The following is a 52,409-nucleotide window of genomic DNA, read 5'->3' on the forward strand; positions in this document are numbered from 1 at the left end:
CTGATGATCTGTTCGTCGGAAAAACGCTTCTTCATGGGGATGTCCTCATGTGGCTTATGAAGACATTACTAACATCGGGGTGTACTAATCAACGGGGAGCAGGTCAGGCATCATACACAGGTGGTAACCCCCAGGGAAACTCTATGAGTGATAATTTATTCCTGCCCCAGTCAAAATATAAAACCTTATCTAACTAGCTTTCTTAGTATTTTATAAATGAAGTGAAATTAACGAAGAAGTTTTACATTGTAAAGTGAGCAAAAATATTTACCATTCAACTGGCAAAATTTACAATCTGCAGCCCTTAGCCTGAGAAAATGCACATTAACAGAATAATCATCAAGTCCGATAGAGGCATAACTTACGTCCTCAAACATATCAGAAATAAATGAGTTGAAATTACAAAAATTAACTTCACTTAACATCTTGAACACCGCAGAAATATATCTATCATGCATTATCTTGACTTCGATAACCTTAGATAAACTTGAATGCGACTTACATTTGAAGAGATCAAAGAGAAAGTAAATCAGCATATTTTTATTGTCCGAAATCCATTTTAAAATTTTATTACGTGCACATGGTAATATATACACTGGATTTTTGAAAGGGTTTGAAACGTCAACCACAAGGGAACAATAACCATGAGGATTTATTCCACTTATAATTAAGTCACTAAGTCCTTTCACTGCATTCAAATAGTTATCAAAACAAACCTCATATAAACTGGTACTATGAACTGCACATTTAGATTCAAACAACCATCTATGACGCAGATAACCAATGCCTTTAGAGTGTATATCTTCAACAATACATTTGTGACAGTAACGAATGTTTGAGATGTTTACCAATGGATATGAATTAGTTATGTGAAAATTTTTCCGACAGGCATCTTCAACAGCGTTAAAATACCCGTAAACACCAGAAGATAACGACACTATATTGGAAGTTAGTATATAACCATTTCTAGTGGCAAGAATGTCATATATATCCTGCAAGCTATGCAATTTGTACATATCAATCAGTTCGAAACGAGGAAAGGCATCGTACCTTAGTGCGCCATGCTTTGATATTATGTTCCTGCAATTGGATAAGTTATACATTATCTGTGAACGCAGAAGAAAACTGTGCCACAATTCATTTTCGTAAACCATATAACTCCCTCTTATTTAATTAGTTCCATTTTTCTGAGAAGTATCATTGTCATTGGTAGTTTATCTCTGTATTTCAAAAGCCAGCCATGCCCTCCCAGTAAAGCATCTAGACTTGTAAGTGACATCGAGTACTGCCCCTGAGATAAAACATCATTTATTAATGATGATGAGATAATATCTCTCTCGCTCCAGTCTACTCTTTTATTTTTATAGCATCGTATTGTTTTAGGAAGACAGGAATTAAGCCAGTCACATTCATGTTTATTTAGCCAATAGAAACTTGCATAACAACTTTCTTTGACTAACTTTCGTGTTATAGAAACGGATTGATTATGTATAAATCTTAATATTGTCTGCTTATGACGCCGTCTTAAAGAATCTTTTTTACATTTTTTACGCCATGAGCATAAACCGTAACAAGATGAAATTACAGAGGATACAGCTCCTTCCGATAATGAGTTTTTCTCAGCTATGGATGCCAGACTAAACCCCCTTACAGCCATAGACTTGATAAGCAATTCAGTGAATATATTAATTTTTGTGTTTCGCTTAAACGCCCTCAGGTATTTTTTATAAATAAGTGTTTTAATGTAACATCTGCTGCGACTAAATTCCTTCCCAAGGTTGCTAACACTAGTATTATTTTCAACTATATGAAAACTGTATTTCTTATGACTTTTAAAGATTTCTTTCTTTTTATTAGTACGACTTCCTGCATACGTTGGCCAGCAAGTATTTAACAAACAATAACAAAGCAAAAGATGCTTTGTGGGATGCTGACAACATTTGTCTTTGAGTATAGGCTCCCAGTAATGATAATCAGTTAGGGATGTTGGTATAAGTCCCGATGAACCCTCCCCAAATAACTGGCACTTAGCATAAACATGTGCGTAGAATACATTTTTCTTTAAATTTCCATCCAATGATAATAAATTCAACTTTTTAAGTACATCCATGTAATTGGGGTGTGTAATATCTTTTCTTCTGATTATATTTAGGGACTCATAACAAAACTTAGCAAAATCGAAGTCTATCTCATTGCTAAGTTGTTCTGTATACGAAACAGGAGGCATCAGTCCAATACGTATGTGCGGTGAAGAAGGGACATGGATGCTTTCAAGCGCTACCGGATGCCGATGGCAGGTTGTAACCCCATGAAGCTGATGCGCCAGATGCCAATAAGTAACACCATAATGAAAAGTATCTTCACGAGCGCAAACCGGGCAAAACTTCAATAGTGTGCGCTGCCCTAGTGAAAAATTACTAAGGCGGCACAATCGATTAAGCCTGGCAGGGGTCGTGTTGAAATCCATAATTTCATTACGACTGATTGGTAGTGCCCAGGCAAAAAGAGGGAGTAAAGTCTGTTCATGCCAGAGCTGATCTGCACTTTCGGATGTATGAAGAGAAATAGCCTTTAATCCTGAATTGAGAATTGGATGGACGTTCATATCAGGTTTGTTGAAAATGATCGTTAACAGAGAAGATGGGGACATACCGTACACGGTAGTTGTCCGACAAAACCGGCTGAACAAGGATTCATCAGGCAAAACAGGCAACATTCTCATTTCCCACACCTCTCTTTGACCGTTACGAACTGTTACCTCATTACAATTTATTAAGTGGATCTATATTTATAAGCCCGCAACGCTGAAGAGCATCGTAGGTATTTTTCTTTTCAGCTGTTCTGTTGATAACAAGATCGTGGTCAAGAGACAGTATTTTCTCGTCGAAATTGCGCAAAACCTCGTCTATTTTTCCTACGAATTCCTTGTGCTGTGGCCTGTCTATATCCCCAGGGATCAAAGACTTTAGGGACTTCTCTGCCATGATTTTAGCCGAAGCATCACCCTCATTAGATGCAGAGAGCCATTTAGCTTCCTCATCTTCAGTCGCGGCCCCCGGGAGTGGAGTATCCTTATATTCCTCCGTATGACTCACGAGTACCGGTACAGAGGCCGACAAGACTGCGCCAGTGATGATTTCATTGCCGCTACCGATAACCTTTAATTGTGCCCCCCGATAAATCATCTGAGCCAATCCAATATTGCCTTTAGATAAAATGAATAATTTTTCGTTTAACTCATCATTTAATGGAGTTTCAACATTTGTCCATTGTAATGGCCATAAATAATGAATAAACGATTGCCAGTCTTGTGAATCGTATCTAACATTCTTAATTTTCATGTAACCACCAGACTCTGCCCGCCTGGCAATTCTCATTTTCTTTGTCAGCGTCTCGTCAAAAGGATGATTTCCACAAAAAACCATAGATACCCCCATGGAATCTACAATTTCATGTAAAAAATCAATCAACTTACTCTCACCCCCGGTTCTTGAAAATTTAAGCCTCTGCATTTCATCAATAACAAGGATACCCAAAAATGATGATTTAATTCTTTGTGCAATCTGGCGAGCCAGAGCACCATTTCTAATCTCAGGTGTAGTTCGTTCAATACCAATTGCATCATCTAATTTTTGTAAAATCTCTTCACAAAGGTCTCTCACACTTGAATTGTATGGACAATTAATCTTTACCCATACAATTTGCTTACTGAAGCCGGGAAAAACTCCTTTATAGCTGCTGTGTTCTATAATCTGAGGGAAATGATCCATGACTTGCTCAATCATGGTAGTTTTTCCAGAACCACTCATTCCAACTATCGTAATAGTTTCAGCCTGGGATTTAAAATATCCACTTTCTGGCTCAATATCAGGACGCTCATTTCCATAGTAATGAAGATATTGAATTGTTCCGCTTTTTAAAGGATTACGAGCTGCATAGCTTTCCCTAAGTGCCCGTAAGATCATCTTATAAGCCTGGATAAGATTGGTTTGAGGGCAACGGAATTTCTTTATACGTTCGACATACTGCTCTCTAACATTCGCCGGGGCAGTCCAGCGGATTTTTTCGTCAATTTCGGGGAAATAACTCATTTCCAGAAGTACTTCATCTTCCGTAAGCGCTTCAGGAAGTGCTTCAATTAAGGGATTGCCACGATACTCAGGTAACTCCTGTTCTTTATATATCGCTGAAACGCGCCGTATAAGATTCATTATTCTGCGTCCTCAGTCTTCTTCTTACCTTTTAACCATCTTTGTTTCTCCTCCCGGCCAGGCAAAAGCAGAACATTACTGGATGAAGGAAGTAGGGGTTCAGATCTTCCATTAGCAACATGAGTTCGCCCTAATGAATCAAGTTCATTTTTCCTGTTCTTTTTAATATCTTTACCATGTACCCGGCGAGATTCGTATATTTCATTTAATCTTTCGTTACCTTTCCTGTTAAATTCATCTTTATTATTGATATTGCTGAGCGAATCCAGAGTAAATAAATTAATTTCTTTTTGAGTATCTACCCAATCAGCCATTACATCTGTATCAAGATGAGCTTTCCCTTTAAATACATCTCTTTTCTTAAGTAGGTAATGTTTTTTGAAAATGCTATTTTTGTCAAATCTTACATATATATAATCTACGCAATTGTCATCTATTCTTGCTTCACAAGTGGTTCTTCCAAATACTCTGACACCTGATGCAATTTCAGGATCACATTCATAAAAAAGATTATTGTACTGAATCCCACCGGCGGTAATGTTAGCGTTCACAGGGATTAACAATCGTGCGATCACTTCGTCGGCCCCAACGGCTCTTGCGCTGAATCTCCCGTGCTTTAAGCTTATCATCCAACTATTTTTTGGTGATATTACGAGATCATTTTCAATCAGTAAGGGATTGATATAAGCCAGTTCCTCATACGTTCTCTGATTATGTGCAAGTATCTCCCGAATCAGTAAAGACGTGACCTCCTGAATCGTTAAACAAGCCCTGGATTGCGGTGTTGGCTCTCCTTTAACAATCTTTCCCCTTCGTGTTGTTCCAATAAGCCTATGAATAACCTCATCATTCAGAATGCCGAAACAGCGTTCAACAATGCTTTTTCTGTCGCCTCTACCGACTGGCGCAAACTCAAGTTTTGTCAGGGGGGTCATCTCTTCCTGAGGTTTAAGACCAATCATCTCCCCGTTGTCACACATCAATGTTAATGGAATGTGAGAACAAGGCCAATCATCATCAGTAATAGAGATTCCAAATAATCTACAATATTCTTTTTTTGGCATAAAGCAATTTGCTAACGCTTGTCGGGCGGCTCGCCATGAAGCATGGTATAAAGAAACATGAAGGCCAACAATCATTCTTGTTGCACGATCCACCACTGTATAAATAGTAGGACGCCCAATGACTTTTCGTCTGTTTAAACTCGAAATAAGATGTACATCAGCGACAGTTGAGTCTATTTCGAAAACATCACCCGGCAAAACAGTTGTATTAGCCACACTACCTAAAAGCGCCCGCATTTTGAGGTCTATTTCTTTTTTCGTGTTCTTCTTATTTATCGAGAAATCTTTAGTGAAGAGTTTTTTATTCCAGTATGAAAATTGTTTTAAAGAAGGAACATATGGAGCTCTATTTTCTAGGTTTGCTGTTTTAATTTCATCCCTAAAATACAAATCAATATGTCTCTCTAATGTTTTCTTTATCGTATCTCCGTTAACTTTATAATGATACGTAATGAGAGATTTTCTAATATTATTTATATCTCTTTCATTAAGAATGAAAACACGTGATCGTTCATTAGGTAATGCTCTGTTTTTTTTGGAATTCCCAAGTTTAATTTCATGTTTGATTCTACTTTTCCCAGCGGCGCCACAGTTCGAGAATGCGGGTAGCAATGCATAAATATCCTGCCCATGTCGCCAATACAACGCCAGAAGCGTTCTGATAGTATATTGTGATATTTTTTTATTTCTTGAGTAATCCATTAAAAGGTGCGACTTTTTATGTAATGCATAGTCGAACAGAAACATTCTGTCATCTACAAGATCTTTAATGATATTGTAATTTTCATCTCGCCTTCCTCTGTCTTTATCTGTTAATTCTTTCTCATCTACTAACATATATGAAGGATATATATAATCTTTACAAGTTATGCTATTTGATTCAATATAATATTTAAACATTGAAAATGAGAAAGGGATTGGCTTACCCGTTTTTTCTGATTTTATTTTAAACAAAATTAACAAATCGACCTTTCTGTCAAAATCCAAAACACGGTAAAGTCCCTCTGCAAGCAAATCAGTGCCTTGAGAGAGCCAGACTGAATTCCTAATAATATCCATTTGCGTTCAGTCCTATATAGTGGTCATTGGAAATTATCTTTATCAGACCGGTTTCGAGTATTGGATATGATAAATCAACATTTATCATTTTTAATCCAATCATTGCCTGCAATAACATCATCGCTTCTTGTGCATCTACCCCAAAGATTGATGAAATCATTGCACGTAGTCCTACTATGGGATAAACATCTGGTTTAAGCTTCCATAGGATTTTATCAAGAGGATATTTATCATAAAATTCAGAACCATCTCTTAATACAGAAGTAGCCCAGCAAATGTTTTTACCGACGACGTTATTGAGTTCCGAGCCAACATAAATTTGAAACTCAACATCAATCAACTGCCAAAACATCCTCTCTATTTCAAGTTTTTGGGCTTCGCGTTCAGGTATGCTCTCGTTATGTTTTACTGCTATAGCTTTGTATCGAAGTCCGCCTTCAGGAGTTCTCAAGGTCAGTAAAAAATCGGTTGTCATAACATTCAGAACTTCGACAGGTACTCCTCTTACTCCCCTCACCATAGGATGTTGAAAATGTAGATGATTTGCTATTTGTTGGGTAAGCCGGAGAGGAAAGAGTGGGAATTGTTCCCGGATATCAATCACCGAGTCATTAAACTCAGCCAGATAGAAAAAGTTACTTTCGACAGAAGAAAGGAGATGATGGTTTCGAAACGTCTTAAGGCCAAAGACTATCGAACGGTTTCCACGGGATTTAACGTCCTGAGCTCTAAGCCAGGGCTGATAACTTTGGCCATAGCCCACTCCTATGCCGTCACCTAGCGCATTTTCATAATCCAAATAGGATTTGAGACGCCTACCCCTAGCCATGATCGTACCCTAAAAACGACATTGATACGTACCTATATGTGCATTTTATAGTCTCCAACCCTATAACCACACATTCAGTAAGTATACAACATTAGCGTCGTTTTTTGAGAATGGTTACAACTTTAGTGCTTTGTGTACAACTTTATTGTCCTCGGACATCGGCCAGCGCCTGCGCACACGCCCAGGCACTGGCCCACGCCCACTGGAAGTTATACCCGCCGAGCCAGCCGGTCACATCCATCACTTCACCGATGAAGTAGAGGCCCGGCACGTTGCGCGCTTCCATCGTGCGCGAGGAGAGCTCATTCGTGTCGACACCGCCCAGCGTGACCTCCGCCGTGCGGTAGCCTTCGGTGCCGTTGGGCTGCACGCGCCAGTTTGTCAGGGTCTCTACCAGCGTCTCCTGCTCGCGGCTGTTAAGCTGCTTAAGGGAAACATCCGGGATCTGCCCTAACCCCTGCAAACACTCCACCAGACGCTTCGGCAACTGCATCGCGAGGGTATTTTTCAGGCTCTGATTCGGGTGCGCCGCACGCTGTTCATTGAGGAACGCATCCAGATCGCACTCCGGCAGCAGGTTAACCGTGACGAACTCGCCCGGCTGCCAGTAGCTGGAGATTTGCAGCACCGCCGGGCCGGAGAGGCCGCGGTGGGTAAAGAGGAGGTTTTCGCGGAACACCGTTCCGTCTTCGGCGGTAATAACGGAAGGAACAGAAACGCCAGACAACGTCTGAAGCTGTTCCAGAAGCGGTTTGTGCAGAGTAAAAGGAACCAGTCCCGCACGCGTTGGCAGCACCTTCAGGCCAAACTGCTCGGCAATTTTGTAGCCGAACGGCGAGGCGCCCAGTCCCGGCATCGACAGACCGCCGCTGGCAATGACCAGGTTATCGGCGCTGACGCTTTCGCCGTTGAGCTGCAGCGTATAGCCCTGCTCGTCGCGGGATACGTCCAGCACCTCCGTACGCAGGCGCATTACCACGCCGCCCTTCTCGCACTCGGCCACCAGCATATCGACAATCTGCTGCGCGGAGTCGTCACAGAACAGCTGCCCCAACGTCTTCTCATGCCACGCGATACCGTGCTTACCCACAAGATCGATAAAATCCCACTGGGTATAACGCGCCAGCGCAGATTTACAAAAATGGCGGTTCTGGCTCAGATAGGCCGCAGGTTCGACATACAGGTTCGTAAAGTTGCAGCGCCCGCCGCCAGACATCAGGATCTTGCGCCCAGGCTTTTTACCGTTATCCAGCAGCAGCACGCGACGACCTGCCTGTCCGGCCATCGCCGCACAAAACATACCCGCCGCACCGGCGCCAATTACCACGGCATCAAACCTTTCCACGTCAAAACCCTCTTTGTTCACTGCCGCGGATTGTAAAGTTTCCTCTGTGGTCACACCAGCGTAAAAAGATATTACAAAGCCATTTCATTGAAATTTAAAGAATATCCTTTCAGACACTTTTCCCAAATCAGGTGGTATGTCAAAAAAAGTCTATATTTCACTTTGCCCGCCGCGCATTTGTCCTGGATAATGCGCCGCGTTCATGTCCTCAAAATGGCGTAACGTCCTATGCTACATTTGTTTGCCGGCCTGGATTTACATACCGGGCTTTTATTATTGCTTGCTCTGGTTTTTGTACTGTTTTACGAAGCGATCAACGGCTTCCACGACACTGCAAACGCAGTAGCAACGGTTATCTACACTCGCGCAATGCGATCGCAACTGGCGGTCGTTATGGCGGCGGTATTTAACTTTTTTGGTGTCCTTCTGGGCGGACTGAGCGTTGCGTATGCCATTGTGCATATGCTGCCAACGGATCTGCTGCTTAACGTAAGTTCTGGCCATGGCCTCGCTATGGTGTTCTCAATGCTGCTTGCTGCAATTATCTGGAACCTCGGTACCTGGTATTTCGGCCTGCCTGCATCCAGTTCTCACACCCTCATCGGTGCCATTATCGGTATCGGGTTAACCAACGCCCTGATGACCGGCACCTCGGTTGTTGATGCGCTTAACCTGCCTAAAGTACTGGGTATTTTCGGTTCTCTGATCATCTCCCCTATCGTCGGTCTGGTGGTTGCGGGTGGATTGATTTTCATCCTGCGTCGCTACTGGAGCAACACGAAAAAACGTGCGCGTATCCACCTGACGCCAGCAGAGCGTGAGAAGAAAGACGGCAAGAAAAAGCCACCATTCTGGACGCGTATCGCCCTGATCATTTCCGCCATCGGCGTGGCCTTCTCTCACGGCGCGAACGACGGGCAGAAAGGCATCGGTCTGGTGATGCTGGTTCTGATTGGCGTTGCACCGGCGGGCTTCGTGGTTAACATGAATGCCTCCGGTTATGAAATCACCCGTACCCGTGATGCGGTCAATAACGTTGAAACCTATTTCCAGCAGCACCCTGAACTGCTGAAAAAAGCGACCGGCGTTGACCAGCTGATCCCGTCTCCTGAAGCGGGTGCGACCACCGCCCCGGGCGAGTTCCACTGCCACCCGGCAAACGCGATTAACGCGCTGGAACGTGCAAAAGGCATGCTGGGCGATATCGAAAGCTACGACAAACTGGCCGTTGAGCAACGTGGTCAGCTGCGTCGCATTATGCTCTGCATCTCTGACGTGACCGACAAAGTCGCGAAGCTGCCAGACGTGAATGCTGACGACAAGCGCCTGCTGAAGAAACTGAAAAGCGATATGCTCAACACCATTGAGTACGCGCCAATCTGGATCATCATGGCTGTCGCGCTGGCACTGGGTATCGGTACGATGATTGGCTGGCGTCGTGTGGCAACCACCATCGGCGAGAAGATCGGTAAGAAAGGCATGACCTATGCGCAGGGCATGTCCGCGCAGATGACGGCGGCGGTCTCTATCGGTCTGGCAAGCTACACCGGTATGCCGGTCTCCACCACCCACGTACTCTCTTCGTCCGTGGCAGGTACCATGATTGTTGATGGCGGCGGTCTGCAACGCAAAACCGTGACCAACATTCTGATGGCCTGGGTGTTTACGCTTCCGGCGTCTATCCTGCTCTCGGGTGGGTTGTACTGGATTGCGCTGAAGCTGATTTAATTGGCTGAAGGCGACAAAAAAGCGGGTCAGAAAACTGACCCGCTTTTTTTATGCTCAGTGCCAAATCATTAAGGCAATCATACTGACGACGACCAGGCCACACAGGGCGCTGGTCAAAATGAACTGGCGACGCAGGCGCTCGCAGCGGCGGATAAACTCTTCATCGTGATGATCCCGGTAGCGCTGGTAGTAGATATACCCGACCAGGCGCATCTGTTTGCTGGGCTGTCCATGCGAGGTGAAGAACCCTCCACCGTCCACATACTGATAAAGCAACGGATCGCAACCACGAAGTACCACTAACAGCGCACGTAACGATGAGAAGTAGCGCGCCATATTCACTATGCAAACTACGCATAACGCCCAAAACAATGCGACGGTGCTAATCATACATCCTCCCCGGCGTCCGCCCACGAAGCAAGGCTTCTGAGCTACCGCACCCCAATGCCCTGACAGACAGTTCAGTGAAAGAATGACCAAAAGTCGATCCGGTTCGCGTTTTAATATCCGAACGGTTCATTAAATAGTGTAGGAGATCCGTTAATTTTTTTGCCACAAGGTTAATCGTTATCAACACCAAAGCTTGAAAAATATGTTTAACTGGGCCGTAATGAAAGCATCAGACGACGGCTTTCTGTTTAGTCATCGATAACTTAAGGAAGGAGTAACACTATGGCTTACAAACACATTCTCATCGCGGTAGACCTCTCCCCGGAGAGCAAAGTGCTGGTTGATAAAGCAGTATCCATGGCACGCCCTTACAACGCGAAAGTTTCGCTGATTCACGTTGATGTGAATTACTCCGACCTTTATACCGGTCTGATCGACGTGAATCTCGGCGATATGCAAAAACGCATCTCCGAAGAGACACACCACGCCCTGAGCGAGCTGTCCACCAACGCAGGTTATCCGATCACTGAAACCTTAAGCGGTAGCGGCGATCTGGGCCAGGTGCTGGTCGATGCGATTAAGAAATACGATATGGACCTGGTGGTTTGCGGTCATCACCAGGACTTCTGGAGCAAGCTGATGTCCTCAGCGCGTCAGCTGATCAACACCGTTCACGTGGATATGCTGATTGTTCCGCTGCGTGACGAAGAAGACGAGTAAGTGCAAAAAAGCCCGGTGGCGCTAACGCTTACCGGGCCTACAAATGGCACTGAACGTAGGCCGGGTAAGGCGAAGCCGCCACCCGGCTTTTTTATTCCGGCGTACCCGAATAAATATCAAACCGGTGCCCTTTGGTGGTCACCGCGTTGGTCGTCGCAACGTCCGCCAGCGGCGGCGCGTAGTCCGGGCGTTTCACCACCACCCGCTTCGTTGCAAGCTGACGGGCAGGCTCAAGCAGGCCGTCCGCATCCAGATCTGGCCCCACCAGCGACTGAAACACCCGCATCTCTTTTTTCACCAGCGCGCTTTTCTGCTTATGCGGGAACATCGGATCGAGATAGACCACCTGCGGGCGCGGGGTGATATCGGTCAACGCCGTCAGGCTGGAGGCGTGGATCAGCTGTAAACGTTCCTGCAACCACGGGCCGATTTCCGGGTCCGCGTAACCACGGGTCAGGCCGTCATCCAGCAACGCGGCCACCACCGGGTTGCGCTCCAGCATCCGCACGCGGCAGCCGACAGACGCCAGCACAAACGCATCGCGCCCCAGCCCCGCCGTGGCATCCACCACATCCGGAAGATAGCTCCCTTTGATGCCGACGGCTTTTGCAACAGCCTCACCGCGGCCGCCGCCAAACTTGCGCCGGTGCGCCATCGCGCCCCCGACAAAATCGACAAAAATCCCGCCGAGTTTCGGTTCGTCGCGCTTACGTAATTCGAGATGCTCTGGCGTCATCACCAGCGCCATCAGGTTTTCTTCATCGTGCTCCAGCCCCCAGCGGGCGGCCAGAACAGATAAGGCGCCGTCTCCGGTGCCTGTTTCATCCACTAAGCAGATCTTCACGTAGCAATCAGCCTTTGATCCCGTAATGCTCAAGCATCGCATCCAGCTGCGGCTCGCGGCCACGGAAGCGTTTGAACAGCTCCATCGGCTCTTCTGAGCCGCCGCGGGTCAGGATGTTATCGAGGAACGACTGACCGGTTTCACGGTTGAAAATCCCCTCTTCTTCAAAGCGAGAGAAAGCATCCGCCGCCAGGACATCGGCCCACAGGTAGCTGTAATAACCTGCCGCATAGCCGCCCGCGAAGATGTGGCTGAACGCGTGCGGGAAGCGGCCCCAGGTTGGCCCTGGAATAACCGCGACCTGCTTTTTAATCTCGGCCAGGGTTTCGAGGATTTTTGCCCCCTGCTCCGGGCTAAACTCGGCGTGCAGGCGGAAGTCGAACAGGCCGAACTCCAGCTGGCGCAGAATAAACATTGCCGCCTGGTAGTTCTTGGCTGCCAGCATTTTATCCAGCAGTTCTTTCGGCAGTGGTTCACCGGTCTCGTAGTGGCCGGAGATAAACGCCAGCGCGTCCGGCTCCCAGCACCAGTTTTCCATAAACTGACTCGGCAGCTCGACCGCATCCCACGGCACACCGCTAATACCGGCCACGCCTGCGGTTTCAATGCGGGTCAGCATATGGTGCAGACCGTGACCGAACTCATGGAACAGGGTGATCACTTCGTCGTGGGTGAACAGAGCAGGCTTGCCGTTGACCGGGCGGTTGAAATTACAGGTCAGGTAAGCGACAGGCTTTTGCAGGGAACCGTCGGCTTTACGCATCTGGCCGACGCAGTCATCCATCCACGCCCCGCCACGCTTGTTCTCACGCGCGTAGAGATCGAGGTAGAAGCTGCCGCGCAGTTCGTTTTTCTCGTCATACAGCTCGAAGAAGCGCACGTCCGGGTGCCAGACGTCGATATCAGTACGCTCTTTGGCGGTGATGCCGTAGATGCGTTTCACCACTTCGAACAGGCCGTTAACGGCTTTGTTTTCCGGGAAGTACGGGCGCAGCTGCTCGTCGCTGATGCTGTAGAGGTGCTGCTTCTGTTTTTCGCTGTAATACGCGATGTCCCACGGCTGCAGCTCATCCACGCCGAACTCCGCTTTGGCGAAGGCGCGCAGCTGGGCCAGCTCTTTTTCACCCTGAGGACGGGCGCGTTTCGCCAGATCGGTCAGGAAATCGAGCACCTGCTGCGGGTTCTCGGCCATTTTGGTGGCGAGGGATTTGTCCGCGTAGCTGTCAAAGCCCAGCAGCTGTGCCAGCTCGTGACGCAGGGCGAGGATTTCCGCCATCACCGGGCTGTTATCCCACTTACCGGCATTCGGCCCCTGATCGGAGGCGCGGGTGCTGTAGGCGCGGTACATCTCTTCACGCAATGCCTGGTTGTCGCAGTAGGTCATCACCGGCAGATAGCTTGGGATATCCAGCGTTAACAGGAAGCCTTCCTGCTCTTTCGCTTCGGCCTGGGCTTTTGCCGCCGCCAGTGCGCTTTCCGGCATACCCGCCAGCTCTGCTTCGTCGGTAATCAGCTTCGTCCAGCCCATGGTGGCGTCGAGCACGTTGTTGCTGTACTGGTTACCCAGCTCAGACAGGCGCGCCGCGATTTCGCCGTAGCGAACCTGCTTCTCTTTTGGCAGGCCAATCCCGGAAAGCTCGAAATCACGCAGGGCGTTATCGACGGATTTTTTCTGCGCGGTGTTCAGTTCAGCATAGTGGTCGCCGTCGCGCAGATCGCGATAGGCCTTGTAGAGCCCTTCGTGCTGGCCGACCCAGGTGCTGTACTCGGAGAGCAGCGGCAGGGTTTGTTCGTAGGCTTCACGCAGCTCCGGGCTGTTTTTTACCGAGTTAAGGTGGCTTACCGGGGAGAAGATACGCCCCAGCACGTCATCCACTTCGGCCAGCGGCTGACACAGATTTTCCCAGGTGTACGGCCCGCCCTGCGCGACCACGCTTTCTACCGCCGCGCGGCAGTTGTCCAGCGCTTGCGTAACGGCTGGAACCACATGCTCAGGGAGGATTTTAGAAAACGGTGGCAACGAAAAAGGCGTCAGTAATGGATTGGTCATAAACGCTGTCCTGTTGAATTTGATGAATGAAGCGCGCATCCGGCGCTGTGCATATGGTTCAGTAATGGGGTTAAGTGTAGAGGATTTCAATGCCGGGCGTTGCGCTTTCGCGGCCGTGGAAACTTTTCTGTATACTGTGGCGATACGCTCTATTTTTGCCCGATGGCGCTACGCTTATCGGGCCTACGTTGACTACCCGGAACACATTCATCCATGCTCAGTTATCGCCACAGCTTTCACGCAGGCAACCACGCCGACGTCCTCAAACACACCGTTCAGAGCCTGATCATCGAATCACTCAAAGAGAAAGAGAAGCCGTTTCTCTATCTGGACACCCACGCGGGCGCGGGCCGCTATCAGCTGAGCGGCGAACACGCCGAGCGTACCGGTGAATATCTGGAAGGGATCGCCCGTATCTGGCAGCAGGACGATCTGCCTGCCGAACTGGAACCGTACATTGGTGTGGTGAATCATTTCAACCGCAACGGCCAGTTGCGCTACTACCCGGGCTCGCCATTGATTGCCCGTCAGCTGCTGCGTGGGCAGGACAGCCTGCAGTTGACCGAGCTGCACCCAAGCGATTTCCCGCTGCTGCGTTCTGAGTTTCAGAAAGACAGCCGCGCCCGCGTGGACAAAGCCGATGGCTACCTGCAGCTGAAAGCCAAACTGCCGCCGGTCTCCCGTCGCGGCCTGGTGCTGATAGACCCGCCATACGAAATCAAAACCGACTATCAGGCGGTGGTCACCGGCATTAACGAAGGTTACAAACGTTTTGCGACCGGCACCTACGCCCTGTGGTACCCGGTGGTTCTGCGCGCGCAAATCAAGCGCATGATCAAAGATCTGGAAGCGACCGGTATCCGCAAAATCCTGCAGATTGAGCTGGCCGTCCGTCCGGACAGCGACCAGCGCGGCATGACCGCCTCCGGCATGATTGTCATTAACCCGCCATGGAAGCTCGAAGCGCAGATGAACAACGTTCTGCCGTGGCTGCATAAAACGCTGGTACCTGCCGGGACAGGTCACGCCACCGTCAGCTGGATCGTGCCAGAGTAATCGCAGCCATCGGTGGAAACTATTGATTTCAGGTATACAATCGCGGCAATTCACGATTAAGGATAAAAGCTATGACTAAGCATTATGACTACATCGCAATCGGCGGCGGTAGCGGCGGCATCGCCTCCATCAACCGTGCGGCCATGTATGGCCAGAAGTGTGCGCTGATTGAAGCCAAAGCGCTGGGCGGCACCTGCGTCAACGTGGGTTGTGTACCGAAAAAGGTGATGTGGCATGCGGCGCAAATCCGTGAAGCCATCCATATGTATGGCCCGGATTACGGCTTTGACACCACGATCAACCACTTCGACTGGGAGAAGCTGATCGCCAGCCGTACCGCCTACATCGACCGCATTCACACCTCGTACGATAACGTGCTGGGTAAGAACAACGTAGATGTGATCCACGGCTTCGCCCGCTTTGTGGACGCGAAAACGATCGAAGTGAACGGGGAGACGATCACTGCCGATCATATCCTGATCGCTACCGGCGGCCGTCCGAGCCACCCGAACATCCCGGGTGCCGAATACGGCATCGACTCCGACGGTTTCTTCGAACTGCCAGCCCTGCCAGAGCGCGTTGCGGTGGTGGGCGCGGGTTATATCGCGGTCGAGCTGGCCGGTGTGATTAACGGTCTGGGCGCTGAAGCGCACCTGTTCGTGCGTAAACATGCGCCGCTGCGCAGCTTTGATCCGCTGATCGTCGACACCTTAGTAGAAGTGATGAACACCGAAGGTCCAACCCTGCATACCAACGCCGTGCCAAAAGCGGTGATTAAAAATGCAGACGGCAGCCTGACCCTGGAACTGGAAGATGGTCGCAGCCAGACCGTCGACTGCATGATCTGGGCGATTGGCCGTGAACCGGCGAATGACAACTTCAACCTGGCCGTAACCGGCGTGAAAACCGATGAAAAAGGCTATATCGTCGTCGATAAATTCCAGAACACCAGCGTGCCAGGCATTTACGCGGTGGGCGATAACACCGGTGCCGTTGAACTGACCCCGGTGGCCGTTGCGGCGGGGCGTCGCCTTTCCGAGCGTCTGTTCAACAACAAGCCGGATGAGCACCTGGATTACAGCAACATCCCGACCGTGGTCTTCAGCCACCCGCCTATCGGCACCGTCGGTTTAACCGAGCCGCAGGCGCGCGAGCAGTATGGTGACGATCAGGTGAAAGTGTATAAATCTGCGTTTACCGCAATGTATACCGCCGTCACCTCGCACCGTCAGCCGTGCCGCATGAAGCTGGTCTGCGTGGGTCCGGAAGAGAAGATTGTCGGTATCCACGGCATTGGCTTTGGCATGGACGAGATCCTGCAGGGCTTTGCGGTGGCGCTGAAGATGGGCGCGACGAAGAAAGACTTCGATAATACCGTGGCGATCCACCCGACCGCGGCCGAAGAGTTTGTGACCATGCGCTAGTCCTGATGCCCCTCCACTGAGGGGCATTCTTTTTTACATTCACAAATCGTTGCAAAACGAATGCTCCGAAAAGAGTGATCTACCGCACATATTCCTCCCCATCTACCGAAGCGAATGTCTACGCTTATAAGACGCCCGGATAAACCTGTCTTCAAGAACACCTAACCGGAGGTCCTTATCATTATGTTCAACCAGAAACTACAGGCTAACGAGAACATCGCGTTCGAGATTGCAGAAGAGCTGCGCTACGAGACCGATCCCTGCGAGTTGAAACTGGATGAGATGATTGAGGCGGAGCCGGAGGCAGAAATGATCGAGGGGCTACCCGCCTCCGATGCCCTGACCCCCGCTGACCGTTACCTTGAGCTGTTCGAACATGTGCAGTCAACAAGGCTGTTTGCGGATAGCAAAACCTTTCCTGACTGCGCGCCGAAGATGGATCCGCTGGATATTTTGATCCGCTATCGTAAGGTGCGACGCCACCGGGATTTCGACCTGCGCCAGTTCGTGGAGAATCACTTCTGGCTGCCCGAGACCTATAGCACGGAGTATGTGTCCGACCCGGGGCTGTCGCTTAAAGAGCATATCGACAGCCTGTGGCCCGTGCTGACGCGCGAGCCGCAGGATCATATCCCCTGGTCTTCCCTGCTGGCCCTGCCGCAGGCCTATATCGTCCCCGGCGGACGATTCAGTGAGACCTACTACTGGGATTCCTACTTCTCGATGCTGGGGCTGGCCGAGAGCGGCCGTAACGATCTGCTGAAGTGCATGGCGGATAACTTCGCGTGGCTGATCGAGCGTTACGGCCATATCCCGAACGGCAACCGAACCTACTACCTCAGCCGCTCCCAGCCGCCGGTCTTTGCCCTGATGGTGGAGCTGTTTGAAGAGGACGGGGTGCGCGGTGCGAAGCGCTACCTTGAGCACCTCAAAATGGAGCACGCCTTCTGGATGGACGGCGCGGAGTCGCTGCTGCTGAATCAGGCCTATCGCAGCGCGGTGCGTATGCCGGATGGCTCATTGCTGAACCGCTACTGGGATGACCGTGACACTCCGCGCGACGAATCGTGGATTGAGGACGTGGAGACGGCCCGCCATTCCGGTCGACCACCCAATGAGGTGTATCGCGATCTGCGTGCAGGGGCGGCCTCCGGCTGGGATTACTCCTCCCGCTGGCTGCGCGAACCGGGCCGACTGGCCAGCATTCGCACCACGCAGTTTATCCCTATCGACCTGAACGCCTTCCTGTTCAAGCTGGAAAGCGCTATCGCCAATATCTCGGCGTCGAAAGGAGATAAGGAGACGGCTGACCTGTTCCGCCAGAAAGCCAGCGATCGCCGGGCAGCGGTGAACCGCTACCTGTGGGATGAAGAGAATGGCTGCTACCGCGATTACGACTGGCGTCGGGAAAATATGGCGCTGTTCTCTGCGGCGAGCATTGTGCCGCTGTATGTCGGAATGGCGACCCATGAGCAGGCAGAACGCTTGTCTGATGCGGTTAAATCACGTCTGCTCACCCCGGGCGGTATCCTGGCGACCGAGTACGAAACCGGCGAGCAGTGGGATAAACCCAATGGCTGGGCACCGCTGCAGTGGATGGCCATTCAGGGCTTTAAGCAGTACGGCAACGACTCACTGGGCGATGAGATCGCCTGGAGCTGGCTGCATACGGTGAATCATTTTTATAAGACTCACCATAAGCTGATTGAGAAGTATCACATCGCCAGCAGTACCCCACGCGAAGGGGGCGGCGGTGAGTATCCATTGCAGGATGGCTTTGGCTGGACGAATGGCGTGGTGCGGCGGTTGATTGGGTTGTATGGAGAGCCTTGAGTGGGGTGCGGTCTGGTGCCCTCACCCCGCCCTCTCCCACAGGGAGAGGGCGTTACGATCAGCGGATCACCTCATAAATGGCAGACTGAATAGCCTGCCATTTTTTTGTGCTGGCATTCGGCTGTGACTCGGCGCGGCGCGTCGCCATATCCAACTCGTGCTGCTGGCGTTTCACCACGGCCGGGACGGTACAAAACGCTTTCAGGTACTGTTTACGCAGGGATGTCAGCGATTCGCCATTCGCCATGGCATGGGTGAGCGTATTGATAAACCGGCGGCACGGCTTCTCTTCCACCATGTGCTGTCGGTAGCGCAACATCAGCTCCAGCACGTCGTCATGGTTGGATGACATCGCTTCTTCCGTCCATGAAAGCTTCCAGTCCATTCCACCCTGCAAAAAGAGCTGCGCGATGCGGGTGTCATTGCGGTTGATGGCCGAGCGGAAATTATTCTCGTCCCAGGTGATGCCCATGCGCGTCAGCGTCTCCCGCGAGGAGGGCGTTTCCCGCATCTCCTGCGGCGCAGGCGTTTCGGTGGCGGCCACCGCGGTCTCTGCTGGCGCGCTGCTGGTCACCAGCCAGAATCCTCCCACAACAATCGCAATGACCATCACGCCCACTGCGCCCCATAACACGCCGGAGATGAGCTGCTCGCGTTGTTCTGGCGTGCGCGGGGCGCGCTGGGTCGGTTTTTCGATGGTGTCACGTACTTCAAATAGATCCCCGCCGGTGACCCGATCCCTTTTCTGTGCTTTTTCCCAGAAAGCGTGCAGTTCGCTGGCATCCACCGCCATTATCCCGGCCGGGTTGACGCGGGTTCGCCCCTCTTCAAACGCACGCTGAACGGGCCGGGTGATTTGGGTGTAGTAGTTGTCGAGTAGCTGGATTTGCGCCGAGGTTAACGCTTTCTGAACGGTAAGGTTGTTGCGGATCTGGCGGATGTCATCAAGGAAGGTTTGCAGCGTTTTGCGCGGCTCCACCAGCAGCGTCAGCATGGACGGATCGCTGAACAGCGACGCGTAGTAGCGGCTGTACTCTTTTTTATCCACCAGCATCTGGGCCAGCTCGCTGAACATCATGCCGCTTAGCACATCGTTGATGTCGCCAAGCTTCAGCCAGCGCCGCACGCGGTCAGCGTTAAACAGGGTCTTCAGGTGGTTGTTCAGACGGACCTGATCGGGCCACGCCTGCTGGATAAGCCCTTTAATCATCAGTTCAATTGCACGCACCTGCTTGTGCGCCTGCTGCTGTTCAAGATCGCTGCCCGGCGCCAGCTCGGTACTGTAGGTGAGAAGAGGCTGTTGCAGACGAAGATGTTCCAGCGCGGTGACAAACCGCATTGCCGCAATAAGCTGATTTTCACTGACATCCTGCCCGCTTTCATACTGCGGTACGCGCTGCTGCAACAGGCGCAGTTGCAGGGTAAATTCTGACATCTCGGCATCGTTCAGGTTGAGCTTCTTCGCCACGGCCCCCCATCCGCCCAGGCCTAAACGGGCGCTATCCAGCTGCTCCAGAAACCAGCGTGGATCTTTTCCCTCAGAAACATGTACATTCAGGAGAAGCAATATTTCCACAGAGGCCTGACGAATGACCGCCAGACAGTGTTCAAACTGTTCGCGGTTATGGTGTGATGTGCTGAGCGTCATTGTTTTCCTTAAAAGACCACGAAGACATCCAAAAGGGGCCCGGAACGGCCGTTTTTCTTTTTATTTATACGCGCTTAACCATACCTGACTTTCTGTTGAAATAAAGTGACAGTCCTAAAATCATTTATATTGTTTCAGGAGAATCTGAATGCCTCAGCTAACCACCTCGCGTCTTATCTGCTCGCCGTTACAGGAAGATGACTGGCCCTTTTTTCTGGCGCTACAGCAAGACCCGGATGTGATGCGCTTTGTCGCGCAGGATCGCACTGTGGCGGACATTCGTGAGGCCTTCGACTCCCGACTGACGCCATGGACGCCCGGCTGCATGCACTGGCTCTGCCTCGTGGTTCGCGATAACGCCAGCCAGACTCCGCTGGGGGTGACCGGCTACAAACACCACGAAGCGGATTGCGCCGAAGTCGGTTTCCTTTTCGCCCCCGCGGCTCAGGGAAAAGGCTACGGCTTTGAATCCCTGCAGGCACTCTGTGATTATGCCTTCCACCAGGGGAGGATCCGCCGCCTCACCGCCACCGTCACGGCAGGGAATATCGCCTCCCGGCGTCTGCTGGAAAAAGCCCGCTTCCGGCTGGAGGGTGAGCTGCGTGAGAGCTATTACATTGGCGGCCGCTGGCATAATGACTGGCTATTCGGTTTATTACAGCGCGACTATCTGGAAAATATCAGCTGAGCAACGGCCATTTGGCGGATATGTCTCGTGCCGTATTTCCTCTACAGTAGCGTCTGAAAGAGGAAAATACCATGTTGAAGCTATCTTCTGCTGCCGTTGAATTAATTAAAAAACAGCAAGGGCTGTCTCTGGAAAAATACCGTGATGAGCACGGTACTGAGGTTATTGGGTATGGTCACGTTATTCAGCAATGGGAGAAGTTCCATGGTCTTATTACCGTTGCTGAAGCAGAGCGCTTGTTAGATAACGATATTCAGATTTATGAGACGTTAATTCAGGAAAATATCGCCCAGCCATTAACGCAACACCAGCACGATGCGCTGGTGTTGTTAATGTTCAGTTTTAGTGACACACCGTGTCCGATAAACGCCATCGCTCAGGCGGTGAGCCGGGTATAGCACATTGCCGCCTGCGTGCGATTTTTTACATCCAGCCGCCGGAAAAGTGACTCCAGATGGGCCTTTACCGTTGCCGCACTGATATTGAGCGTGCGGCCAATCTCTTTATTCCACTCCCCGGCGGCCAGTAACTTGAGCACTTCACGCTGGCGCTCGCTTAAGGATAACAATGCCTGGTGTGACGCCTGCTGCGCAAGCCATTCGCCGGGAAAACAGACCATCCCCCGGGAGACCGAATCCAGCACTGCGGCAAACCGCTCGGGACTGGCATTGCGGGGAATAATCGCCTTCACGTTGCGCTGAAACATCTGTTCAGCCCATCGGGTCTCTTTTTTCGTCAGCACCATCACGACACGTATCGCAGGGAAACGCGTGATAATGTCTTTCAGAAAGCTGATGCCCTCATTCTGAATTAATGCGCCGTCAATCATGACGATAGCGGATGGCGACGCAGACAACTGCGCCCATAATTCATCTGCCTGACGGGTTCCTGTCATATTTATTTCAGGAATTAACATCTGCAAACTGTTTATCGCTCCATGAATAAATATCGACTGCCTGTCAAACATGATTACTCGCATCGTTTTTCTCCCTCTGAGAATAGCGAGGGGGGATTGTATAGAGGCGTTATTTGAGAAAAAACTCAATGAACGGAGACGTTACAAATTCACCGCCGTTCTTTATATCTGCCCGTATCTGGACACATCTTTTTTAAGGATTTCCTTAAGAGGTTCCGTCCCCTTAAGGAGGCGTATTACAGGAACATCCCACCAGACACTTCAATACGTTGCGCATTCATCCAGCCCAGTTTGTCGCTGAGCAGCGCGGCGATGGCATCACCAATATCATCCGGCAGGCCAACACGCCCCAGCGCGGTTTGCGAAGACAGCAACTGATTAAGCTGCACGTCATCGCGTACGCGTCCGCCGCCAAAATCGGTTTCAATTGCCCCCGGCGCGATGATATTGACGGAGATCCCACGTGCGCCCAGCTCTTTGGCCTGATAGCGGGTCAGTACTTCCATCGCTCCTTTCATGGCCGCATAGGTCGCGGAGCCTGGCTGTGTAAAACGCGCCAGCCCGCTGGAGACGTTGAGGATCCGTCCGCCATCTTTCAGCAACGGCAGCAGGCGCTGGGTCAGGAAAAACGGCCCTTTTAAATGTACATTCATTACCTCATCGAACTGCGCTTCTGTCGTCTCGGTATAGGGGGCGTATAAACCCGTTCCGGCATTGTTCAATAAATAATCAAAGGTATCACGCTGCCAGACGGTTCGGAGGGTTTCCTGCAACTGTTGAGCAAAATGTTCGAAACGGGTGATATCTCCGACGTTAAGCTGTAATGCCGCCGCGTTTACCCCTTTTCCCTGAATTTCTTGCACAACATCCAGCGCATCCTGCTGATTGTGATGATAAGTCAGGACAATACCTGTTCCCTCTGCTGCCAGCTTCAGGGCCGCGTTTTTACCCAAACCACGGCTACCACCGGTCACTAAAGCGATACGTTCAGTCATAAGAAACCTCATTTCGGTTGTCAGGGAGATTGAGAAAGAGCTTATTAGCTGATAGAAGATCAATAAAGATGTGACAGAACGCTTCACTGTTTCATTTACAACAACAATGAGCGCTACCGATGGATAAAATTAACGCAATGCAGTTGTTTGCTCGGGTCGCGGAGCTGGAGAGTTTTTCCCGCGCAGCGGAGACGTTGACCCTGCCAAGAGGCAGCGTGTCGCGGCAGATTCAGGCGCTGGAAAACCGCCTGGGCACCCAACTGCTGCACCGCACCACGCGCCGCGTCAGCCTCACGCAGGACGGCATGGTCTATTACGAACGGGCAAAAGATCTGCTGGCGAACCTTGATGAACTGGACGGTATGTTTCAGCACGATCCCTCCACTATCAGCGGGCGGCTACGCGTCGATATGCCGGTGGGAGTTGCACGAAATTTAGTCATCCCCAAACTGCCTGCGTTTTTGCAGCAGTATCCGGGTATTGAACTGGAGCTCAGCAGCAGCGATCGTCTGGTGGATGTGATCCGCGAGGGGTTCGACTGCGTGGTGCGCGTCGGCACCCTGAAAGATTCCGGGCTTATCGCCCGCCCGCTGGGCAAGCTTACGGTTATCAACTGCGCCAGCCCGGATTATCTGACGCGGTTTGGTTATCCGGAAACGCTGGACGATTTGGCCTCACACGCGGTAATCCACTACGCCGCGATGCTGGGCACGCGCCCGCAGGGCTTTGAGTTTTATAACGGCAGTGCGACCCAGTGGGTTAAAACGGGCGGCGTCTTAACGGTCAACAGTACCGAGACGTACCATGCCGCCTGCATCGCCGGGCTGGGTATTATCCAGGTTCCCCGCGTGGGCGTTCGTGATTCTCTGCGCACGAAAAAGCTGATTGAAGTTCTGCCGCAATACCGGGCTGAACCCATGCCGGTTTCCCTGATTTACCCCCACCGCCGTAACCTTTCCCGCCGGGTACACCTGTTTATGGAGTGGCTTACGGAAATCACAAAAGCTTACGTGGATTAGTCGCAAGCTATAATTCAATGACATCCAGCTCAACGAAAAGGAAAAAACGCGTGACGCCGGAAAATAACCCGCAACGACCGACTCAACAATTAGATTACGATCCCATCAAGAAGATGGAGACCGGGCCCGAAGAGCCCAGCACACCCGGCAAAGCCAGCAAAGCGCTGGGGACGGTCACTACGCTGGCGGAGAGAGTTCAGCAGATCCCCGTGATTGCGCACCTGATACGCGCCGCGGAACGTTTCAACGACCGGATGGGGAATCAGTTTGGTGCAGCGATTACCTATTTTTCCTTTTTGTCGATGATCCCGATCCTGATGGTCTCGTTCGCGGCAGCCGGTTTTGTGCTCGCGTCTCATCCGACGCTGCTGCAGGATATTTTCAATAAGATCCTGAATAACGTCAGTGACCCGACCCTCGCCACCACGCTAAAAAGCACCATCAATACTGCCGTGCAGCAGCGCACCACGGTGGGTATTGTCGGTTTGCTGATTGCGCTCTATTCCGGTGTGAACTGGATGGGTAACCTGCGCGAGGCCATTCGCGCCCAGTCGCGCGAGGTATGGGAGCGTAAGCCTCAGGATCAGGAGAAAATTTGGGTTAAGTATTTCCGCGATTTTGTTTCGCTGATTGGTCTGCTGGTGGCGCTGGTCGTCACGCTCTCCATCACCTCGGTCGCCGGTTCCGCGCAGCAGATGATTATCTCCGCGCTCTATCTGGATTACATCGACTGGCTCAAGCCTGCGTGGCGCGGCATCGGGCTGGCGATTTCCATTTTCGCCAACTACCTGCTGTTCTTCTGGATCTTCTGGCGCTTGCCGCGTCATCGTCCGCGCAAAAAAGCGCTGATCCGCGGAACACTGCTCGCGGCAATAGGCTTTGAGGTGATTAAAATCGTGATGACTTATACCCTGCCGTCACTGGTGAAATCCCCTTCTGGCGCCGCGTTTGGCTCCGTTCTGGGGCTGATGGCGTTCTTCTACTTCTTTGCCCGCCTGACGCTGTTCTGCGCGGCGTGGATTGCCACCGCCGAATATAAAGGCGACACGCGCATGCCGGGGAAAACCCACCGCTAATTCCCCCTTTCGGGCTGAAAGTTTCAGCCCGATTCATCATTTCAGCATATATATCCAGTCCGTAACTTTTATTTAACTGAAAACCAGTTATATCCACTGATATTTAAAATCTGTGAAGCATTTCATGGAAGTGTTTTGGCTGGTCTGAACATTATCCGCTTTTTGTTGCTTTTATCACCGGTTCGCGGCTTTGTTACAGATTGAAATGTCGCTTTTGCTGTGCGTAATATGGCCTTTCGTCCGACATAAAATAAGAAAATATTATGCAAGCAACCGCCACAACACTCGATTCCGGGAGCGAAAACGTTCCGGTCAACTCACGCAATAAAGTTGTCGTCGCCTCGCTGATTGGCACCGCCATCGAGTTCTTCGACTTTTACATTTACGCCACCGCAGCGGTCATCGTCTTTCCGCATATTTTCTTCCCGCAGGGCGACCCGACGGCGGCCACGCTACAGTCTCTGGCAACCTTTGCTATCGCCTTCGTCGCGCGTCCGATTGGCTCTGCGCTGTTTGGTCATTTTGGCGATCGCATCGGGCGTAAAGTGACGCTTGTGGCCTCGTTGCTGACGATGGGTATTTCTACCGTCGCCATCGGCCTGCTGCCCACCTACGAGACCATCGGCATTCTGGCACCGGTGCTGCTGGCGCTGGCGCGTTTTGGTCAGGGTCTGGGTCTGGGCGGTGAATGGGGCGGTGCGGCACTGCTGGCGACCGAGAACGCCCCGGCGCGTAAACGGGCGCTGTATGGCTCCTTCCCGCAGCTTGGCGCACCGATTGGCTTCTTCTTTGCGAACGGCACCTTCCTGCTGCTCTCCTGGCTGCTGACCGACGAGCAGTTCATGAGCTGGGGCTGGCGTATTCCGTTCGTCTTCTCGGCCGTACTGGTGCTGATTGGTCTGTATGTTCGCGTTTCTCTGCACGAAACGCCAGTGTTCGCGAAAGTGGCGGCGGCGAAAAAACAGGTAAAAGTGCCGCTGGGCACGCTGCTGACCAAACATGTCCGCGTGACGGTGCTGGGCACCTTTATCATGCTGGCTACCTATACGCTGTTCTATATCATGACCGTCTACTCCATGACGTTCAGCACCGCTGCCGCGCCGGTTGGGCTGGGTCTGCCGCGTAACGAAGTGCTGTGGATGCTGATGATGGCGGTGATTGGGTTTGGCGTCATGGTGCCGATTGCCGGCCTGCTGGCGGATAAATTTGGCCGTCGCTCCAGCATGATCACCATCACGACACTTATCATTCTGTTCGCCCTGTTTGTCTTCCCGCCGCTGTTAGGCTCGGGCAGCCCTGCGCTGGTGATGGCGTATCTGCTGATTGGTCTGAGCCTGATGGGTTTAACCTTCGGCCCGATGGGCGCGCTGCTGCCGGAGCTGTTCCCGACGGAAGTGCGTTATACCGGCGCGTCGTTCTCCTATAACGTCTCGTCTATTCTGGGAGCGTCTGTTGCGCCGTATATCGCCACCTGGCTGCAGGCAAATTATGGCCTGTTCTACGTGGGCGTGTATCTGGCGGCCATGGCGGCACTGACGCTGATTGCGCTGCTGCTGACGCACGAGACTAAGCATCAGGCGCTTTAAGCTAATGCCGGGTGGCGCTGCGCTTACCCGGCAAAAACAGACCGCACCTTACCTCTTCATCTGCGACAAAATCGTCCGGCACTGATTGGCTTCCCCTTCTGATGGCGAAATCAACGCCAGCAGCGCCGCGGCTGGCGTGACCAGCGTTGCGAGCGCTGCCGCCACCGCACCGCGTGCAATCAGCGGCCCGGGTTTAACCCCCGCCTGCGGATTTTTGAAAGTGCCGCGCACGTAGAGCGGCGAGCGCAGGGTGATGATACGGATCCCTTTGCTTTCCGGGTCGATGGTTAAATCAAGCTGCTCAGAGGCCATGCTGGCGGTTCCGGTCACGTTGATTACCGCGTTTTCCGTGTCGAAGGCAAAAATCTGCGGCCGCGCCACGCCGTTAACCAGATCCAGATTCGCCGCCGCGCAGTTCACCCGCACCTCATCGTCACCAAAGATCTGCCCGATGATGTAGTTCCCGACGTTCAGCCCCAGGATTTCCATCAGGTTGCGGCTCACCAGCCCGTCGTTCATCAGTAGCTTGAGGTTGCCGTTACTGCTCCCGAGCAGCGCCGCCACGGAGTTCCCCACCCCGCGAATGTCCGCGTCACCGTTCATTTCACCAAGGGTCTTCTGCATCAGCTCCACGTTGGGCATCAGCTCTTTCAGCTTAAGCCTGCGCGCCTGTATATCAGCCCGACCCTGCATCGGCTTTTTATCGCCTTCCAGATGAATGTTCGAGGAGATGGTTCCGCCCGCCATGCCAAACTTCAGCGGCTGCAGACGCAGGTCGGCATTTTTAAGCAGAATATGGGTTGAGAGGTTGCTGATCGGCAGCGTGCTGCCGTGCTCGATTTTTCGCCCTTTGAAGCGCACATCCGCATCCATTACATCCCACTTGTCGGTTTCAAAGCGATCGTAGGGCAGCACTTTCCCCGCGGGCTGAAGGTCTTTTTTGACCTCTTTCGACTTCGTGCCTTTGCCGGAATCAACGCCGATCAGAGGGCCCAGATCGGCAAGCCTCAGCTGGCGGGACTCCACATCCCCTTCCAGTTTCGGACGCGGTTTGCCGGTAGTGTAGGTCAGCGTACCGTGGATATCGCTGTCGCCGATACGGCCGTTGAAATCCCGATAGTCAAAGACAGACGATTTTTCCGTATCGAGTTTGGCCACCAGATGCCCGTCCGTCTCAAACGGCGGCGTATCCGGCAGCAGCACGCCGGTGAGTTCGTAGAGCTCCCCCAGCGAATCTCCGGCAAACTTGAGCTGCAAATCAACCCCGCCCATGTTCATTGGATCGTTGACCGTGCCGGTAAAGGCGACTCGCGTGTTGCCGGAGCGGAAGTCCGCCTGCACCGGGAACGGGGTACCTGCGCTTCGCAGCGCCAGCATGCCGCCAATTTTACCGGTGCCGGTCAGTGGCTGTCCGTTGTAGCGCCCGGTGGCCCGCAGGCCGAAAACGTAATCGCCCGCGCTGGCGTTATCCCCTTTCGCTTTGGTGCCGGTCACTTCACTGAACGGCAGCGGCTTACCCAGCGGATCGACCAGGATCTCCACGTCGGCCTTGCTGACTTTATCGTCGATGGCGATCCGCCCGCGATCGAACAGAATGTTATCGAGACGGAATGACCACGAAGAGGGCTGGGCATTGGGATCTTTCTCGCCGCTACTGGCGAGGTTAAAGGTCCAGTTATTGTTTTTTTCCGAGAGACGGATCAGACGTGCATCGGGCTGCTGAAGCTTGATCCACGGCAGGTAGACGGTTTTTGTCAGAAGCGCTAACGGCGCCAGCGTGGCTTCAACCCGCGGAAGATGTACCATGGTGACGGCAGGAATATCCGGCGGATTGCCCAGAACGATGTCGTCGGCGTGAACGTGCGGCCAGGGGATCCAGCTTCGCCAGCCGGTCTCTTCTTTCTGACGCTCCCAGACCACGCCCAAATCACCGCGTATCGCGAAGGGGCGGTTCAGTTCAGTTGAGACTTTCTGGTTGATGGTCGGCTTAAGACGGTTCCAGTCGAATGTCGCAATAATGATGATAGCGACCACGATCAACAACAAGAAAATCCCTGCTGTCCAGGAGATTACCCTGGTTGTTTTAGTCATTTTGATCCCCTTTTCCTGATGACCTGTCCTGTAAAACTATAGTCCAGACAAAGGGAAACGGGCGGTTCAGAGGTTGGTTATCACACCGTCGAGGGTATCCATGGGCACCGGACGTGAGAGGTAATAGCCTTGCGCGGCGGCGGCGGGTGAGTTTTGCACATCGCGCCACTCTTCCAGCGTTTCCACACCTTCCACAATGACGCCTTTGCAATAGCGGTTCATCAGCTGTAATAACAGCGTAAACAGATTCCGCCCTTCCGGGGTCTGGCGCAGCATAATGAACAGATCGCGGGCCACTTTGATGTAGTCGTAACGCACTTCGCTGAGGGCGGAGAAGTTCGCCATGCCGGTGCCAAAGTCATCCAGCCACAGGGGGCCAAATTCACACATCGAGGCAAAGGAGGATTCCTGCGGCAGGCGGACATGCTCCACCAGTTCAAAGCGCATCCACGGCAGGGTGGCGATAAGCTCCTGCAACTTCGCGTTCTGGCGCAGCGCCAGCAGGGTTGGGCCATCCACGTTGACCGAGGCCAGAATATCGTGCTGTTCGAAAAAGGCCTTTTTCGTTTCCAGCATGCGCAACTGCTCTTCCAGCACGTCCAGGCGCTGGCGCACGGCGACTTCGGCAAAATAACGGTCCGGCGCGATACGCTGTGAAGGGTTAGAAGGGTGCGTAACGACCGTCAAAATTTCAATCGCCATCAGTCGACCGTCGGTACGATAGATCGGCTGGTAGGTATACACACGCTCACATTGCAGCCAGTAGCGATGCTCCTGCAAGTTCTCAATACTTGCCTCAGGCGTAGTGCTCAGCCGCTGGATAACCTGCTCTGACTTCATTTCAGATGTCCTGTTGTTGGGATGGCCTTTCTGGACTCGTCACTGGGTTATCGGCGCGATAATTGAGAACTTTATGTTCAATTCACCGGGAAAATGAAATTAAGATGACAGAAATGAACAGGAACACGCGCTGGTTCAAAAAAAATAATGGAACGATGTTTTAATATAGTTGACCTGATAATTCACACAGCGCACACTGCTTTTAAATACTCTGTTCAGGTTCATGATTATGTCCAAAAAAATTGCCGTTATTGGCGAATGCATGATTGAGCTGTCACAAAAAGGCGCGGACGTTAGCCGCGGTTTTGGTGGCGATACCTTAAACACCTCCGTGTATATTGCCCGTCAGGTGCCGCCGGAGGCCCTCACCGTGAACTACGTCACCGCACTGGGTACGGACAGTTTCAGCCAGCAAATGCTGGACGCCTGGCAGAGCGAACACATTGATACCTCGCTGATTCAGCGCATGGAAAACCGCCTGCCGGGTTTGTATTACATTGAAACCGATGATACCGGCGAGCGCACCTTCTACTACTGGCGAAACGAAGCTGCGGCCAAATACTGGCTGGAAAGCGACGACGCAGCCGCCATTTGCGAAACGCTGGCGACGTTTGATTATCTCTATCTGAGCGGGATTAGCCTCGCCATCTTAAGCCCGACCAGTCGTGAAAAGCTGCTGTCGCTGCTGCGCGAATGCCGCGCCAATGGCGGGAAGGTCATTTTTGATAACAACTACCGTCCGCGCCTGTGGGCCAGCCGTGAAGAGACGCAGCAGGTTTACCAGCAGATGCTGCAGTGCACCGACATCGCGTTCCTGACGCTCGACGACGAAGATGCCCTGTGGGGCGAGAAGCCTGTTGATGAGGTTATTGCGCGCACCCAGGCCGCTGGCGTGAGCGAAGTGGTGATTAAGCGCGGCGCGGCATCGTGCCTGGTGGCCGTAGCAGGTGAGGCGGTGATTGACGTCCCGGCGGTGAAACTGGCGAAGGACAAAGTGGTGGATACTACGGCAGCGGGTGATTCCTTCAGCGCGGGCTATCTGGCGGTGCGCCTGACGGGCGGCACGCCTGAAGCGGCTGCACAGCGCGGGCACCTGACGGCCAGCACGGTGATTCAGTATCGCGGGGCGATTATTCCGCGTGAGGCGATGCCTGCTTAAATAAGGTGCGGGCTGGTGCCCTCACCCTGACCCTCTCCCACCGGGAGAGGGAATTTTTTAGATTACTGCCCCTGTGGAATATCCGTCGCGTCCTGATGCAGATCATCAGACGTTGCCGCCTGCGTAGGTTGCGGCGCGGCGGTCATGATTGAATCCCATGTCGCCTGCAGCTCCTTCATGTTGTATTCCGGCTCGCCTTTCGGCTGCAGAAGGACTAATCCCATATCCTGCGACAGCTGCTGACGTAAATCCTGATTTAACATATCGACGGTCAGCCCATTCAGGAAGTCCTGACGGAGCTTCTGGTACTGTTCCGGTGCGATGTCCACCACCTGATTCTGCAAGGAGCGAATACGCTGGCTGATCAGGATATCCGTATCGGCGCGGGCATAGGTGGCAAACAGCTTCTGCAGTTCCAGCTTTTTCTGCGCGACCAGCGCGTTGAACTCTTCTTCAGACAGGCCCTCTTTGCGCACTTTTGCCAGCTCTTTCGCCACCACGCCCAGATTGGCATTCAGCTTATCGCCAGGCGATTCGATATTAATGGCGCACTGGGCGCGCTGGAACAGCACCCGGCAGTCGAAGCCCAGCGCAATGTTCTTCACGCTGTTCTTACTGAGGCTCTGCTGAACGTGCCAGAACAACGCCTCACGCGTCAGATCCGCACGCCAGTAGCGCAGCAGCGCGGCGGATTCGCGGATAGGCTGCCAGGCGGTATCCCACATCATGGAGAGCCGGTCCTGACGCACGGCATCAGTGGAGATGCTGACTGGCTCTGTCCGCAGCGGGGAGAGCGTCGGGACAGGAGCAGGCGTTTCACGCTTGCCTTTCAGCTCGCCGAAGGCTTTGTTGATCTGCTCAACCACCGCGCGGCTATCCACATTCCCGACCACGATCAGCGTCATCGCGTCCGGGGTGTACCATTTCTGATAGAACGATTTTACCTGTTCGGCATCGACCGGCTGTTTCAGCGGCTCTGCCGGATCGTGCCCAAGCAGCGCTGAGCCTTTCAGGCGATAACGCCACCAGCCCTCTTTGGTATCCGCAGGCCAGGTCGCCACCATATCGCTGTTGCTCAGCGCATAGTTAACGGTTTCCGGCGTGATCGCCAGATTGCCAGTGGCATCGGAGAGATACGTAAGGGCTTCTTTAAGCAGATCGTTACGGTTATTCGGCAGGCTCAGGTTAAACATGGTGTAGTCATACGAGACGACGGCTGGCGGCAATGGACGCTTCGGGTCAATGCCTTGCTGCCAGAGCGAACGCACCTGAACAGCCTGTAAACTGCCGCTCTGGGTGAGCGCCAGTCGGGGAATAAAATGGCTAAAGCCGGTCTGCTGGGTGCTTTCAGTGAGGGAGCCGGTATTCACAGACAGACGGATCTCAATACGATCGCTGGGACGCTGCGGCGTGGCTAACACCTGCCACTGAAAACCATTCGCCAGGGTCCCTTGTTGCCATGCCGGGTCTGGCTGGAGCGCATCTGCCTGCACATAACTGGCTGCTGCCATCATCAGCAAACCGCCGGTTAAGAGTCGAATTTTTGTGCCCTGCATGTGAACCCCTGATCAACATTCCTGGTTAAAAAGAGTGTCTCGCGACGCGCTTCACTCTAAAAGATGACGATGAAAACACGTCGATTAGACCGCGCGTTCGGCAAAACGTCACGGTGAGAAGTGCAATATACCCAAAAAAAATCTTGTCGAATTATGACAGGTACGAACAGTCATTATGCGCAGGAGCCCGCATTCCGACAAGGGAATGCGGGAATTTAGCGGAAAATCAGGAGGATAAACCCGGGTTTTTGCTATCAGAAGAGCGATTATTCAGCGTATCGTCGAGCTTTTTGTGATCCAGCTCTTTAACCCATTTTGCCACCACAACCGTAGCCACGCCGTTACCCACCAGGTTGGTTAACGCACGCGCTTCAGACATAAAGCGGTCAATACCGAGAATCAACGCCAGACCGGCCACCGGCAGATGTCCCACAGCGGAAATGGTCGCCGCCAGCACAATAAAGCCACTGCCCGTTACGCCCGCAGCCCCTTTCGACGAGAGCAGCAGCACCACCAGCAGGGTGATCTGATGGAAGATATCCATATGGCTGTTGGTTGCCTGTGCAATAAACACTGCCGCCATGGTCAGGTATATCGAGGTACCGTCGAGGTTAAAGGAGTACCCCGTCGGGATCACCAACCCCACCACCGATTTACGACAACCCAGCTTCTCCATCTTATCGAGCATGCGCGGCAGCGCCGACTCAGAGGAGGAGGTCCCCAGCACAATCAGCAGCTCTTCGCGGATATAGCGGATAAATTTGAAGATGCTGAAACCGGCCGCGCGGGCAATCGACCCCAGCACCACCACCACAAACAGAATACAGGTGATATAGAAGCAGATAATCAGCTGGCCGAGCTGTACCAGCGTGCCGACGCCGTATTTACCGATGGTGAACGCCATTGCCCCGAAGGCACCAATCGGCGCCAGGCGCATGATCATATTGATGATGCCAAAGATGACCTGCGAGAAGCTTTCAATGACGTTAAAGATCAGCTGGCCTTTGCTGCCCAGACGATGCAGGGCAAAACCAAACATGACGGCGAACAGCAGCACCTGCAGAATGTTTCCGCTGGCAAACGCCCCGATCACGCTGCCGGGAATGACGTCCAGCAGGAAGGCGACCACGCCCTGATCTTTCGCCTGCTCAGCGTAAACCGCCACCGCTTTGGCATCCAGCGTCGACGGGTCGACGTTCATGCCAGCGCCAGGTTGTACCACGTTGACAATGATCAGACCGATAATCAGTGCCAGGGTGCTGACCACTTCGAAATAAAGCAGCGCCACTGCACCGGTACGCCCTACCGCCTTCATGCTTTCCATGCCAGCGATACCGGTTACCACCGTACAGAAGATCACCGGGGCGATGACCATTTTAATGAGCTTAACGAACGCGTCGCCAAGCGGTTTCATTTGCGCACCCAGTTCCGGGTAGTAGTGACCCAGTAAAATACCGATTGCGATGGCTGTCAGGACCTGGAAGTAAAGACTTTTGAAGAGTGAGGTTTTCATAGAATGTCCTTGGGAAGAAAAACCACAGGCTTTGTAAGGTTATGGTTAACCTGCGGCTCTAAAATAACACCCGCATAACAGGACAGAAATAAACTCAGTTCAAATTTGAAACACAAATGTTAAGAACTTTGAGCTGGCTCGCACAAGCCAGCAACAAAATTACACTTTTGCGTTATTGCCAGCGCCGGAAAGGTACCGTTGTTCAAAGACATCCGACGGGACGGCACGGGCAAACAGGAAGCCCTGGCCTTTCCCGACACCCGCCTCAGCCAGCCAGCGGCGCTGTGCTTCCGTTTCGATACCCTCAGCAATCAGATTCAGGTTGAGGCTACGCGCCATCTGAATAATGGCTTGCACCATGCTGCTGTCTTCCGGCAGCCCATCGACAAACGCTTTGTCGATTTTCAGGACATCCACCGGCAGCGTTTTCATGTGCTGAAGCTGACGCAGTCCGGCATAGCCCATGCCAAAATCATCCAGCGCGATGCGGATACCGGCGTTGCGCAGCGGTTTGAGGATCGCGACCGCCTCATTCGGGTCGTCAATACGACGGCTTTCCGTCACTTCCAGAATCAGCGTATCCGGCTGGATCCGGTAGCGATTGATGAGCTCCAGCATCTCCGAGACCATAGTGGGATGCATCAACTGCAGGGCAGAGAGATTGACCGACAGCGGCAGGTTGACACCACGCTCCTGCCAGGCGGCAAGCTGGCGGCATGACTCCTCAAGCACCCAGTAGCCCACCGTGACCATCAGACCACAGGACTCAATACGTTCGTTTAACCCTTCCGGCAGCTCCCAGCTGCCATCCGGCTGCTGCACGCGCAACAGCGCTTCCGCGCTTTCCACTTCACCCGTCAGCAAATTGACCTGCGGCTGGAGCCAGAGGGCAAACTGGTGGTTATCCAGCGCGGTGAGGATGTCGCTCTCTTCCGTCAGACGCTGCTGCGCCTTTTCCATCTGATCCGGGTCGAAGAACTGGATCTGGTTTTTCCCTTTGCGACGGGCGGTGAATGCCGCCGAGAAGGCGCGACGATAGAGCTGCTCCGCGGTCAGATCGCCATAGAACATGGCAATCCCGATACTGGCGCTGGGGCGAAGCTGGATACCCTGAATGGGCAGCCGCTCATTAATGACAGTGAGTACTTGCTGACCTAACGTGATCGCATGCCACGGCTCTTTCACGCCGTTCGCAATCACCACCAGGTCATAACCGCTGACCTGAGTCAGCACCATACGTGGAGCAAGAACCGATTTAACCTTTTCGACCAGCGTCAGCAACAGCATTTCACGCTGGCTCTCCTTGAGCACCCCAGCGGTATCCTGCAGGGTTTCACAGGCGATGACCATCAGCGCCGTGGTCTGCTGGCGCGCCACGGTCTGCTCCAGCATCGCCATCAGGAACGCTTTATTAGGAAGCTCCGACACCGGGAAACGGGTGGCGCTACTGTTCAGTTCATCCTGCTGACGCTGAATGCGCTGCTGGTTGAGGTTGTAGCTGCGCACCAGCATGCCGATCTCATCGTCATGATGCAGGCGGGGCAGCTCAAGCTGATGACCCATCTGCTCCTGGGGGGAAAGCGCGTTCAGCTCCCGGGCGATACGCCGCAGCGGGTGGACAATCAGCCGGTTAATGCACCAGGTCAGCGCCACGCTCAGTATCAGCGTCATAAGTAAGCAAGTGGTCACTAACGTAATAAACCAGCTCATGACGAATTTATACATGCGGTACGAGTCCGCCTGCAGAACAAGATAGGCCAGCGGCTGCGGATTCGCAGGGCGTTCGAGCGAGTAGATGGGAAGCGAAATTTGTACCGGCAGTTCAAACAGGCGCATCACCATCATCGGGACGGGACGTTCCGGGATAAAACTCATCCGCAGCGCCTGGAACTGGTTCGGCAGCACCACGTCTGCGCGGCTGACGACGCCCGCAGGCTGAATACGTTTTAAAATGGTTTCCGCTTCGGGAATATCGCCTTTCAGAATAGAAGCCGAAAGCGGGCCACGCACCGAGCGGGCAATACTTTCTAATTGCGAAGCCGTGTTATAGCGATTCTGCTGTACGGAATGAAACAGCAAAATGACGCAAAATAGCAGTACAAACAGCAAGGTGACAGCAGAAACCATCGCCATCTGTTTGATCGTTAAGGAACGGCTGACACGCAAAATGACTCTCCACAGAACTCGAAGCGCAGGGCGCACCAGGGTGTAAACCTGGCGCGCCTGAGTATACCCGATCGCCGCACTTTTAAGAGAGACTTACAAATGGATTAAGTAAAATCCGATTACCAGTCCGCGTAGGGAATGAGCGGCTGTGGCGGTAAGTCCATATCACCCTGCCAGCCTGCGGCGGAGTAGCGTACATAGAGCAGCGCATGGCTTGGGGTATAGTCTTTCGCTTCCTGAATATCCACGCCAAGACCCACAAACCAGTTGGACGTGACCCGGCGCTCGACAATGGCCCGCGCGGTATAACCGGTGCCTGAGGAGCTGCTGCCGGTTTCCATCGCCCCCCTGTCGGTGTAGCGGCCTGGCTCATCGACGGGAATGAGTCCCTGAAGGGGATAGCGCAGCACATCGTTGGTTTTGGAGTGAGACCATGAGACAGATCCGCCCAGCTCCCAGGACCAGTTCTCCGTGCGTTTACGCCAGGTGACCGGCAGCGCAAAGGAGACATATTCCTGCGGGCTATAATAGCCGCCCTGACCCAGGGTATAGCCGCTCAGATCTTTATCGTAGTGCCAGAGCATGTTAGAGACACCGACAGTCAGGCGCTCGTTGTTTTTATTAATCAGCTTGTAGTAGTAACCGGTCATCCAGCGGACGCGCCAGTTATCCTCTACATTTTTCCCGGTCAGCGATTCCGCGTTCAGGCTTGACCAGATGCCGTTCGCCTCGCCTTTATCGTAGCTGATGCTCACGCCACCGCCGGTGGCGCGCACGCCGCCCCAGGTGGTGCCGGTATTGGTGTCTTTTTGCCCGGCAAAGGCCAGCAGAGAGCTGGAGATCGGGCGACGGTGGGCGTTAATGGTGTAGCCGATAGGACCGAGATCGTTGCTATAGCTCACCCCGCCGACCACATCCACCACGTCAAAGCCCATTGGCGTGGTGCCGATATCCCATGCCCAGGTTTTATTCTGCCAGCCCACGGCCACGCTTGCGCCGTTTGACGTCTGACTGGTGTTGCCACGACATGGCGTTTCGGCACAGGTCCCCCATTTGGGATCGTAGGTGCCGTTGTTAGTGGCAAACGAACCGGCATCCATATTGACCAGATCGCTGCGGAGGAACATCCGTCCATCAGAGAGCGGCGCATCCACCTGCAGCATGGTGGTGTGGGCTTTCAGGTCGGAGTAGCCGCCGGTACCGCTGGAGCCCCAGTAGTCGTGCTGCAGCGTAACGTTAACATCCTGCTGGCGATACAAATCACCGGCATCGCTACGCACGCCGCGCTTCAGCCAGTCATCTTTTTCGTCGTTACGCGTCAGGCGCGTAAAGGTGTCATTGTCTGCCGGACGGGTGGTGGTGATGCCAGAGGAGACCATGGCATCTTTATAGGTTTCCAGCGCCTGCTGAGGCTGGCCGTTTTGCGTCTGAAAACGTGCCGCATCACGCAGCACCAGCGCGTTTTCCATTGATGCAGGCTGTGATTTTGCCTGCGGAATGATGCTGTTGAACGTCTTTTCTGCCGCAGCAGAATCACCCAGCCCCGCCTGCGCCATCGCGATGCGGCGCTGCATGTTGAGCGACAACGGCTGACCATTTTGCGTCGCAGGCAGTTTCGCCAGTTCGGCACGCGCAGCGTCTTTGTCGCCCTGCGCACTGTAGATTTCGGTCAGGCCGAGGATCGCATCTTCGTTTTGTGGCTCGCGCTGCAACACGCCGCTGTATGCCGTTTTTGCTGCACTGAGATCGCCCCGCTGCTGCGCCCAGTCCGCCAGGGTTAAATCGATACGGGTAGAAGCAGGTTGCTGACGAAGAAGATTTTCCGCCTCCTGCTCTTTGCCGCTGTCGCGCAGGCGATTGGCGGTTTCGAGCACCTGATTACTTTGCAGGCGGTCGGCAAGCTCCTGAATATTGCTGTTCCACTGGCTGCGCGGCAGCGTCTCCAGATGGGCCAGCGCGGCACGATCCTGGTCGTTACCGGAAAGATAGAGCCCGTTGGCATACACCTGATCCGGGTCGGTCGGTTTCTGGCTGGCAAGCTGACGCATCAGGGTATCTGCCTGACTGCGCTGGCCCGCGCTGTAGAGATCGCGCGACAGGCGATAGGTGATCCACACGTCGCCTGGAGAGAGCGCCAGACGACGACGCTGAACCTCGGCGGCCTGGGCGTATTTGCCCTGGTTCTCCAGCTGCTCGGCCTGGGCGGAGAGTTGTTCGTTGGTCAGGCTACGTTCAATATCATCAATGCTGCGACGCTGGCTGGCGGAGAGCGACTGGATAAACTGCGAGGCTTTCTCCGGTGACTGTGCGCGATAAATATTGGCCAGTCCGCGGACCGCGTTACTGTTGCCGCTGTCCATGCGTAATGCCTGGCGATAATAGCGCTCGGCGGCGTCGTTATCTTTACGTGCCGCTGCGGCATCACCCAGCCCCAGCACCGCATAACTGTCGCTATTGTCGATAGTGCGCGCCTGTTGATAATAGCGCTCCGCCTGTGCCGGGTTATTCGCTTTCAGCGCCGCATCCCCCTGCTGGATCAGCAGCCAGTAACGGTTCACCTTCAGCAAGCTGTCCCATTTGCCGCGGTTATCGCTCTGCGGATCGAGGGCGATCGCCTTTTCAAACTGTGCCACCGCGCGAGCACGGTCGCCTTTCTGGGAGTATGCCTGGCCCAGCGCGCCAATGGCTTCGCTGTCGGCATGGTTTGCGCTGACCGCCTTTTGCAGTTCCGCCACCGCCTTATCACCCTGTCCGGCATCCACTGCCGCCAGGCCTTGCGCTTTCGCACGGAAAGTTGGATCGGCGAGCTGTTTTTGCTGCGCTTCAAGCTGTGAACGCGCGGCGGTTACGTTCTCACCGTCACTGAATACGCTCAGGTACTTTTGCAGCGCGGAGACGCTGGCACTGCTGACAGGCTGGTCTTTGATCTGCGCATACCACATATCCGACGCCTGGCTGCGGCCATTGCTGGATTTGGCCATCTCCTGCAGCACCGCAAAGCCTTCATCACGGCGCCCGGTCTGGAACAGCAGCTGAGCCAGCGTCGACTGCAGCTGCGTATTGCCAGGGCTGCTGCTGTTGATCTTTTTCAACTGGTTAATGGCCGCATTGCGGCGGGCGGGATCTTTCGCCACCACATTCCAGTATTCCGTTGCCACGTTGCCGCCCGGCGGGTTGCCGTCGAACAGCTTGTCATAGGCGGCAATCGCTTCCTGGGTATGGCCTGTCGTGGCGAGTAAGCGAGCCTGCTGTAACTGCTGGCGGCCATCCGGCGTGGAAAGCAGCATCGTGTTGCGCGAGGACTGGTACGCGCTGGAACCGGGGGCGATCCCTTTCAGTCTATCCAGCTCTTTTTGTGCGCCGGCGTTGTCGCCCTGACGAAGCAGATAACGAAAACGTGCCGCAATAACGTCAGGGTTGTTCGGGTCGATCAGCTCAAGACGATAGAGCGACTGACGCACCAAATCTTCACGCTGCGTCGATTCCCCCAGGCGCACCTGCTCCAGCAGCTGTTGCTGCTGCGGAGAGTTGACGGCCTGAGCCAGCGGCATCAGCGCCAGGCCAAGCGATAAACTGAGTAGATTTACTGTGAACTTGCGCATTCCTGGCCCCAATCCGGTATTAATTCACCTTTTGTGGTGAAACGAAAACGATGCTGATCCCATCCTTGTCCAAAGAGAGTCAGTACATAACTGTAGTAAGCATTATCATCAGGAAAGTGGTCAGCCACGCGCTGGCGCTGGACGGCCTGCGCATCACGCTGTTGTAAAAAAGGCAGCATGGCGGCAGAGAAGCCGACCGGGCCATTGCCCGTGCGTGCTCCACTCGCCACATTCACTTTCTCCGGTGGTACACCCTGTTTTGTTGTGGTGGCGGCCATCGGCCTGAAGCGCGCCAGCAGCCGGGCTTTTTGAGGATCGTTATCGTTCATCATCCCCACCCAGAGATAGACGCGGATGGCGTCATATCCCCCCACCAGCGGCGGCTCCTGCTGTAACCGCCAGCCTTTGTTTTTCTGGTATTGCACCCAGTCCGGCGAAAAACCTTTCGGCGCACTCTCCAGCAGCAAGCGCAGATTGGTCTCACGCAGGGTGGTCCACGGGGCGCCAAAACGCGTGAAGTAGCTTGCGAGCTGTGGTGGAAGATAGCTGGGATTAAAACGCCAGGCGTTCTCATCGACAAAGCCAACTTTACCGGGCAGCAGCATCAGACCGAGGCCAGGTACTTTCACCACTTCTTCGCGGGCGATGCGCTCGAGTAGCGCCTTGCCCGTACGGGTATAGTCAGCGTCTTTCCATAACCGCCCCGCTTCAAGCAGGGACCAGGCGATCCAGATATCGGCATCCGAGGCGGAATTGGTATCGATAACCGCCCAGGTGTCTTTGTCTTTTTGTCCCCATAACCAGGCAGGGAGCGTGTCGTCGAGATGCCCCCCGGCAAGGTTATCCCGCGTCCATGCCAGCACCTTGTCGAACGCTTTACGGTCATTCGCGGCGAGGGCAAAGAACAGCGCGTAGCTTTGCCCTTCCGAGGTAGTGATTTTACGCGTGTCGCTGGGATCAATGACCCGCCCGCCCTCGCTGATGTAATCCTGTTTAAATTTCTCCCAGGCAGGCCAGGTACAGGCGGCGCGCAGAGGCACCGCCGCCAGCATCAACGCAATGACACACCAGCGAAAGGCTTTCATCACATCTTACTCATGATCCGGATTCAGGCGACGACGGCTGATGATACGCAGCAGACGCCACAGCACCCAGGCCAGCAGCACCACGCTGACGGCGGCCAGGATAGCGAGCAGAATCGGATGGTTAGAGAGCGCATACCACAGACGTTCGAACCATGGCAGATGCCCCACATAGTACACATCGCCTACGCGCAGGCTGTTCACGCCCGACTCACGGATCACCGACACAGAGCCGAACATCGCGGCACGTTTACCGCTGTCGTTCATCGCACTGTTGAGCAGTTCGTAGCCACGCGGGCTGTCTGCGAGCAGGGCAATCACGCTACGCTGATCGTTATACGGTGACTGGAAGCCGACCACGGCCGCCATCGCCCCCTGAGACGTAACAGCCGTCTGCGCGCTGGCTTTACGATCGTTGATATCCGGCATGATGCTCGGGAACTCGGTCTGACGCAGCGGCGTGTTAACCCAGGACTGGGCTGCCTGAACCAGCAGATCGATACGCTTCTCATCCTTCAGCTTATCCGGGATGGAACCGATCACCATGATGTCCGCATCTTTGTTCTGAATTTGAGTGCCATCATCCGTCAGGGTAACGTTAATCGCCGGCAGGCCCGTTTGCGCGCCTACGGTCGCCATGGTGTCCAGCAGCGTCGTCACCTGCCCTTCATTTGGTGCTTTTGGCATCACAATAATGGATTCAGACAGGTCCGCCATACGGCTGAACGGGAAGCCCGCGTTAGCAAATGCCCGCAGATCCGGCATGGCGAGGAAGTGATAGTACTTCGAGAAGTCGATGGTCGATTCATCGCCAATCACGACATGGTTCTGCACCGGCTGGAAGGTGATGCAGTTGTCCACCGAACCGCCCGGCATTGGATTCATGTACTGGAAATCAAAGCGCAGCTGGTTTACCGCCCCGAGCTTCAGCGCCGGGATGGAGACATCGGTTTTACCATCCAGCAGCCCCTGCAGTACCGGCAAACGCAGCAGCAGACGGTTCGTTTCCTGATTACTCACCAGATTAAACGACTGCAGGAACTGGTTATTCAGGCTGATATCCATGCGCGAACTGTCTTTGGTTGACGGCGCGGTGTAACGATAGTTCATGTTCATATCGATACCGGTGGTGCGCAGCAGATACAGGTCCGGCGGCAGGTTCAGCGACAGGCTGACAGGAGACGGCTCAATCCCTGTCGACTGCAGCTGCTCTTCATAGGTTTTCAGCTCGCCGAAGGTGACGGCGCGGTCGGTACGTACCCAGTTTGGCGCGTCATAAGGTTTACGTGCCAGCAGCGGCTTGACCTCATCGACAACCACGCTACTGCCGCGGAACAGGATATTCCCCTGTGCAATCGCTTTTGCCGCCTGCACCAGGTCTTTCTCATCACGCCCGAAAACCACCAGCAGTTTCACATACGGGTTATCCGGGTGGCTTATCATCTCAATGGTCGGCGCTTTGACATCCGGGTGCTCACGCAGGAAAGCAGGACGCTTCGCGTTGGTCGCAAAGATGATGGCATTTCTGTCAGGGATCTTGTCATACACAACCGGGAAGTTCTGCCCGCGCCAGCCGGAACGGGAGCCGAACCAGGAGGCCACGATGGTCGCTGCCAGTTGCTCCGTGACGTCCGGTGAGGATGCAAAGACCATCGGCAGGTTTAACGGGCGATTATCACGCGGATCGAAGAACGGCACCGGGAACGCGGAGAGATCGTTTTTCAGCGCCAGCGACTGGTAGGTCATCTGCAGAGATGAGTTACGCCCGACATCCATCCACAGCGTGTTGCTGGCCGGGTTTTCGCAGACGTCACGGTAGTGGCCCACGAATTCCAGACGGATACGGTTAAAGTCGGTGATAAACAGCGGGTTGATCGGCACCTGAGCCAGGGTTTTCTTACCCAACTGCTCTTTGGTGACCGGCAGCACGTCCATCAGTTCGTCATTCAGGTAGACCTTCAGCTGAGACTGGGTCGGCAGCAGCGAAGGAGAAGGGGTATATTCCAGGTTCAGCACCGCCTTCGACACAACCTCATCGCTGCGCATACCAAACTCAACGCCGCCTTTAGGATTGACGCCGCGCAGCACCATGCTGCCCGGAGGCGGCGCAATCTGCGCAAAGGTGAGCTTCACGTCCCGCGACGGGGCATTCTCTGTGACAACAGGCGCATTAGCCCCCGGAACGCCCGGCATCACCTGCCCCACAACCTGCGCGTCGGCCGGCAGGGTATTTCCCGCTGTCGGCTGGTTGGGAACGAGATTTTCTGTTTGACCGGGCGCCGCGGTGACAACCGGCTCGGTCGCTTGCGACACCACAGGCACCGTAGGAGCTGGCGTGGCCGCGGCGTTATCAGGCGCTGCGTTAGCCATTGTTGCGGGGAGCGTACTCATCCCCATTGCCACTGCACATAACCAGGAAAGTTTTGTTTTCATCGCGTTATCATCATTGTTGAGCCATAACCGGGTCCGCCTGCTTCGCCTCATCCCGCTCAGGACGACGAGGAATGAACGACACGACCCAGGAAACCAGCGAAGTAAGTGACCGGAAAATTATTTTCACCGACGACGGGGCAAATTCTGCAAGGTGACGATAGCCACGGAACCCCAGCTTCAGAATATCCAGCAGGCTTTCCAGAGGCTTATCTTCCGGGAAGCTGTCCTGCCAGAGAGCCCACGTATCCGCGCGGGCAAACGTACACTGCACAAAATCAATATGTTGCTTCCTGGTCAGCGGCATCAGTTGCAGACCCACTTCATTGCCTGCCACACGCACAACCTGTGTCGGGAAGACATACTCCTGCTGGCCACGCTTAAGCAACAGGTTAACCTTCTGCCCTTCCAGCACCTTCGCCTGTCCGTTGATTTTGATACCCAGACCACCGTCGGAGAAGTCATGAACGGTACAGGAGAAGAGATGACCATCTTCACGGGCTATCGCCGCAGGCATGCTGATTTCAACACGATGCGCGCGACGTACCTGCTTGCTTTCCACCGACACCGCCACCGCGCCGCCAAGGATAATCAGGTTGTAAAATACCCATGCCATACTGACGAACACCGTCAGGATTTCGTTTTCCGGACCGTAGAAGTAGCGCCAGATACCGGCAATCACCCCCACAATGTTCAGCAGCACCAGGAAGATGTACGGACGGGAGATCACCCAGTCGACATACTCCTCTTCCACCAGGCCCCCCTTCGCGGTGACGTTAAACTTGCCTTTATGCGGGTTAATCAGCGCCACCATCGTTGGCGGCGCGATGTACCAGGCCAGCACCGTTTCGTAGATTTCACTCCAGAATGAGTGGCGATACTTGCCCTGAATCTTCGAGTTGGTCAGGCTCGCGTGGATCATGTGCGGCAGAACAAACAGCGCAATCATCAGCGCGGGCGCGTAGATGATATAGGCGTGAAGAAGCAGGAACGCCAGCGGCGCGGTCAGGAAGATCAGCCGCGGAATACCGGATAAGAAGTGGAACATGGCGTTGACGTAGCACAGACGTTGCGCCAGCTTGAGGCCTTTACCCAACAGCGGGTTATCAAGACGGAAAATCTGTACCATTCCGCGCGCCCAGCGAATACGCTGGCCGATATGCGCCGACAGGGATTCCGTCGCCAGACCGGCCGCCTGAGGGATACGCATATAGGCCGAGGTATAGCCGCGACGGTGCAGGCGTAGCGAGGTATGGGCATCTTCGGTAACCGTTTCAACCGCGATGCCGCCAATTTCATCCAGTGGTTTACGGCGGATAACCGCACAGGAACCGCAGAAGAAGGTCGCATCCCACATGTCGTTGCCGTCCTGCACCAGGCCATAGAACAGCGTGCCTTCGTTCGGGGTCTTACGGAAACGGCCGAGGTTACGTTCAAACGGATCCGGCGAGAAGAAATGGTGCGGCGTCTGCATCATCGCCAGCGCTTTCTCTTTCAGGAACCAGCCCATCGTCATCTGCAGGAATGAGCGCGTCGGCACGTGGTCGCAGTCAAAGATGGAGACAAACTCCCCTGTCGCATACTTCAGCGCGTTGTTGATGTTCCCGGCTTTGGCATGTTCGTGAGAGGTACGGGCGATATACTCAACGCCCACCTCTTGCGCGAACTCACGGAACGCGGCCCGACCGCCGTCATCCAGGATCCAGATTTTGAGCTTATCTTTGGGCCAGTCGATACCCAGCGCGGCGTAAATGGTATTTTTCACCACGCTCAGATCTTCGTTATAGGTCGGCACAAAGAGATCGACAGTCGGCCACTGCGACGTATCTTTTGGCAGCGGAACCGGCTGGCGGTTGAGCGGCCAGATCACCTGGAAATAGCCCAACACCAGCACAATCCAGGCGTACGTTTCAGCAAACAGCAGCACCAGACCGCATACCAGACTAACCGGATCATCCCAGTTCAGCGTTGAGGTATAACGCCACCAGATATAGCGGCAGGAGACGGTCAGTGATAACACAATCAACATCAGGGCGGAGAAGCGTCCCGGTATACGCCGCACCAGCAGCGCCACGCCCCACAGCAGGATCAGGAAAGTGAACTGCGCCAGCGGGTTAAAGGGTTGCGTGATACAGACCAGCGCCAGAATGAGCGAGAAGACAACAATCACGCCCAGAATAAAACGCCGTAAACCCGGGTGCAGATGCCCGAGTTCTTTATGGTTATCCAGATGGCTGGTCTTATCGCCCACGCGGTCAGGCAGCCTGTCCAGCCACTGATGATAGCGTTCGCGTAAAAGCTGGACCCGGCTGAAGCTGCGCCAGTGCGGCGTCTTTTTCTCCTGCCGCGGCGACGTGACCACCAGCCAGATGGCCTGAATGATGTACCGCGCCGGATCTAATGGCCGTGGACGGTCAGGATTAATGTGCGGATACAATTCACTGTGTCGCGCACGAATGCGCTGCCAGCGGGGGTGCTCGAGGGGGATGAACATCCAGGCCAGAATCATCCAGAAACAGCCGAACACGGCGCTAAATGCCGATGCACCGTGCCGGCGATAATGCCGGTAATGGTCGCTTAAACGCGAACTGACCGGTGGGATGAGTAACCAGCTGGCGAGTCGACTCATACCGTACCCCTGGCAGGATCCGCCTCTTGGGCGAAGTGCAGCAGACACCAGTTCGCCAGCGTCAGGATCTCTTCTGCCGCCAGCGAATCGCTACGATACTCGCCAAGTGGCTGTTTGGAGGCGAGGCATTCCGCCATCCCCTCATCACGATGGATCACAATCGGCAGCAGACGACGCTGGCTTTGCAGCCAGACCTGATACAGATCGTCCTGGATCTGGCTGCCAATGCGTAAATCGTTAATCAGGATATGGCTATTCTGGGGCAACCCCTGCTGATGTAAACGGATATGGCAATTAGCATCGACGTTCACAATGGAGAGCACGTGGTCGCACTGGGCAATCAGCTGTCGGGTCAGCGTGCCGGCACCGTGCGGCAGATCCAGCAGGATCCACTGATAATGGCCTTTTTCTTTGAGGCTCTGCAGTGCGAGTGTGAATTGCGAAAATAAACGCTGATAGGCGGCTTCATTCTCACGCTCTGTCGTGGTCAGTTGACCAAACGGCAGGAGATCGAGCTGAGAGGTGTAACGCAGACCCGCATCACGCCAGTCTTTATCATCAAGCAACGCGCGGGCCCAACCCTCTGTACGGGTAAAGTCGACGTTAAATGACATACGCAGCAAATTATCGGCGCAGGCGTCAATCACCAGCACCGATTCACCTAAAAGCTGTAATGACCACGCCAGCGCCGCGGTAACGGATGTTGTACCCACTCCACCACGGACGCCCTGTAATCCGAGTATGGCCATCAATGGCTCCCTTATTGTTGTTGGGTAAATTCAGCTAATAACGGCCAACGTTTAATAGCCGCAGCCAACTGTTCCCGCTGGGAAATATCGGTGTAATCTATTTCAGGTAAAGAAAAGGCCTGCGTCAGCGCCAGAAAATCGTTTTGGAATGTGTAACCCAGGGTCGAATCGACTGGGGTTCCGGGTTCGTTATTATCCATTTTTTTCCATCCCTTTGAGTATCGTTTTACTCTCTGAAGTCGCGAGGCTTCCTGCCCTGTGAAATTTCATTTACATGCTAAATCTGATGCTCTTTAATTTCAATGTTAGGTTTATTTCTACGCTTTCGCTAGTAAACTGATATACAGACAAATTAGACGAAAAGAGGGACACCGTGGACTCCATATTTTCTATTGGCATCCAGTCATTATGGGACGAATTGCGCCACATGCCAGTCGGAGGAGTCTGGTGGGTTAATTCGGATCATAATGAAGATGCTATCAGTCTGGTAAACCAGACAATTGCCGCGCAGGGTAAGGACTCCCGGGTCGCTGTCATTAGTATGGGCGAAGACCCGAAGCAAATTATTACGCTTGAGCGAGACCGCGGTCCACAGACGGTACGCTTGTTTTCCATGCCGTCGGAAGCAGATAGTCTATACTATTTGTCCCGCGACATTCAGTGTTCCATCAATCCAGACCGCTTTTTATTGATTCTTAAATGTTCACATAACGCCCTGCAAAATATCCCGACGGAGAAACTGCTGCAGTGGCTGGAAAAAATCAATAAATGGGCAAAATTTCAAAATTGCACGCTATTGATAATCAATCCCGGCAGTAATAACGACAAGCTGTTTTCACTTTTAATGGCGGAGTATCGCTCGCTATTCGGCCTGGCGAGTCTGCGCGACCAGGCGGGCAGCTATCTCTACGATATTGCATTCTGGTGTAATGAAAAAGGCGTGAGCGCCAGACAGCAACTTACGCTTAAACATATTGACGGCGAGTGGCACCTTGCCCAGCAAGAAGAAACCGTGGTGCAACCGCGCAGCGATGAAAAACGGATCCTGAGCCATATTGCGGTACTGGAGGGGGCGCCCGCGCTGTCTGAAAACTGGTCCCTGTTTGAGTCCAATGAAGCGCTTTTTCATGAAGCTCGCACGACGCAGGCGGCAACCCTTGTTTTCTCGCTGATGCAGAACAACCAGATTGAAACGCTGGCACGACAAATTCATACCTTACGTCGTCAACGCGGCAGCGCGTTAAAAATTGTGGTACGCGAAAACAATACCAGCCTGCGTGCCACGGACGAACGTCTGCTTTTGGGCTGTGGCGCAAACATGGTTATCCCGTGGAATGCCCCTCTGTCACGCTGCCTGACGCTTATCGAAAGTGTCCAGGGGCAGCAGTTCAACCGCCACGTACCGGAAGATATTTCCACGCTGCTTTCCATGACGCAGCCGATGAAACTGCGTGGTTATCAGAAATGGGATACCTTCTGCGATGCCGTTGGCAACATGATGAACAACACGCTGCTTCCTGCAGACGGGAAAGGGGTAATGGTTGCCCTGCGACCTGTACCGGGGATCCGCGTGGAACAGGCGCTCACCTTATGCCGCCCGAACCGTACCGGGGACATCATGACGATTGGCGACAACCGCCTGGTTCTGTTTTTGTCTTTTTGTCGGGTGAACGATCTCGATACCGCACTGAACCATATCTTCCCGCTGCCTACCGGGGATATTTTCTCAAACCGTATGATTTGGTTCGAAGACAATCTGATCAGCGCTGAGCTGGTGCAGATGCGTGCCCTCGCGCCTGAAAACTGGGTGAAACCGCTACCTGTCACGAGCGATGTCAAACCGATCCTCAATGCACGGCATGACGGCCATGTCTGGCGTCGGGTTCCGGAACCCCTTCGCTTATTAACTGAGAATGGGGAGAACGCACCATCATGAATATCAGCGATATCATTCAACTGGTTGTATTCTGTGCGCTGATCTTTTTCCCGCTTGGTTATTATGCACGCCATTCACTGCGTCGTATTCGCGATACGGCCAGAATGGCGTTTGGCAAACCTCGCTATGTCAAACCAGCCGGAACACTGACACGGGCAACACACGTCAAGGCAGACCGAAAACATGACTAACTCAACTTATACCGCTTCGTCACCATCGCCTCTGTGGCAATACTGGCGCGGCCTTTCCGGCTGGAACTTCTACTTTCTGGTGAAGTTTGGTCTGCTGTGGGCTGGCTATCTGAACTTCCATCCTCTGCTGAACCTGGTGTTTATGGCTTTCCTGCTGATGCCGCTGCCCAATATCAGGCTGCATCGCTTGCGTCACTGGGTTGCCATCCCGCTGGGTTTTGCGCTGTTCTGGCATGATACCTGGCTGCCGGGGCCGGACAGCATCATGAGTCAGGGTTCGCAGGTCGCCGGGTTTAGCGCCAGCTATATCCTCGACCTGACCGAGCGCTTTATTAACTGGCAGATGATTGGCGCGGTCTTTGTGCTGCTGGTTGCCTGGCTGTTTCTGTCACAGTGGATCCGCGTCACGGTGTTTGTCGTTGCCATTATGATTTGGCTGAACGTTCTGACGCTGGCTGGGCCAAGTTTTTCCCTGTGGCCTGCCGGTCAACCGACCAGCACAGTGACCACCACCGGAGGAAGCGCGGTAGCAACCGTTGCCACGGCTGGCGACACGCCGGTGGTGGGCGATATTCCAGCACAGACCGCACCGCCGACCTCAACCAACCTGAATGCCTGGCTTTCCAGCTTCTACACCGCGGAAGATAAGCGTCAGACTAAATTCCCGGATGCACTCCCGGCAGATGCTCAGCCGTTTGAACTGCTGGTAATTAACATCTGCTCCCTCTCCTGGGCTGACGTTGATGCGGCTGGTTTAATGTCGCACCCGCTGTGGTCGCATTTCGATATCCAGTTTAAAGACTTTAACTCTGCCACCTCGTACAGCGGCCCGGCGGCCATCCGCCTGCTGCGAGCAAGCTGCGGCCAGCCATCGCACAAGAATTTGTATCAGCCCGCTGGCAACCAGTGTTATCTGTTCGATAACCTGGCGAAACTGGGCTTTACGCAGCACCTGATGCTGGGGCATAACGGTCAGTTCGGTAACTTCCTGAAAGAGGTACGTGAAGAAGGGGGTATGCAGGCACCGCTGATGGATCAAACCGGGCTGCCGGTCACGCTGCTGGGCTTCGACGGCTCGCCAGTCTATGACGATACCGCCGTGCTACAGCGCTGGCTGCAGACCATTGAAAAAGACAGCAATCCGCGCAGCGCCACGTTCTATAACACCCTGCCCCTTCACGACGGTAACCACTTCCCGGGCGTGAGCAAAACGGCGGATTACAAAGTGCGTGCGCAGAAGTTCTTTGATGAGCTGGATGCGTTCTTCACTGAGCTGGAAAAATCTGGCCGTAAAGTGATGGTGGTTGTCGTTCCGGAGCACGGTGGGGCGCTGAAAGGCGACAGAATGCAGGTGTCCGGCCTGCGCGATATCCCCAGCCCGTCCATTACCAACGTGCCGGCCGGGATTAAATTCTTTGGTATGAAGGCACCGCATCAGGGCGCACCGATTGAGATCACTCAGCCAGTCAGCTGAGCTCGTGGCCCGCGCGGTCGATGGTAAGCTGTTTGTGGAAGATAGCGTGAACTGGGATCAGCTCACCAGCAATTTGCCGCAAACCGCGGAAGTGTCAGAGAATGCGAATGCGGTTGTCATTCAGTACCAGAACAAACCGTACGTTCGCCTGAACGGCGGAGACTGGGTACCTTATCCGCAGTAAGTTCTACAGACTCTCTTCCCCTAGGGGAGAGGGAATGATTGTTCCGCGAGCCAGACGAGCATTTTCAGGCTCGCGGAATAATAGCCATCTTCCATCCTCTAGGGCGCATACTTATTTATTCAGCGCTGCGCAGGGAGATCTCACCGCCCACCCAGGGCTTGATGACGCCATCCTGCTCCAGGAGCAGGGCACCCTGTGCATCAATGCCGCGAGAGATACCGTAGATCTCCTTATCACCAATCAGCAGTTTCACCGGTCGGTTGATAAAGTTATCGAGTTTTTCCCAGCGAGACAGGAACGATGCCAGCCCTTCCTGTTCAAAGAGAGACAGGGAGGTACGCAGCTCTTTAATCATACGCACGGCAAGCGTGTTGCGATCGATGGTGATCCCCGCTTCCTGCAGGTTGGTCCACGCCTGATTCACCACATCGCTTTGCACATTTCGCATTACCATATTGAGACCGGCACCAATGACAATTTGCGCCGCATCGCCAGTTTTTCCCGTCAGTTCGACCAGAATACCGGCAAGCTTACGATCGTTCAGGTAAAGGTCATTTGGCCATTTTACCCGTACTTTATCCGCACCAAGTTCATGCAGAACTTCCGCCATAACGATACCAATCACCAGACTCAGACCCACTGCGGCGGCAGGCCCCTGCTCAAGACGCCAGTACATGGAAAGATAGAGGTTTGCGCCAAACGGTGAGAACCACTTACGCCCGCGACGGCCGCGCCCGGCCTGCTGGTACTCTGCAACGCAGGCATCCCCTGATTCCAGCTCGCCTATCCGCTCCAGCAGGTACTGGTTTGTCGAATCGATGACCGGCAATACGGCCACGTTACCCTGCCCTATCTGGCTGCGGATGAGTTCTTCATTCAGGAGCTGAATAGGCTCCGGCAGGCTGTAGCCTTTTCCGGGCACGGTGAAGACATCAACCCCCCAGTCGCGGAGGGTCTGAATATGTTTATTAATGGCAGCACGGCTCATGCCCAGTTGCTCGCCTAATTGCTCGCCAGAATGAAACTCACCGTCGGCCAGGATGCCAATCAGGGTTAACGGGATGGTATTGTCCTTCACGCGATAGTCTCCATAGCATTCACTTCACCCGTACGACCAATGAAGCGGACTTCCGGCTCCAGCCAGACGTTAAATTTCTCACCCACTTGCTGACGCACATGGTGCGCCAGTTGCACCACGTCGTCGCTGGTCGCATCGTGTTGATTGATCAGCACCAGTGCCTGCTGACGGTGAACCGCTGCGCCGCCCACGGCAGTACCTTTTAACTGGCACTGATCGATAAGCCACCCTGCGGCCAGCTTCACGCTGCCATCCGCCTGCGGGTAATGCGGGGCAGTAGGCCATTTAGCCAGTAATGCATTCGCATTTTCGCTGCTTATGACCGGGTTTTTAAAGAAACTGCCGGCATTTCCGTTTACTTTGGGATCGGGCAGCTTGGTCATGCGCATATGGCAAACCGAGTCAAACACATCGCGAGGGGAGACGGTTGCCGGATCGAGGCGCGTTAAATCACCATAGGTCAGCACCGGCTGCCAGGTTTTGGACAGACGCAGGCCCACAGCGACAATGACGTAGCGATCCTGATATTCATGTTTGAAGATGCTGTCACGGTAGCCAAAACGGCACTGTTCTGCCGTTAAACGCTGAGCCGTACCGGTCGCCAGCTCAATGCAGTCGACATAGTCGCACACGTGTTTGAGTTCGATGCCATACGCACCGATATTTTGAATGGGCGATGATCCCGCACAGCCCGGGATGAGAGCCAGGTTTTCCAGTCCCGGCATCCCTTTTTCGAGGGTATATTGCACCAGTTGATGCCAGTTTTCGCCGGCACCTACGCGCAAACGCCAGCTATCGGCGCACTCTTCGACCTCAATTCCCATGATGCGGTTAATAATGACCGTCCCGGCAAAATCATCGAGAAACAGGACATTGCTGCCTTCGCCCAGAATCAGTACGGGTTCGTTGTTTTCTGTTGCGCGTTGCCATGCATCCAGCAGTTGCTGGGCCGTATCGGCGCGTACAATGTGATTAGCATTCCGTTGAATACCAAAGGTATTCCAGGGCTTAAGGGAGTGGTTCATAGGCGCTATCCTGATGCAAAAACGCAGGTAGTTTACCGTATAAGCAGTACGTTGTGGGGGATTAGTTTGTGCAACGCAGAAACGCAAAAAGGCCATCCTTTCGGATGGCCTCTTCACTTATTTGATGCCTGGCAGTTCCCTACTCTCACATGGGGAGACCCCACACTACCATCGGCGCTACGGCGTTTCACTTCTGAGTTCGGCATGGGGTCAGGTGGGACCA

39 protein-coding genes, 1 rRNA gene and 1 pseudogene are annotated in these 52,409 nt (G+C 53.6%); 15 read left to right on the top strand and 26 right to left on the bottom strand.

What is annotated here, in order from left to right:
- Window positions 1-197 (top strand): hypothetical protein (locus ACOTX3_RS21055; RefSeq protein WP_421634981.1); only part of this gene is annotated, 197 nt, incomplete at its 5' end.
- Window positions 198-227: 30 nt separating this feature from the next.
- On the opposite strand, the gene ACOTX3_RS21060 is transcribed toward ACOTX3_RS21055, so the two are convergent.
- From ACOTX3_RS21060 to ACOTX3_RS21085, 6 genes are all read right to left on the bottom strand, one after another.
- Entirely contained in the window at window positions 228-1,154 is a 927-nt protein-coding gene (locus ACOTX3_RS21060) for a hypothetical protein (RefSeq protein WP_127869140.1), read from the bottom strand.
- A gap of 11 nt (window positions 1,155-1,165) precedes the next feature.
- A complete protein-coding gene (locus ACOTX3_RS21065) occupies window positions 1,166-2,722 on the bottom strand; it encodes a TnsD family Tn7-like transposition protein (RefSeq protein WP_001396300.1) in 1,557 nt (518 codons plus the stop codon).
- Window positions 2,723-2,762: 40 nt separating this feature from the next.
- Complete coding sequence (locus ACOTX3_RS21070; protein WP_001049180.1) at window positions 2,763-4,211, bottom strand: ATP-binding protein; 1,449 nt, start codon at window positions 4,209-4,211, stop codon at window positions 2,763-2,765.
- The gene (locus tag ACOTX3_RS21075; RefSeq protein WP_115257237.1) at window positions 4,211-6,334 is read right to left on the bottom strand and encodes a transposase; all 2,124 of its coding nucleotides are present in this window, start codon (window positions 6,332-6,334) and stop codon (window positions 4,211-4,213) included. Before ACOTX3_RS21075 ends, ACOTX3_RS21070 begins: the two co-directional genes overlap by 1 nt.
- Window positions 6,321-7,163, bottom strand: coding sequence for a TnsA endonuclease N-terminal domain-containing protein (locus tag ACOTX3_RS21080; RefSeq protein WP_000090707.1), 843 nt, complete (start codon window positions 7,161-7,163; stop codon window positions 6,321-6,323). Before ACOTX3_RS21080 ends, ACOTX3_RS21075 begins: the two co-directional genes overlap by 14 nt.
- A gap of 142 nt (window positions 7,164-7,305) precedes the next feature.
- A complete protein-coding gene (locus tag ACOTX3_RS21085; RefSeq protein ID WP_044159598.1) occupies window positions 7,306-8,508 on the bottom strand; it encodes an NAD(P)/FAD-dependent oxidoreductase in 1,203 nt (400 codons plus the stop codon).
- A gap of 228 nt (window positions 8,509-8,736) precedes the next feature.
- Between ACOTX3_RS21085 and pitA the strand changes: the two genes are divergently transcribed.
- Complete coding sequence (gene pitA / locus ACOTX3_RS21090) at window positions 8,737-10,236, top strand: inorganic phosphate transporter PitA (RefSeq protein ID WP_013099193.1); 1,500 nt, start codon at window positions 8,737-8,739, stop codon at window positions 10,234-10,236.
- A 54-nt stretch (window positions 10,237-10,290) separates the two neighbouring features.
- On the opposite strand, the gene uspB is transcribed toward pitA, so the two are convergent.
- Entirely contained in the window at window positions 10,291-10,626 is a 336-nt protein-coding gene (gene uspB / locus ACOTX3_RS21095) for a universal stress protein UspB (protein ID WP_003861224.1), read from the bottom strand.
- 282 nt (window positions 10,627-10,908) lie between these two features.
- On the opposite strand from uspB, the gene uspA reads away from it, so the two are divergent.
- Window positions 10,909-11,346: a universal stress protein UspA gene (gene uspA, locus ACOTX3_RS21100; protein WP_003861223.1), complete on the top strand. Its 438-nt coding sequence runs from the start codon at window positions 10,909-10,911 to the stop codon at window positions 11,344-11,346.
- Window positions 11,347-11,437: 91 nt separating this feature from the next.
- On the opposite strand, the gene rsmJ is transcribed toward uspA, so the two are convergent.
- Together rsmJ and prlC are read right to left on the bottom strand one after the other, a co-directional pair.
- Window positions 11,438-12,190 carry a 16S rRNA (guanine(1516)-N(2))-methyltransferase RsmJ gene (gene rsmJ / locus ACOTX3_RS21105; protein ID WP_058679110.1) on the bottom strand — a complete coding sequence of 251 codons (753 nt, stop codon included), beginning with the start codon at window positions 12,188-12,190 and terminating at the stop codon, window positions 11,438-11,440.
- A gap of 7 nt (window positions 12,191-12,197) precedes the next feature.
- Window positions 12,198-14,240, bottom strand: coding sequence for an oligopeptidase A (gene prlC, locus ACOTX3_RS21110; RefSeq protein ID WP_013099196.1), 2,043 nt, complete (start codon window positions 14,238-14,240; stop codon window positions 12,198-12,200).
- A gap of 213 nt (window positions 14,241-14,453) precedes the next feature.
- Between prlC and ACOTX3_RS21115 the strand changes: the two genes are divergently transcribed.
- The 3 genes from ACOTX3_RS21115 (at window position 14,454) to ACOTX3_RS21125 (ending at window position 18,553) form a co-directional block, all read left to right on the top strand.
- Window positions 14,454-15,296: a 23S rRNA (adenine(2030)-N(6))-methyltransferase RlmJ gene (locus ACOTX3_RS21115; protein WP_048972538.1), complete on the top strand. Its 843-nt coding sequence runs from the start codon at window positions 14,454-14,456 to the stop codon at window positions 15,294-15,296.
- Between the two features lie 71 nt (window positions 15,297-15,367).
- Window positions 15,368-16,720 (top strand): glutathione-disulfide reductase, encoded by a 1,353-nt coding sequence (gorA, locus tag ACOTX3_RS21120; protein WP_058679111.1) that lies wholly within the window; start codon window positions 15,368-15,370, stop codon window positions 16,718-16,720.
- Between the two features lie 183 nt (window positions 16,721-16,903).
- On the top strand, window positions 16,904-18,553 hold the full coding sequence (locus tag ACOTX3_RS21125; protein ID WP_127869141.1) for an alpha,alpha-trehalase: 1,650 nt from the start codon (window positions 16,904-16,906) through the stop codon (window positions 18,551-18,553).
- 58 nt (window positions 18,554-18,611) lie between these two features.
- On the opposite strand, the gene ACOTX3_RS21130 is transcribed toward ACOTX3_RS21125, so the two are convergent.
- Window positions 18,612-20,201: an STY4199 family HEPN domain-containing protein gene (locus tag ACOTX3_RS21130; RefSeq protein WP_045294869.1), complete on the bottom strand. Its 1,590-nt coding sequence runs from the start codon at window positions 20,199-20,201 to the stop codon at window positions 18,612-18,614.
- 148 nt (window positions 20,202-20,349) lie between these two features.
- Between ACOTX3_RS21130 and ACOTX3_RS21135 the strand changes: the two genes are divergently transcribed.
- Together ACOTX3_RS21135 and ACOTX3_RS21140 are read left to right on the top strand one after the other, a co-directional pair.
- Window positions 20,350-20,889, top strand: a complete 540-nt coding sequence (locus ACOTX3_RS21135; RefSeq protein WP_058679112.1) for a GNAT family N-acetyltransferase — start codon at window positions 20,350-20,352, stop codon at window positions 20,887-20,889.
- A gap of 71 nt (window positions 20,890-20,960) precedes the next feature.
- On the top strand, window positions 20,961-21,287 hold the full coding sequence (locus ACOTX3_RS21140; protein ID WP_013099202.1) for a lysozyme: 327 nt from the start codon (window positions 20,961-20,963) through the stop codon (window positions 21,285-21,287).
- On the opposite strand, the gene ACOTX3_RS21145 is transcribed toward ACOTX3_RS21140, so the two are convergent.
- Window positions 21,266-21,868 (bottom strand): helix-turn-helix transcriptional regulator, encoded by a 603-nt coding sequence (locus tag ACOTX3_RS21145; RefSeq protein ID WP_127869142.1) that lies wholly within the window; start codon window positions 21,866-21,868, stop codon window positions 21,266-21,268. The two genes, ACOTX3_RS21140 and ACOTX3_RS21145, sit on opposite strands and share 22 nt — an antisense overlap.
- A gap of 173 nt (window positions 21,869-22,041) precedes the next feature.
- Window positions 22,042-22,800, bottom strand: a complete 759-nt coding sequence (locus tag ACOTX3_RS21150) for an SDR family NAD(P)-dependent oxidoreductase (protein ID WP_058679114.1) — start codon at window positions 22,798-22,800, stop codon at window positions 22,042-22,044.
- Window positions 22,801-22,919: 119 nt separating this feature from the next.
- Between ACOTX3_RS21150 and ACOTX3_RS21155 the strand changes: the two genes are divergently transcribed.
- From ACOTX3_RS21155 to ACOTX3_RS21165, 3 genes are all read left to right on the top strand, one after another.
- On the top strand, window positions 22,920-23,819 hold the full coding sequence (locus ACOTX3_RS21155; RefSeq protein ID WP_127869143.1) for a LysR family transcriptional regulator: 900 nt from the start codon (window positions 22,920-22,922) through the stop codon (window positions 23,817-23,819).
- Between the two features lie 50 nt (window positions 23,820-23,869).
- Entirely contained in the window at window positions 23,870-24,895 is a 1,026-nt protein-coding gene (gene yhjD / locus ACOTX3_RS21160; RefSeq protein WP_045901007.1) for an inner membrane protein YhjD, read from the top strand.
- Between the two features lie 263 nt (window positions 24,896-25,158).
- Window positions 25,159-26,481, top strand: coding sequence for an MFS transporter (locus ACOTX3_RS21165; protein ID WP_013099207.1), 1,323 nt, complete (start codon window positions 25,159-25,161; stop codon window positions 26,479-26,481).
- 48 nt (window positions 26,482-26,529) lie between these two features.
- Here the strand turns inward: ACOTX3_RS21165 and ACOTX3_RS21170 are convergent, their stop codons facing one another.
- Window positions 26,530-28,572 carry an AsmA family protein gene (locus ACOTX3_RS21170; protein WP_058679116.1) on the bottom strand — a complete coding sequence of 681 codons (2,043 nt, stop codon included), beginning with the start codon at window positions 28,570-28,572 and terminating at the stop codon, window positions 26,530-26,532.
- Window positions 28,573-28,638: 66 nt separating this feature from the next.
- A complete protein-coding gene (pdeH, locus tag ACOTX3_RS21175; RefSeq protein WP_013099209.1) occupies window positions 28,639-29,412 on the bottom strand; it encodes a cyclic-guanylate-specific phosphodiesterase in 774 nt (257 codons plus the stop codon).
- A 229-nt stretch (window positions 29,413-29,641) separates the two neighbouring features.
- On the opposite strand from pdeH, the gene ACOTX3_RS21180 reads away from it, so the two are divergent.
- Window positions 29,642-30,571, top strand: coding sequence for a sugar kinase (locus ACOTX3_RS21180; protein ID WP_013099211.1), 930 nt, complete (start codon window positions 29,642-29,644; stop codon window positions 30,569-30,571).
- A gap of 62 nt (window positions 30,572-30,633) precedes the next feature.
- Here ACOTX3_RS21180 and ACOTX3_RS21185 read toward each other — a convergent pair whose 3' ends face one another.
- The 9 genes from ACOTX3_RS21185 to bcsR form a co-directional block, all read right to left on the bottom strand.
- Window positions 30,634-32,127: a M16 family metallopeptidase gene (locus ACOTX3_RS21185; protein ID WP_013099212.1), complete on the bottom strand. Its 1,494-nt coding sequence runs from the start codon at window positions 32,125-32,127 to the stop codon at window positions 30,634-30,636.
- 226 nt (window positions 32,128-32,353) lie between these two features.
- The gene (locus tag ACOTX3_RS21190; RefSeq protein ID WP_013099213.1) at window positions 32,354-33,640 is read right to left on the bottom strand and encodes a dicarboxylate/amino acid:cation symporter; all 1,287 of its coding nucleotides are present in this window, start codon (window positions 33,638-33,640) and stop codon (window positions 32,354-32,356) included.
- Window positions 33,641-33,799: 159 nt separating this feature from the next.
- Entirely contained in the window at window positions 33,800-35,806 is a 2,007-nt protein-coding gene (hmsP, locus tag ACOTX3_RS21195) for a biofilm formation regulator HmsP (protein WP_421631635.1), read from the bottom strand.
- Window positions 35,807-35,925: 119 nt separating this feature from the next.
- Window positions 35,926-39,408: a cellulose synthase complex outer membrane protein BcsC gene (gene bcsC, locus ACOTX3_RS21200; protein ID WP_127869144.1), complete on the bottom strand. Its 3,483-nt coding sequence runs from the start codon at window positions 39,406-39,408 to the stop codon at window positions 35,926-35,928.
- Window positions 39,390-40,493 carry a cellulose synthase complex periplasmic endoglucanase BcsZ gene (gene bcsZ / locus ACOTX3_RS21205; protein ID WP_058679118.1) on the bottom strand — a complete coding sequence of 368 codons (1,104 nt, stop codon included), beginning with the start codon at window positions 40,491-40,493 and terminating at the stop codon, window positions 39,390-39,392. The genes bcsC and bcsZ overlap by 19 nt, the downstream gene beginning before the upstream one ends.
- 6 nt (window positions 40,494-40,499) lie before the next feature.
- On the bottom strand, window positions 40,500-42,923 hold the full coding sequence (gene bcsB / locus ACOTX3_RS21210) for a cellulose biosynthesis cyclic di-GMP-binding regulatory protein BcsB (RefSeq protein WP_058679119.1): 2,424 nt from the start codon (window positions 42,921-42,923) through the stop codon (window positions 40,500-40,502).
- Window positions 42,924-42,933: 10 nt separating this feature from the next.
- Window positions 42,934-45,549, bottom strand: coding sequence for a UDP-forming cellulose synthase catalytic subunit (gene bcsA, locus ACOTX3_RS21215; protein WP_058679120.1), 2,616 nt, complete (start codon window positions 45,547-45,549; stop codon window positions 42,934-42,936).
- A complete protein-coding gene (gene bcsQ / locus ACOTX3_RS21220; RefSeq protein WP_013099219.1) occupies window positions 45,546-46,298 on the bottom strand; it encodes a cellulose biosynthesis protein BcsQ in 753 nt (250 codons plus the stop codon). The genes bcsA and bcsQ overlap by 4 nt, the downstream gene beginning before the upstream one ends.
- Window positions 46,299-46,309: 11 nt before the next feature.
- Window positions 46,310-46,498, bottom strand: coding sequence for a cellulose biosynthesis protein BcsR (bcsR, locus tag ACOTX3_RS21225; protein WP_013099220.1), 189 nt, complete (start codon window positions 46,496-46,498; stop codon window positions 46,310-46,312).
- Window positions 46,499-46,671: 173 nt separating this feature from the next.
- Here bcsR and bcsE point away from each other — a divergent pair, with 173 nt between their 5' ends.
- The 3 genes and pseudogenes from bcsE (at window position 46,672) to bcsG (ending at window position 50,083) form a co-directional block, all read left to right on the top strand.
- A complete protein-coding gene (gene bcsE, locus ACOTX3_RS21230; RefSeq protein ID WP_058679121.1) occupies window positions 46,672-48,234 on the top strand; it encodes a cellulose biosynthesis c-di-GMP-binding protein BcsE in 1,563 nt (520 codons plus the stop codon).
- Window positions 48,228-48,425 (top strand): cellulose biosynthesis protein BcsF, encoded by a 198-nt coding sequence (gene bcsF / locus ACOTX3_RS21235; protein ID WP_028027931.1) that lies wholly within the window; start codon window positions 48,228-48,230, stop codon window positions 48,423-48,425. Before bcsE ends, bcsF begins: the two co-directional genes overlap by 7 nt.
- A pseudogene (gene bcsG, locus ACOTX3_RS21240) lies at window positions 48,418-50,083 on the top strand (cellulose biosynthesis protein BcsG). The gene bcsF and the pseudogene bcsG overlap by 8 nt, the downstream one beginning before the upstream one ends.
- 115 nt (window positions 50,084-50,198) lie before the next feature.
- Here the strand turns inward: bcsG and birA are convergent.
- The 3 genes from birA to rrf form a co-directional block, all read right to left on the bottom strand.
- A complete protein-coding gene (gene birA, locus ACOTX3_RS21245) occupies window positions 50,199-51,161 on the bottom strand; it encodes a bifunctional biotin--[acetyl-CoA-carboxylase] ligase/biotin operon repressor BirA (RefSeq protein ID WP_013099224.1) in 963 nt (320 codons plus the stop codon).
- Window positions 51,158-52,186 carry a UDP-N-acetylmuramate dehydrogenase gene (gene murB, locus ACOTX3_RS21250; RefSeq protein WP_045294846.1) on the bottom strand — a complete coding sequence of 343 codons (1,029 nt, stop codon included), beginning with the start codon at window positions 52,184-52,186 and terminating at the stop codon, window positions 51,158-51,160. Before murB ends, birA begins: the two co-directional genes overlap by 4 nt.
- Before the next feature lie 126 nt (window positions 52,187-52,312).
- Window positions 52,313-52,409 (bottom strand): 5S ribosomal RNA (gene rrf, locus ACOTX3_RS21255); the annotation flags it as partial.

The sequence above is a fragment of the Enterobacter cloacae complex sp. IR5384 genome (genome assembly GCF_049237265.1).
GTDB lineage: Bacteria > Pseudomonadota > Gammaproteobacteria > Enterobacterales > Enterobacteriaceae > Enterobacter > Enterobacter cloacae.

What these genes read in the sequence shown, in the direction of transcription:
- bcsB (WP_058679119.1), bottom strand. Translation starts at nt 42,923, where the DNA reads ATGAAAACAAAACTTTCCTGGTTATGTGCAGTGGCAATGGGGATGAGT.
- ACOTX3_RS21150 (WP_058679114.1), bottom strand. Translation starts at nt 22,800, where the DNA reads ATGACTGAACGTATCGCTTTAGTGACCGGTGGTAGCCGTGGTTTGGGT.
- ACOTX3_RS21115 (WP_048972538.1), top strand. Translation starts at nt 14,454, where the DNA reads ATGCTCAGTTATCGCCACAGCTTTCACGCAGGCAACCACGCCGACGTC.
- ACOTX3_RS21140 (WP_013099202.1), top strand. Translation starts at nt 20,961, where the DNA reads ATGTTGAAGCTATCTTCTGCTGCCGTTGAATTAATTAAAAAACAGCAA.
- ACOTX3_RS21075 (WP_115257237.1), bottom strand. Translation starts at nt 6,334, where the DNA reads ATGGATATTATTAGGAATTCAGTCTGGCTCTCTCAAGGCACTGATTTG.
- ACOTX3_RS21145 (WP_127869142.1), bottom strand. Translation starts at nt 21,868, where the DNA reads ATGCGAGTAATCATGTTTGACAGGCAGTCGATATTTATTCATGGAGCG.
- prlC (WP_013099196.1), bottom strand. Translation starts at nt 14,240, where the DNA reads ATGACCAATCCATTACTGACGCCTTTTTCGTTGCCACCGTTTTCTAAA.
- bcsC (WP_127869144.1), bottom strand. Translation starts at nt 39,408, where the DNA reads ATGCGCAAGTTCACAGTAAATCTACTCAGTTTATCGCTTGGCCTGGCG.
- bcsZ (WP_058679118.1), bottom strand. Translation starts at nt 40,493, where the DNA reads ATGAAAGCCTTTCGCTGGTGTGTCATTGCGTTGATGCTGGCGGCGGTG.
- bcsR (WP_013099220.1), bottom strand. Translation starts at nt 46,498, where the DNA reads ATGGATAATAACGAACCCGGAACCCCAGTCGATTCGACCCTGGGTTAC.
- bcsA (WP_058679120.1), bottom strand. Translation starts at nt 45,549, where the DNA reads ATGAGTCGACTCGCCAGCTGGTTACTCATCCCACCGGTCAGTTCGCGT.
- ACOTX3_RS21185 (WP_013099212.1), bottom strand. Translation starts at nt 32,127, where the DNA reads ATGCAGGGCACAAAAATTCGACTCTTAACCGGCGGTTTGCTGATGATG.
- bcsQ (WP_013099219.1), bottom strand. Translation starts at nt 46,298, where the DNA reads ATGGCCATACTCGGATTACAGGGCGTCCGTGGTGGAGTGGGTACAACA.
- ACOTX3_RS21130 (WP_045294869.1), bottom strand. Translation starts at nt 20,201, where the DNA reads ATGACGCTCAGCACATCACACCATAACCGCGAACAGTTTGAACACTGT.
- ACOTX3_RS21065 (WP_001396300.1), bottom strand. Translation starts at nt 2,722, where the DNA reads ATGAGAATGTTGCCTGTTTTGCCTGATGAATCCTTGTTCAGCCGGTTT.
- ACOTX3_RS21165 (WP_013099207.1), top strand. Translation starts at nt 25,159, where the DNA reads ATGCAAGCAACCGCCACAACACTCGATTCCGGGAGCGAAAACGTTCCG.
- ACOTX3_RS21190 (WP_013099213.1), bottom strand. Translation starts at nt 33,640, where the DNA reads ATGAAAACCTCACTCTTCAAAAGTCTTTACTTCCAGGTCCTGACAGCC.
- pdeH (WP_013099209.1), bottom strand. Translation starts at nt 29,412, where the DNA reads ATGAAGTCAGAGCAGGTTATCCAGCGGCTGAGCACTACGCCTGAGGCA.
- ACOTX3_RS21125 (WP_127869141.1), top strand. Translation starts at nt 16,904, where the DNA reads ATGTTCAACCAGAAACTACAGGCTAACGAGAACATCGCGTTCGAGATT.
- uspB (WP_003861224.1), bottom strand. Translation starts at nt 10,626, where the DNA reads ATGATTAGCACCGTCGCATTGTTTTGGGCGTTATGCGTAGTTTGCATA.
- ACOTX3_RS21060 (WP_127869140.1), bottom strand. Translation starts at nt 1,154, where the DNA reads ATGGTTTACGAAAATGAATTGTGGCACAGTTTTCTTCTGCGTTCACAG.
- ACOTX3_RS21070 (WP_001049180.1), bottom strand. Translation starts at nt 4,211, where the DNA reads ATGAATCTTATACGGCGCGTTTCAGCGATATATAAAGAACAGGAGTTA.
- ACOTX3_RS21080 (WP_000090707.1), bottom strand. Translation starts at nt 7,163, where the DNA reads ATGGCTAGGGGTAGGCGTCTCAAATCCTATTTGGATTATGAAAATGCG.
- pitA (WP_013099193.1), top strand. Translation starts at nt 8,737, where the DNA reads ATGCTACATTTGTTTGCCGGCCTGGATTTACATACCGGGCTTTTATTA.
- gorA (WP_058679111.1), top strand. Translation starts at nt 15,368, where the DNA reads ATGACTAAGCATTATGACTACATCGCAATCGGCGGCGGTAGCGGCGGC.
- uspA (WP_003861223.1), top strand. Translation starts at nt 10,909, where the DNA reads ATGGCTTACAAACACATTCTCATCGCGGTAGACCTCTCCCCGGAGAGC.
- murB (WP_045294846.1), bottom strand. Translation starts at nt 52,186, where the DNA reads ATGAACCACTCCCTTAAGCCCTGGAATACCTTTGGTATTCAACGGAAT.
- ACOTX3_RS21155 (WP_127869143.1), top strand. Translation starts at nt 22,920, where the DNA reads ATGGATAAAATTAACGCAATGCAGTTGTTTGCTCGGGTCGCGGAGCTG.
- ACOTX3_RS21135 (WP_058679112.1), top strand. Translation starts at nt 20,350, where the DNA reads ATGCCTCAGCTAACCACCTCGCGTCTTATCTGCTCGCCGTTACAGGAA.
- ACOTX3_RS21170 (WP_058679116.1), bottom strand. Translation starts at nt 28,572, where the DNA reads ATGACTAAAACAACCAGGGTAATCTCCTGGACAGCAGGGATTTTCTTG.
- ACOTX3_RS21180 (WP_013099211.1), top strand. Translation starts at nt 29,642, where the DNA reads ATGTCCAAAAAAATTGCCGTTATTGGCGAATGCATGATTGAGCTGTCA.